Annotated in this window: 56 protein-coding genes, 1 tRNA gene and 1 pseudogene (1 of these 58 running past the window's edge); 26 read left to right on the plus strand and 32 right to left on the minus strand. The window is 73.5% G+C overall.

Going from position 1 to position 53416, the window contains the following annotated elements:
- Window positions 1–696 carry the 5' portion of a TIGR03084 family metal-binding protein gene (locus tag ACIPLC_RS24730; RefSeq protein WP_400475190.1) on the minus strand. 132 nt of this gene lie to the left of the window's left edge, so only the first 696 of its 828 coding nucleotides appear in the window; it begins with the start codon at window positions 694–696; its stop codon lies off the left edge, out of view.
- 158 nt (window positions 697–854) lie between these two features.
- Here ACIPLC_RS24730 and ACIPLC_RS24735 point away from each other — a divergent pair, with 158 nt between their 5' ends.
- Entirely contained in the window at window positions 855–1637 is a 783-nt protein-coding gene (locus tag ACIPLC_RS24735; protein WP_400475191.1) for a LuxR C-terminal-related transcriptional regulator, read from the plus strand.
- 27 nt (window positions 1638–1664) lie between these two features.
- On the opposite strand, the gene ACIPLC_RS24740 is transcribed toward ACIPLC_RS24735, so the two are convergent.
- From ACIPLC_RS24740 to ACIPLC_RS24750, 3 genes are all read right to left on the minus strand, one after another.
- On the minus strand, window positions 1665–3200 hold the full coding sequence (locus tag ACIPLC_RS24740) for an AMP-binding protein (protein ID WP_400475192.1): 1536 nt from the start codon (window positions 3198–3200) through the stop codon (window positions 1665–1667).
- Window positions 3201–3251: 51 nt separating this feature from the next.
- Complete coding sequence (locus ACIPLC_RS24745; RefSeq protein WP_400475193.1) at window positions 3252–3662, minus strand: MerR family transcriptional regulator; 411 nt, start codon at window positions 3660–3662, stop codon at window positions 3252–3254.
- 109 nt (window positions 3663–3771) lie between these two features.
- Complete coding sequence (locus ACIPLC_RS24750; protein ID WP_400475194.1) at window positions 3772–4542, minus strand: SDR family NAD(P)-dependent oxidoreductase; 771 nt, start codon at window positions 4540–4542, stop codon at window positions 3772–3774.
- 265 nt (window positions 4543–4807) lie between these two features.
- Between ACIPLC_RS24750 and ACIPLC_RS24755 the strand changes: the two genes are divergently transcribed.
- Together ACIPLC_RS24755 and ACIPLC_RS24760 are read left to right on the plus strand one after the other, a co-directional pair.
- The gene (locus ACIPLC_RS24755) at window positions 4808–5374 is read left to right on the plus strand and encodes a GNAT family N-acetyltransferase (protein WP_400475195.1); all 567 of its coding nucleotides are present in this window, start codon (window positions 4808–4810) and stop codon (window positions 5372–5374) included.
- 4 nt (window positions 5375–5378) lie between these two features.
- On the plus strand, window positions 5379–5780 hold the full coding sequence (locus tag ACIPLC_RS24760; protein WP_400475196.1) for a VOC family protein: 402 nt from the start codon (window positions 5379–5381) through the stop codon (window positions 5778–5780).
- Window positions 5781–5843: 63 nt separating this feature from the next.
- Here the strand turns inward: ACIPLC_RS24760 and ACIPLC_RS24765 are convergent, their stop codons facing one another.
- Window positions 5844–6437, minus strand: a complete 594-nt coding sequence (locus tag ACIPLC_RS24765; protein ID WP_400475197.1) for a maleylpyruvate isomerase N-terminal domain-containing protein — start codon at window positions 6435–6437, stop codon at window positions 5844–5846.
- A gap of 146 nt (window positions 6438–6583) precedes the next feature.
- Between ACIPLC_RS24765 and ACIPLC_RS24770 the strand changes: the two genes are divergently transcribed.
- Window positions 6584–7231, plus strand: coding sequence for an NAD(P)-dependent oxidoreductase (locus ACIPLC_RS24770; protein ID WP_400475198.1), 648 nt, complete (start codon window positions 6584–6586; stop codon window positions 7229–7231).
- 40 nt (window positions 7232–7271) lie between these two features.
- Here ACIPLC_RS24770 and ACIPLC_RS24775 read toward each other — a convergent pair whose 3' ends face one another.
- Window positions 7272–8054, minus strand: coding sequence for a dioxygenase (locus tag ACIPLC_RS24775; RefSeq protein ID WP_400475199.1), 783 nt, complete (start codon window positions 8052–8054; stop codon window positions 7272–7274).
- 132 nt (window positions 8055–8186) lie between these two features.
- Here ACIPLC_RS24775 and ACIPLC_RS24780 point away from each other — a divergent pair, with 132 nt between their 5' ends.
- Window positions 8187–8654: a MarR family winged helix-turn-helix transcriptional regulator gene (locus ACIPLC_RS24780; protein ID WP_400475246.1), complete on the plus strand. Its 468-nt coding sequence runs from the start codon at window positions 8187–8189 to the stop codon at window positions 8652–8654.
- 83 nt (window positions 8655–8737) lie between these two features.
- Here the strand turns inward: ACIPLC_RS24780 and ACIPLC_RS24785 are convergent, their stop codons facing one another.
- The 3 genes from ACIPLC_RS24785 to ACIPLC_RS24795 all read right to left on the minus strand — a co-directional run bounded on the left by ACIPLC_RS24785 (window position 8738) and on the right by ACIPLC_RS24795 (window position 12109).
- Complete coding sequence (locus ACIPLC_RS24785; RefSeq protein ID WP_400475200.1) at window positions 8738–9973, minus strand: RNA polymerase sigma factor; 1236 nt, start codon at window positions 9971–9973, stop codon at window positions 8738–8740.
- A gap of 61 nt (window positions 9974–10034) precedes the next feature.
- The gene (locus ACIPLC_RS24790) at window positions 10035–10406 is read right to left on the minus strand and encodes a YciI family protein (protein ID WP_400475201.1); all 372 of its coding nucleotides are present in this window, start codon (window positions 10404–10406) and stop codon (window positions 10035–10037) included.
- Between the two features lie 119 nt (window positions 10407–10525).
- The gene (locus tag ACIPLC_RS24795) at window positions 10526–12109 is read right to left on the minus strand and encodes a PucR family transcriptional regulator (RefSeq protein ID WP_400475202.1); all 1584 of its coding nucleotides are present in this window, start codon (window positions 12107–12109) and stop codon (window positions 10526–10528) included.
- Window positions 12110–12520: 411 nt separating this feature from the next.
- Here ACIPLC_RS24795 and ACIPLC_RS24800 point away from each other — a divergent pair, with 411 nt between their 5' ends.
- From ACIPLC_RS24800 to ACIPLC_RS24810, 3 genes are all read left to right on the plus strand, one after another.
- Window positions 12521–12973 carry a molybdopterin-dependent oxidoreductase gene (locus tag ACIPLC_RS24800; protein WP_400475203.1) on the plus strand — a complete coding sequence of 151 codons (453 nt, stop codon included), beginning with the start codon at window positions 12521–12523 and terminating at the stop codon, window positions 12971–12973.
- Window positions 12974–13130: 157 nt separating this feature from the next.
- Complete coding sequence (locus ACIPLC_RS24805) at window positions 13131–13643, plus strand: GNAT family N-acetyltransferase (RefSeq protein ID WP_400475204.1); 513 nt, start codon at window positions 13131–13133, stop codon at window positions 13641–13643.
- 76 nt (window positions 13644–13719) lie between these two features.
- Complete coding sequence (locus ACIPLC_RS24810) at window positions 13720–14037, plus strand: hypothetical protein (protein WP_400475205.1); 318 nt, start codon at window positions 13720–13722, stop codon at window positions 14035–14037.
- A gap of 7 nt (window positions 14038–14044) precedes the next feature.
- On the opposite strand, the gene ACIPLC_RS24815 is transcribed toward ACIPLC_RS24810, so the two are convergent.
- On the minus strand, window positions 14045–15103 hold the full coding sequence (locus ACIPLC_RS24815) for a LacI family DNA-binding transcriptional regulator (RefSeq protein WP_400475206.1): 1059 nt from the start codon (window positions 15101–15103) through the stop codon (window positions 14045–14047).
- A 64-nt stretch (window positions 15104–15167) separates the two neighbouring features.
- On the minus strand, window positions 15168–16046 hold the full coding sequence (locus ACIPLC_RS24820; RefSeq protein WP_400475207.1) for a MurR/RpiR family transcriptional regulator: 879 nt from the start codon (window positions 16044–16046) through the stop codon (window positions 15168–15170).
- Between the two features lie 74 nt (window positions 16047–16120).
- On the opposite strand from ACIPLC_RS24820, the gene ACIPLC_RS24825 reads away from it, so the two are divergent.
- Window positions 16121–16978, plus strand: coding sequence for an EamA family transporter (locus ACIPLC_RS24825; protein WP_400475208.1), 858 nt, complete (start codon window positions 16121–16123; stop codon window positions 16976–16978).
- Window positions 16979–17039: 61 nt separating this feature from the next.
- Here the strand turns inward: ACIPLC_RS24825 and ACIPLC_RS24830 are convergent, their stop codons facing one another.
- The 9 genes and pseudogenes from ACIPLC_RS24830 to ACIPLC_RS24870 form a co-directional block, all read right to left on the minus strand.
- Entirely contained in the window at window positions 17040–17783 is a 744-nt protein-coding gene (locus ACIPLC_RS24830; protein ID WP_400475209.1) for a GNAT family N-acetyltransferase, read from the minus strand.
- A 91-nt stretch (window positions 17784–17874) separates the two neighbouring features.
- Window positions 17875–18969: a WD40/YVTN/BNR-like repeat-containing protein gene (locus ACIPLC_RS24835; RefSeq protein ID WP_400475210.1), complete on the minus strand. Its 1095-nt coding sequence runs from the start codon at window positions 18967–18969 to the stop codon at window positions 17875–17877.
- Between the two features lie 159 nt (window positions 18970–19128).
- Complete coding sequence (locus ACIPLC_RS24840; RefSeq protein ID WP_400475211.1) at window positions 19129–20571, minus strand: dihydrolipoyl dehydrogenase family protein; 1443 nt, start codon at window positions 20569–20571, stop codon at window positions 19129–19131.
- Window positions 20568–21077, minus strand: a complete 510-nt coding sequence (locus ACIPLC_RS24845; RefSeq protein ID WP_400475212.1) for an OsmC family protein — start codon at window positions 21075–21077, stop codon at window positions 20568–20570. Before ACIPLC_RS24845 ends, ACIPLC_RS24840 begins: the two co-directional genes overlap by 4 nt.
- A gap of 132 nt (window positions 21078–21209) precedes the next feature.
- Window positions 21210–21944 carry an alpha/beta fold hydrolase gene (locus ACIPLC_RS24850; RefSeq protein WP_400475213.1) on the minus strand — a complete coding sequence of 245 codons (735 nt, stop codon included), beginning with the start codon at window positions 21942–21944 and terminating at the stop codon, window positions 21210–21212.
- Window positions 21945–22175: 231 nt separating this feature from the next.
- A pseudogene (locus ACIPLC_RS24855) lies at window positions 22176–22577 on the minus strand (thioredoxin family protein); the annotation flags it as partial.
- A 117-nt stretch (window positions 22578–22694) separates the two neighbouring features.
- A complete protein-coding gene (locus ACIPLC_RS24860) occupies window positions 22695–23393 on the minus strand; it encodes a hypothetical protein (protein ID WP_400475214.1) in 699 nt (232 codons plus the stop codon).
- An 85-nt stretch (window positions 23394–23478) separates the two neighbouring features.
- Window positions 23479–23991 (minus strand): DUF1990 family protein, encoded by a 513-nt coding sequence (locus tag ACIPLC_RS24865; RefSeq protein WP_400475215.1) that lies wholly within the window; start codon window positions 23989–23991, stop codon window positions 23479–23481.
- On the minus strand, window positions 23988–24830 hold the full coding sequence (locus tag ACIPLC_RS24870) for a YndJ family protein (protein ID WP_400475216.1): 843 nt from the start codon (window positions 24828–24830) through the stop codon (window positions 23988–23990). The genes ACIPLC_RS24865 and ACIPLC_RS24870 overlap by 4 nt, the downstream gene beginning before the upstream one ends.
- Window positions 24831–24985: 155 nt before the next feature.
- Between ACIPLC_RS24870 and ACIPLC_RS24875 the strand changes: the two genes are divergently transcribed.
- Both ACIPLC_RS24875 and ACIPLC_RS24880 read left to right on the plus strand, forming a co-directional pair.
- Complete coding sequence (locus tag ACIPLC_RS24875) at window positions 24986–25255, plus strand: DUF1876 domain-containing protein (protein WP_063346968.1); 270 nt, start codon at window positions 24986–24988, stop codon at window positions 25253–25255.
- Window positions 25252–25455: a hypothetical protein gene (locus ACIPLC_RS24880; protein WP_400475217.1), complete on the plus strand. Its 204-nt coding sequence runs from the start codon at window positions 25252–25254 to the stop codon at window positions 25453–25455. The genes ACIPLC_RS24875 and ACIPLC_RS24880 overlap by 4 nt, the downstream gene beginning before the upstream one ends.
- A 63-nt stretch (window positions 25456–25518) precedes the next feature.
- Here the strand turns inward: ACIPLC_RS24880 and ACIPLC_RS24885 are convergent, their stop codons facing one another.
- From ACIPLC_RS24885 to ACIPLC_RS24900, 4 genes are all read right to left on the minus strand, one after another.
- Window positions 25519–25959, minus strand: a complete 441-nt coding sequence (locus ACIPLC_RS24885) for a PPOX class F420-dependent oxidoreductase (RefSeq protein ID WP_400475218.1) — start codon at window positions 25957–25959, stop codon at window positions 25519–25521.
- A 36-nt stretch (window positions 25960–25995) separates the two neighbouring features.
- A complete protein-coding gene (locus ACIPLC_RS24890; RefSeq protein ID WP_400475219.1) occupies window positions 25996–27606 on the minus strand; it encodes a cytochrome bc complex cytochrome b subunit in 1611 nt (536 codons plus the stop codon).
- 241 nt (window positions 27607–27847) lie between these two features.
- Entirely contained in the window at window positions 27848–29380 is a 1533-nt protein-coding gene (locus ACIPLC_RS24895) for an MFS transporter (protein ID WP_400475220.1), read from the minus strand.
- A gap of 193 nt (window positions 29381–29573) precedes the next feature.
- Window positions 29574–30251, minus strand: a complete 678-nt coding sequence (locus ACIPLC_RS24900) for a TetR/AcrR family transcriptional regulator (RefSeq protein ID WP_400475221.1) — start codon at window positions 30249–30251, stop codon at window positions 29574–29576.
- Window positions 30252–30488: 237 nt separating this feature from the next.
- Here ACIPLC_RS24900 and ACIPLC_RS24905 point away from each other — a divergent pair, with 237 nt between their 5' ends.
- On the plus strand, window positions 30489–31046 hold the full coding sequence (locus tag ACIPLC_RS24905; protein ID WP_400475222.1) for a Uma2 family endonuclease: 558 nt from the start codon (window positions 30489–30491) through the stop codon (window positions 31044–31046).
- 144 nt (window positions 31047–31190) lie between these two features.
- On the plus strand, window positions 31191–31979 hold the full coding sequence (locus tag ACIPLC_RS24910; RefSeq protein ID WP_400475223.1) for a VOC family protein: 789 nt from the start codon (window positions 31191–31193) through the stop codon (window positions 31977–31979).
- A 3-nt stretch (window positions 31980–31982) separates the two neighbouring features.
- On the opposite strand, the gene ACIPLC_RS24915 is transcribed toward ACIPLC_RS24910, so the two are convergent.
- Complete coding sequence (locus tag ACIPLC_RS24915; protein ID WP_400475224.1) at window positions 31983–32462, minus strand: hemerythrin domain-containing protein; 480 nt, start codon at window positions 32460–32462, stop codon at window positions 31983–31985.
- A gap of 75 nt (window positions 32463–32537) precedes the next feature.
- Window positions 32538–33134: a TIGR03086 family metal-binding protein gene (locus ACIPLC_RS24920; RefSeq protein ID WP_400475225.1), complete on the minus strand. Its 597-nt coding sequence runs from the start codon at window positions 33132–33134 to the stop codon at window positions 32538–32540.
- Window positions 33135–33321: 187 nt separating this feature from the next.
- Here ACIPLC_RS24920 and ACIPLC_RS24925 point away from each other — a divergent pair, with 187 nt between their 5' ends.
- A complete protein-coding gene (locus ACIPLC_RS24925) occupies window positions 33322–33891 on the plus strand; it encodes a DoxX family protein (RefSeq protein WP_400475226.1) in 570 nt (189 codons plus the stop codon).
- Between the two features lie 313 nt (window positions 33892–34204).
- Window positions 34205–36433 carry a M9 family metallopeptidase gene (locus ACIPLC_RS24930; protein ID WP_400475227.1) on the plus strand — a complete coding sequence of 743 codons (2229 nt, stop codon included), beginning with the start codon at window positions 34205–34207 and terminating at the stop codon, window positions 36431–36433.
- Window positions 36434–36540: 107 nt separating this feature from the next.
- Here ACIPLC_RS24930 and ACIPLC_RS24935 read toward each other — a convergent pair whose 3' ends face one another.
- A complete protein-coding gene (locus ACIPLC_RS24935) occupies window positions 36541–37302 on the minus strand; it encodes a PP2C family protein-serine/threonine phosphatase (RefSeq protein WP_400475228.1) in 762 nt (253 codons plus the stop codon).
- Window positions 37303–37699: 397 nt separating this feature from the next.
- Between ACIPLC_RS24935 and ACIPLC_RS24940 the strand changes: the two genes are divergently transcribed.
- From ACIPLC_RS24940 to ACIPLC_RS24955, 4 genes are all read left to right on the plus strand, one after another.
- The gene (locus tag ACIPLC_RS24940) at window positions 37700–38725 is read left to right on the plus strand and encodes a Dyp-type peroxidase (RefSeq protein WP_400475229.1); all 1026 of its coding nucleotides are present in this window, start codon (window positions 37700–37702) and stop codon (window positions 38723–38725) included.
- Between the two features lie 28 nt (window positions 38726–38753).
- Window positions 38754–39560, plus strand: a complete 807-nt coding sequence (locus ACIPLC_RS24945; protein WP_400475230.1) for a family 1 encapsulin nanocompartment shell protein — start codon at window positions 38754–38756, stop codon at window positions 39558–39560.
- Window positions 39561–39808: 248 nt separating this feature from the next.
- A complete protein-coding gene (locus ACIPLC_RS24950) occupies window positions 39809–40594 on the plus strand; it encodes an electron transfer flavoprotein subunit beta/FixA family protein (RefSeq protein ID WP_400475231.1) in 786 nt (261 codons plus the stop codon).
- A 57-nt stretch (window positions 40595–40651) separates the two neighbouring features.
- Window positions 40652–41614, plus strand: a complete 963-nt coding sequence (locus ACIPLC_RS24955; RefSeq protein ID WP_400475232.1) for an electron transfer flavoprotein subunit alpha/FixB family protein — start codon at window positions 40652–40654, stop codon at window positions 41612–41614.
- Window positions 41615–41692: 78 nt separating this feature from the next.
- Here ACIPLC_RS24955 and ACIPLC_RS24960 read toward each other — a convergent pair whose 3' ends face one another.
- On the minus strand, window positions 41693–42127 hold the full coding sequence (locus ACIPLC_RS24960; RefSeq protein ID WP_400475233.1) for a hypothetical protein: 435 nt from the start codon (window positions 42125–42127) through the stop codon (window positions 41693–41695).
- A gap of 162 nt (window positions 42128–42289) precedes the next feature.
- On the opposite strand from ACIPLC_RS24960, the gene ACIPLC_RS24965 reads away from it, so the two are divergent.
- The 3 genes from ACIPLC_RS24965 (at window position 42290) to ACIPLC_RS24975 (ending at window position 45950) form a co-directional block, all read left to right on the plus strand.
- Window positions 42290–43441 (plus strand): acyl-CoA dehydrogenase family protein, encoded by a 1152-nt coding sequence (locus tag ACIPLC_RS24965; protein WP_400475234.1) that lies wholly within the window; start codon window positions 42290–42292, stop codon window positions 43439–43441.
- A 132-nt stretch (window positions 43442–43573) separates the two neighbouring features.
- Window positions 43574–44272 carry a TetR family transcriptional regulator gene (locus tag ACIPLC_RS24970; protein ID WP_400475247.1) on the plus strand — a complete coding sequence of 233 codons (699 nt, stop codon included), beginning with the start codon at window positions 43574–43576 and terminating at the stop codon, window positions 44270–44272.
- A gap of 292 nt (window positions 44273–44564) precedes the next feature.
- Window positions 44565–45950: a chloride channel protein gene (locus ACIPLC_RS24975; protein ID WP_400475235.1), complete on the plus strand. Its 1386-nt coding sequence runs from the start codon at window positions 44565–44567 to the stop codon at window positions 45948–45950.
- Window positions 45951–46053: 103 nt separating this feature from the next.
- Here the strand turns inward: ACIPLC_RS24975 and ACIPLC_RS24980 are convergent, their stop codons facing one another.
- Window positions 46054–46725 carry a prolyl oligopeptidase family serine peptidase gene (locus ACIPLC_RS24980; protein ID WP_400475236.1) on the minus strand — a complete coding sequence of 224 codons (672 nt, stop codon included), beginning with the start codon at window positions 46723–46725 and terminating at the stop codon, window positions 46054–46056.
- Between the two features lie 136 nt (window positions 46726–46861).
- Between ACIPLC_RS24980 and ACIPLC_RS24985 the strand changes: the two genes are divergently transcribed.
- A complete protein-coding gene (locus tag ACIPLC_RS24985; RefSeq protein WP_400475237.1) occupies window positions 46862–47737 on the plus strand; it encodes an MFS transporter in 876 nt (291 codons plus the stop codon).
- Between the two features lie 311 nt (window positions 47738–48048).
- On the opposite strand, the gene ACIPLC_RS24990 is transcribed toward ACIPLC_RS24985, so the two are convergent.
- Window positions 48049–48312 carry a hypothetical protein gene (locus ACIPLC_RS24990; RefSeq protein WP_400475238.1) on the minus strand — a complete coding sequence of 88 codons (264 nt, stop codon included), beginning with the start codon at window positions 48310–48312 and terminating at the stop codon, window positions 48049–48051.
- A 251-nt stretch (window positions 48313–48563) separates the two neighbouring features.
- Here ACIPLC_RS24990 and ACIPLC_RS24995 point away from each other — a divergent pair, with 251 nt between their 5' ends.
- Together ACIPLC_RS24995 and ACIPLC_RS25000 are read left to right on the plus strand one after the other, a co-directional pair.
- Window positions 48564–49310: an ATP-binding cassette domain-containing protein gene (locus ACIPLC_RS24995; protein WP_400475248.1), complete on the plus strand. Its 747-nt coding sequence runs from the start codon at window positions 48564–48566 to the stop codon at window positions 49308–49310.
- Window positions 49311–49327: 17 nt separating this feature from the next.
- A complete protein-coding gene (locus ACIPLC_RS25000) occupies window positions 49328–50983 on the plus strand; it encodes a DUF6297 family protein (protein ID WP_400475239.1) in 1656 nt (551 codons plus the stop codon).
- 206 nt (window positions 50984–51189) lie between these two features.
- Here the strand turns inward: ACIPLC_RS25000 and ACIPLC_RS25005 are convergent, their stop codons facing one another.
- Complete coding sequence (locus tag ACIPLC_RS25005; RefSeq protein WP_400475240.1) at window positions 51190–51411, minus strand: hypothetical protein; 222 nt, start codon at window positions 51409–51411, stop codon at window positions 51190–51192.
- A gap of 145 nt (window positions 51412–51556) precedes the next feature.
- Window positions 51557–51641: transfer RNA gene (locus ACIPLC_RS25010), tRNA-Leu, on the minus strand.
- Between the two features lie 291 nt (window positions 51642–51932).
- On the opposite strand from ACIPLC_RS25010, the gene ACIPLC_RS25015 reads away from it, so the two are divergent.
- Window positions 51933–53264, plus strand: coding sequence for a M20/M25/M40 family metallo-hydrolase (locus ACIPLC_RS25015; RefSeq protein WP_400475241.1), 1332 nt, complete (start codon window positions 51933–51935; stop codon window positions 53262–53264).
- Window positions 53265–53416 lie beyond the last annotated feature (152 nt).

The following is a 53416-nucleotide window of genomic DNA, read 5'->3' on the forward strand; positions in this document are numbered from 1 at the left end:
GAAGTCCAGGGCCGGGCCGGTCACCCGGTCCGCGGCGCCGTCCGGGCCGAAGGTCCACAAGCCGCCGTCGGGCGCGGTCAGTTCGAGCCGGACGGGGTGCTCCGGGGCGGGCAGCCCGTGCAGGGTGAACGCGAAGCCGAGGGTGCGCAGCCCCAGGTGGGCGATGTGCCGCAGCCGGGCGGTGGGCTCGCGGTCGGCGCCGAGCGTGTCGGCGACGTCCTGGCCGTGCGCCCAGGTCTCCATCAGCCGGGCGGTCGCCATCGAGGCGGGCTTCATCGGCGGGCCGAACCACGGCAGCCGGGTGCCGGCCGGGACGGCGGCCAGTGCGGCCGACACCTCCTCCCGGCCGGCGCGCCAGCGGGCGAGCAGGTCCGCCGGCGCGGCGGCCGCACCGCTCGCCGCGCCCTCCTCCACCGGGTCGACGCCGCCGGCCGGCGGCGCGCCGAAGCACTCGTCGAGCTTGGCGGCGAAGCCGTCCGCGTCGCGCGCGGCCAGCGCCGTCCAGTCGTCGGTCCAGGCCAGGTGGGCGATCTGGTGCGCGATCGTCCAGCCCTCGGCGGGCGTCGGGCGGGCCCAGCCGGCCGGGTCCAGCCCGGCCACCAGGGCGTCCAGCGCCGCGCTTTCGGCCCGCAGGTCGTCCAGCAGTGCGGCCAGGACGTCCGTCGCGGGCGTCGTCGGGGTGTTCGGGTCCGTCATCGGTTTCCCTCCTTCCGGTTCCGGCGCACTACCCGCCGGTCATCCACGGCCGCACCCTACGCCCGGCCCGGCCGTCGTGCCCGCCACTGTGCCGAAGACGCGGGAACGCGCACGCCGGCACTCTCGCCAGCGGGCGTGCCGCGTGTGACAATCTCGCGATGACAAGGGCGAAGACGGGTCCTGGGGCCGCGGACACCCTCACCACCCCCGCGCACCCGGACGACCCCGGGCTCGCCGCCCGCGCCGCCGAGTTGGTGCGGGACGCCGTGCTCGGTGACCTCGCGCGGCGGGTGGTGGCCGAGTGCGGGGCCGACGTCGGACTGGTCGGCGTGCCGGAGCCGCCGTCCGGGCACCGGGGGCGCGACGCGGGCATGGTGCTGCGCCACTGGGCCGGCACCCGGGCCGACCTGCTGCACGACCGGGCCGTCCCGACCGGTACCGGCCTGGGCGGGCGGGCGCTGGCCGAGCGGGCGCCCAGCTGGGTGCCCGACTACCGTGCCGCCACCACCATCTCGCACGACCACGACGCCGCCGTCGGCGCCGAGGACCTGTACGCGATGCTCACCGTGCCGCTGCTGCACGGCGACACCGTGTACGGCGTGGTGTACGCGTCGATGCGCGCCGTCGTCCCGTTCGGGGACGTGCGGATCGCCGCCGTCGGCGAACTGGCCGCGACCGCGACCCGGGCCCTGGCCGGGGCGGCCGCCTGGCAGGCCGCGCCGCCCCGACGGGCCGCCCCCGTACGGCCGTTGACCCCGCGCGAGCACGAGGTGCTGCGCTGGGCGGCGACCGGCCGGACCAATCCGGAGATCGCCGCCCGGCTGGGCCTGACCTGCAACACCGTGACGGGCTACCTGAAGTCCGCGATGCACAAGCTCGGTGTTCGCAACCGCACCGAACTCGCCCTGGCGGCACGCGAGTCCGGCCTGGTCGACCGGTGAGCGCGCCCGGTCGGCCGGTGGCGGGCCTCAGCCGACCTGCCGCTCCCGCCCCGCCCAGTACGGCTCGCGCAGCCGGAACTTCTGCAGCTTCCCGGTGGCGGTCCGCGGCAGGGCCGCCCGGAACTCCACCGAGGTGGGCGCCTTGTAGCCGGCCAGCCGCTGCTTGCAGTGCGCGATCAGCTCGGCCTCGGTGACGGCCTCCCGGCCCTCCCGGAGGACCACCAGCGCCTTGACGGTCTCGCCCCACCTCTCGTGCGGCACTCCGATCACCGCGGCCTCGGCGACCGCCGGGTGGCCGTACAGGCAGTCCTCCACCTCGATCGAGGAGACGTTCTCCCCGCCGCTGATGATGACGTCCTTCTTCCGGTCCGAGATGGTCAGTTGGCCGTCGTCGAGAACGCCGCCGTCGCCGGTGTGGAACCAGCCGTCCCGCAGGGCTTCGGCGGTGGCCTCGGGCTGCTGCCAGTAGCCGTCCAGCACGGTGTTGGAGCGCACCAGGACCTCGCCGGAGGCGTCGACCCGCAGCCGGGTGCCGAGCGCCGGGGCGCCCGCCTGCACCAGCTTCTCGGCCCGTTCGGCGGCGGGCAGGGCGTCCCACTCGGCGCGCGAGCGGTTGACCGTGACCACCGGGGAGGTCTCGGTCAGGCCGTAGAGCTGCATGAACTCCCAGCCCAGCTCGGACTCGACCTGCTGCACCACCGAGGTCGGCGGCGGCGCGCCGGCCACCACGATCCGCACCCGGTCGCGGCCCGGCACCGGGCCGTCCCATTCGGCCGCCGCGTCCAGCACCATCTGGACCACGGCGGGCGCGCCGCTGAGGAAGGTCACCCCGTGCCGCTCGACCCGGCGCAGGATCTCCGCGCCGTCCACCTTGCGCAGCACGATGTGCCGGGCGCCGAGCCCGGTGAGGGCGAACGGCAGGCCCCAGCCGTTGGCGTGGAACATCGGCAGGGTGTGCAGGTAGACGTCCCGGTCGCCGGCGCCGTAGTGCAGGCCCATCAGCACCGCGTTCAGCCAGAGGTTGCGGTGGGTGAGCTGAACGCCCTTGGGGCGGGCGGTGGTTCCGCTGGTGTAGTTGATCGTGGCGGTGTCGTTCTCGGCGATCTCGTACCGCCGGGGGGAGTTGTCGAAGTCGTGGAGCAGCGCGTCGCTGTCCGCGCCGAGTACGAACTTGTGCTTGGCCACCACCCCGCTCAGCGGGTCGGCGAGTTCGGGGTCGACCAGCAGGACGGACGCGCCGCTCTGCTCGACGATGTACGCCACCTCCTCGGCCTTCAGCCGGAAGTTCACCGGGACCAGCACCCGCCCGTACCCGCTCACCCCGAACAGGGAGGTCAGCAGCCGGGCCGAGTTGTGCGACACGACGGCGACCCGTTCGCCCGGCCCGACGCCCAGCCGGTCCAGCCCGGCGGCCTGCGCCCGGGCCAGTTCGGCGACCCGGCGGTAGCTCAGCTCGCCCCAGGATTCGGCCGGTTGCACCGGCTCGTCGACGATGCCGACCCGGTCGCCGTAGACCAGCTCGGCCCGGTCGAGGAAGTCCGTCACGGAGAGTGGAATCTGCATGCGCCCACTGTCCTCTCCCGCCCGCCTGCCGGGTACCCCCGATCGGGGGTGTCACCTGCGGGAGGGAACCCCCGACCCGACACCCCCGGCCCCCGACCCGACACCCCCGGCCGTCACCCCGGCGGCCGCCAGCGCCGCGACCAGCCGGTCCCGGACCTCGCTCTGGGCGGAGATCCGGCGCTCCAGGACGGCCAGCCGCTCCCGGGCGATCCGCAGCACCTGCGGGGACGGCGGGCTCGCCAACACGTCCCCGTCCAGGCACTCCAGCAGCGGCCGGAGGTCCTCCAGGGTGAGCCCGGCGGCCACCAGCGCGCGGATGTTGCGCACCCGCACCGCCGCCGACCCCGGGTACTGCCGGTACCCGTTGGCGGCCCGCTCGGAGGTGAGCAGCCCGGCCTGCTCGTAGTGCCGCAGCGCCCGGACCGTCGCGCCCGTCGCCCGCGCCAGCTCACCGATCCGCACCCGTCCGCCCCCGCCCCACGCCTTGCCCCATGCCCCGCCGCGTGCCCCGCCGCGTGCCCCGCTCCACGGCCCGTCCTGCCTGCCTGCCTGCCCGCCCTGCCCGTCCGGCTCAGCCCACGACGGCGCCCCCGTCCACCGGGAAGACTACTCCGGTGACGAACGAGGCCTGCGGCGAAGCCAGTTGCACGATCGCCCAGGCGACCTCCGCCGGTCGGCCGATCCGGCCCAGCGGGGTGTGCTCGATCTGCCACTTCCGGATGCCCGCCCGCTGTTCGGGGCTGTATCCGGAGTGGTCGCCGATCGGCGTGTCGATCGCCCCGGGCGCCACCGCCACCACCCGTACGCCGCGCGGTGCCAGCTCGACCGCCCAACTGCGGGTCACCGTCTCCAGCGCGGCCTTGCTCGCCGCGTACACCGAGTTGGTGGGCCAACCCCGCTGCGCGACCGCCGTACTGACGTTGACGACCACCCCCCGGCTCTCCGTCAGCGCGGCCAGCGCGGCCTGGCCGAGCAGCACCGGCGCGACCAGGTTGGTGGCCAGCAGCGACGCGACGCCCTCCCGGTCGTAGCCGCCCAGGCCCTGCCCGCTGTGCACGATCCCCGCGTTGTTGACCAGCACGTCCAACCGCCCGTACCGCTCCAGCGCCTCCCGGACGATGCGCTCCGGCGCGCCCGGCCCGGTGACGTCCGCGACCAGCGGCACGATCCGCCCCGGGGCCGCGTCCGCCGTCTCCGCCAGCGGCGCGGCCCGCCGCCCGACCGCCACCACCCGCACCTGCGGCCCCTGCGCCGCGAACGCCCGCGCGGTTTCCCGCCCGATCCCCGTCCCGGCCCCGGTGACCACCACGATCCGCTGCTGTTCCGCCTCGACACTGTCCATGCCGCCACCCTCCGACCCTGCCGCCAGCGTCAGGGTCAAGCGGCACGCCGGAAGGAGCCCGGAAGGTGCGCAGTGGAAGGAGCGGATTCCGCATGCTGAGCCCGTCGCGAACAGGCGGGCGACCGATGCGGCGGGTCGGCCGGCCACCTGCTAGGAAGATCGCGGCGAACGACCAAGCACCCACGGGGAGAAGCACCATGAGCGACGAACGACGAAGCACCCGCTACGAGGCCGTCGGCCTCCGCCGGGGCGGGGAGGGACTGCGGTGACCGCCGCCGTCACCGCGCACCCGAGGGCCGACGGCCTGCTGCTGCGCCCCTTCGAGGACACGGACGCGCCGGCCCTGATCGAGGCGTACCGGGACGAGACGCTGCGCCGCTTCACCCGCACCCCGGTGGGGAACGCCGAGGAGGCCGCGCACTGGCTCGGGCTGCAGTACCGGGGCCGGGCGGAGGGCCGCCGGTACAGCTTCGCGGTGCTGGAGCCCGGCACGGGCGAACTGCTCGGCAACGTCGCGCTCAAGCGCGGTACCCCGGGCGGGGAGGCGGCCGAGGTGGGCTACTGGACGGCGGCCGCGGCCCGCGGCCGGGGAGTGGCCCCGCGCGCGGTGGTGGCGCTCACCGTCTGGGCCTTCGAGGCGCTCGCCGACGACGGCCTGGCCCGGATCGACCTGCTGCACCAGGTGGACAACCCGGCCTCCTGCCGGGTCGCGGAGAAGAGCGGCTACGCCTTCCAGGAGGTGCTGGCGGCGCTCCCGCCGGAGTTTCCGGTGGACGGTCACCGGCACTCCAGGAAAAGGCTGGACGGATCCGAACGCGGCAGGTCAGAGTAGCCGGATGGGATCTCTGGTACGACACGTGACGATCGACTGCGCAGACCCGCACGGCCTCGCGCAGTTCTGGGCCCAGGCACTGGACGGCGCCCTGGGCGAGGACGACAACCCGGGTGACGAGGAGGCGGTGGTGGAGTCCGCCGGCGTCTCACTGCTGTTCATCCGGGTGCCCGACGGCAAGTCGGTGAAGAACCGGGTCCACCTCGACCTCCAGCCGCAGGACCGCAGCCGGGACGAGGAGGTGGAGCGCCTGGTCGCGCTGGGCGCGACGGTGCTCGGGGACCACCGCACCCCGGACGGCAAGGGCTGGGTCACCCTGGGCGACCTTGAGGGCAACGAGTTGTGCGTCGAGCGCAGCCAGGCCGAGCGCAGCCAGGCCGAGCGCATCGCCACCGGCGACGCCTGAGCCACCGGTCGTGTTGCCGCCGCCGGCATGACCGGCCGCGGCCGAGTCACCGCCGACGCCCGGTCACACCGGCCATGTGCCCACGGCCGCCCGCCAGGTCCACGAGGACTTGCGCGGGCGGCCGTTCAGTTCGCCCCGCCCGGTGCACCAGAGCAGCACCTCCGCCGCCGGGGCGTCGGGCTCGTCCGGGGCGTGCGGGAAGAGGCGGTCGAGGACGAGGGCGCAGAGGTCGGCGGGGGGCTGCCAGGGCAGGCCGAGGCCGAGGGCGATGTCGTGGGTGTGCAGGAGGGTCTCGGCGACGCCCATCGCGGCGAAGCCGGGCGGGTCGCAGGGGCCGTGGTGGTAGGCGCGCAGCTCGGGCGGGGCGGCGTCGAGGGCGGTGGCGAGCAGGTGCCCGGCGGCGGTGACGACGGTCAGCACCTGGGCGGGGCCGGCGTCGGGGCGGACGACGAGGTCGAGCGGCAGGTACCGGTCGGTGGGGCGGGCGGCGAGCTGGCCGGCGTAGGCGAGCAGGTCGTGGGCGAGGTGGGCGGCGGTCTCGCGGCAGTTCCACTCCAGCGGGCCGGCCGGGGCGTTCCAGTCGCGGTCCTCGGCGTGCGGGGCGAGCACTCGCAGGGCGGTGTCCAGGGCGCTTCGAACCGCGTCGCTGTTGCGCACGATCACTCCTTCGGTCGTCGGAAGACCGTCACACGATAGGCCGACGCCCCGGGCCGGCGCAGCGGAACCGTCCGATAATCGACCCTGTCTGACGCCACGTCGCGGCGACCTCCTCCGCCCCCACCCGAGAGACAGGCAGGTACCCCATGGCCAGAATCGCCGTGATCGGCGCCAACGGCACCATCGGCAGCGCCGTCGTCGCGGAGGCGGTCGCGCGCGGGCACGAAGTCACCGCGGTGGTCCGCGACCCGGACCGCTACCAGGGTGAGGCGGCCTTCGTCGAACGCGCGGACGTCCTGGACCCGGCCCAGGTGGCCCGGGTGGCGGCCGGCCAGGACGTCCTGGTGAGCGCGGTCGGCGGCGGCGACGGCCAGGGCCACGTGGCGCTGATCGAGCCGGCCGCCCGTTCGCTGGTGGAGGGCCTGCGCTCGCTCGGCGGCGCCGCGCCCCGGCTGATCGCGGTCGGCGGCGCGGGCAGCCTGGAGACCGCGCCGGGGGTGCGGGCCTGGGACACCCCGGGGCTGCCGAAGCCGGCGCTGGAGATCATGCACGCGCACGGCGCGGCGCTGGACTACTACCGGGCGGTCTCCGACGTCCGCTGGACGGTGCTCAGCCCGGCCGCCGAACTCGGCCCGGGGGAGCGGACCGGCCGCTACCAGACGGGTCTGGAGCAGCTGCTCACGGACGCCGCCGGGCACAGCCGGATCTCGGTGCCGGACTACGCGGTCGCCCTGGTCGACGAGGCCGAGCAGCCCGAGCACATCGGCGAGCGCTTCACCTGCTGCGCGCTGTAGCCGCTGGCCGGGCGCGGGAGCCCGCAACCGCGGCGCCCGGTCAGCCCAGCTGGATCGACCGTTTGGCGAGCCCCATCCAGAACCCGTCGATGACGCTGTGCTGGCTGCCGAGGTCGGCCTCGCCGGCGCCGAGGGTGACGAACAGCGGGGCGAAGTGCTCGGTGCGCGGGTGGGCGAGCCGCCCGGCAGGGGCCTTGTGCTCGAAGTCGAGCAGCGCGTCCAGGTCGTGGGCGTCCAGGGCGCGTCGGCCCCAGTCGTCGAACTCGGCCATCACCGAGCTGATCCGGCCGTCGTTGCTGAGCGCCCGCAGGTTGTGGGTGAAGAAGCCGCTGCCGACGATCAGCACGCCCTCGTCGCGCAGCGGGGCGAGCCGGCGGCCGATCTCCAACAGCCGCTGCGGGTCGAGCGTGGGCATGGAGATCTGGAGGACGGGGATGTCGGCCTCCGGGAACATCTCCACCAGCGGGACGTACGCGCCGTGGTCGAGCCCGCGGTCGGGGATGTCCTGGACGGGCGTGCCGGGGGCGCGCAGCAGCTTGCGGACGCGGTCGGCGAGCGCCGGCGCGCCGGGGGCGGCGTACTGGACCCGGTAGTAGTGCTCGGGGAAGCCCCAGAAGTCGTACACCAGCGGCACGGTGGTGACGGCGCCGAGGGCGAGCGGCGCCTCCTCCCAGTGGGCGGAGACCATCAGGACGGCCTTGGGCCGGGGCAGGTCGGCGGACCAGGCGGCCAGTTCACCGGGCCAGACCGGGTCGTCGGCGAGCGGCGGCGCGCCGTGCGAGAGGTACAGGGCGGGCATACGCTCGGGGGCCGCGGTGCTCATGGCGTCCTCCTCCGGGTCGAACGGAACGGGGGCTCACAACGAGTAGTTCAAATTTGAACCTCTCCCCGTCGACCGACCGTACACCTTCGTTCGAATTTGAACAACAGGAGTAGGCTTCACCACATGTCCACACTGAACGAGCCCCGCTGGCTGGACCAGGACGAGATGGCCGCCTGGCGGGGTTTCGTCGTCGCGAGCAACCTGCTCAACCGCCGACTGGAGCGCCAGCTCAAGGAGGACTCCGGCCTCTCGCACCAGCAGTACGAGATCCTGGTGCACCTGTCCGCCGCCCCGGCCCACGCGCTGCGGATGACCGAACTCGCCGACAAGCTGGTCACCTCCAAGAGCGGCCTCACCTACCAGGTCACCCAGTTGGAGCGGATGGGCCTGGTCGCCCGCCGCTCCTGTCCCAGCGACGTGCGCGGCGTCATCGCCGAACTCACCGACCAGGGGCGGGAGGCACTGCGGCAGGCCGCACCCGGGCACGTCACCCTGGTCCGCGAGCTGCTGATCGACGTGCTCACCCGCGAACAGCTGGCCGTGCTCGCCGAAAGCCTCGGCGAGGTCAGCGCCCGGCTGCGCCTCGACGACACGCCCTGAAACCCTGAAACCCCTGAGCCTCGGGGCCTGAAACCCCTGAGCCCTGAAGCCCTGAAGCCCTGAGCCCCGAAGCCTCAGGCCGCTCAGCCAGCCCCCAGCGCCGCCGCCCGCCCCCGCAGCAGCTCGCGCTCCCGCTCGTTGCGGGTCAGCTCCGCCGCCCGCTCGAACTCCGCCCGGGCCTCCGCCGCCCGCCCGAGCCGGGCCAGCAGATCGCCCCGCACGCTCGGCAGCAGGTGGTACCCGCGCAGCGCCGGCTCGGCCGCCAGCGCGTCCACCAGTTCCAGCGCGGCCGCCGGGCCCTGCGCCATCGAGACGGCCACCGCCCGGTTCAGCGCCACGACCGGGGACGGCGTCAGCACCAGCAGCCGCCCGTAGAGCGCGGCGATCGTCGCCCAGTCCGTGTCCTGGTAGCGCGCCGCCTTGGCGTGGCAGGCGGCGATCGCGGCCTGCACCGCGTACGGCCCGGTGCCGGCCCGCTCCAGCGCGTCGAAGCCGCGCCGGATGAGCAGCCCGTCCCAGCGGGCGCGGTTCTGTTCCGCCAGCAGGACGGGCCGGCCGTCGGGCCCCGTCCGGGCGGCCGTCCGCGAGGCCTGGAACTCCAGCAGCGCGACCAGCCCGTGCACCTCCGGCTCGGCGGGCATCAGCCCGGCCAGCACCCGGGCCAGCCGCAGCGCGTCCTCGCACAGCTGCGGGCGCAGCAGGTCGTCCCCGGCGGTGGCCGAGTAGCCCTCGTTGAAGACCAGGTAGAGGACCTCCAGCACCGAGGAGAGCCGTTCCGTGCGGTCCTCCCCGTACGGCACCTCGAACGGCACCCGGGCCTTGGCCAGCGCCCGCTTGGCCCGGACGATCCGTTGCGCCACGGTCGGTTCGGGCGCCAGGAACGCCCGGGCGATCTCCGGGGTGGTCAGCCCGCCGAGCAGCCGCAGGGTGAGCGCGATCCGGGCCTCCGGGGACAGCACCGGGTGGCAGGAGGTGAAGATCAGCCGCAGCAGGTCGTCGTCGATGCCGTCCGGTTCGGCCGGCTCCGGGGGCGGGACGTCCTCCAACGACCGCCCCACCTCGGCGAGTTTGCGGGCGTACACCTCCCGGCGGCGCACCAGGTCGATCGCCCGGCGCTTGGCGGTGGCCGTCAGCCAGGCGCCCGGATTGTCCGGGATCCCCGACTGCGGCCACTGCTCCAGCGCGGCCACCAGGGCGTCCTGCGCCAGTTCCTCGGCGATGCCCACGTCCCGCACGATCCGGGCGACCCCGGCGATGATCCGCGCGGACTCGATCCTGAAGACCGTCTCGACGGCGACCGCCGCGTCCCTCTCCGTCACGGCCACCCATCAGAGCAGCCGGCGGAGAGGGAGGCAAACGCTGCCACGGCCACGGTCGTGGCTACGGCTGCGGCTGCGGCATCTCCTCGATCTGCCGGACCTCCGACTCGACCGTCCAACTCGCCGGGTGGCTGCTCAGGAAGCGGCGGGTCCACTCCAGGGCCTCCGCCTTGTCCTTGCACTGCAGGATGGCGTAGCCGCCGACGACCTCCTTGGTCTCGGTGAACGGCCCGTCGGTGTAGCCGATCTTCCCGTTGCTCCAGGTGACCCGGGTGCCCTGGGCGGTCGGGGTCAGCCCGGAGGTCTCCAGCATCACCCCGGCCTTGGTGATCTCCTCGAACAGCGCCCCCATCCGCTTCTCGAAGTCCGGGTCGGGTTCGAACCCGGCGGCGGCCTGCTCGTCGATGCGGATCAGTGACATGAAGCGCGGCATGGTGGCTCCTCGGTCGGACGGGCGGGGCTTCTCCCCGCCTCTCACCCGTGCGTCGAACGGGCCGGCGCCGGTTCGACACCTGCCCGGAAAATTCTTCGCGAGGTCCCCCGTTCGGCGGTCTACCGGGCCGGAGCCCGGGCCGAAGCCGGGGTCGGCGCGGGCGTGGGCGCGGGGGCCTGGGACCGGGCCGGCTGCGGGGCGCAGAGCAGGGCGGCCCGCAGGTCGAGCCGGTCCCGCAGCCGGGCCAGACTGCGGCCGGTCAGCTCCTCGATCCGGCGGATCCGATAGTGCACGGTGTTGACGTGGATGCACAGCGCCTCGGCCGTCCGCGCCCACGAGCCGTCGTGGTCCAGGAAGACCGCCAGGGTGCCCAGCAGCGAGACGGCGTTCTCCCGGTCATGGGCGGCCAGCGGGGCCAGCAGCCGGGCGTGGAAGGCGGCCGTCACCTCCGGCGGGATGCCGCGCAGCAGCCCGTCCAGCGAGTCCAGTTCGGCGGCGCTGCCGACCGGGCCGTCCGCGCCCTCCAGTACGTACCGGGCCTGCACCAGCGCCGCCCGCAGCGCGGCGGGGGCGGGCGGGGCGGCCGGGCCGACGCCCACCCGCAGGGTGCGCCGACCGGTCAGCCGGCTCTGCAGCGCGGGCCGGGCCCGACGCAGCCGTTCGGCGACCTGCTCGACCGGCGCGGCCACCAGTGCGGCGGACCGCCCGCCGCGGTCGGTCCCGGCGGCGTACGGCACGTCGAGCGGGTGCAGCGCCTCGGCCAGCGCGTACGCCGCCCAGGCGGCGGGCACGCCGTCGCCCGGCGCGGTGGCCGCCTCGCCCGCCCGGCCGCCGTCGATCCGCGCGGTGACCGCCACCAGCGCTTCGGCCCCGCCCAGCCCGCAGGCGGCGAGCGGCCCGGCGAGCCAGGCCTCCCCGGCGAGCGAGTCCAGCAGCCGCCCGGCGGCCCGGCGCCGCGCGCCCGCGCCCGCGTCGGCGTGGGCGCGGGCGGCGAGCGGGGCGAGCAGTTCGGCCAGGCCCTGCAGCACCGGATCGGCCGCCGCCGAGCGCAGGTGCGGGCGCAGCCGCCAGCCGTCGAACGGCGAGCCGTCCTGGGGCCCGACGGGCAGCCCGGTGTCGCCGCGCCCGGCGGGCGGGACGGGCGTGGCGGTGGCGGCGACGGCCCGGCCGCCGGTGGTGGCGATCGAGCAGTCCGGCACCCCGAGCCGGCCGACGGCGTGGGCCAGCACCCCGCCGGCCCCGGCGTCCGCGTGCAAAAGGTCGAGCAGTTCGCGCCGGACGGTCTCCGGGATCGCCGCGGTGTCCTGGGCGCCGGCCCGCAGGTCCCCCCAGAGCCGCAGGTGGACGCGGTCGGTGACGGCGCGGAAGCCGACTCCGGCGGGCACCGCCAGCAGCGGGATGCCGTGGGTGCGGCAGGCGTCGGCGAGGCTGTCCGGGATGCTGCCGTGGGTGCCCTCGCCGGCCAGTAGCGCCGCCACGCCCGCGCTGCGCAGCGCGGTGGCGAAGCGCAGCGCGCCGGAGGCGTCGGCGGGCTGCCACCAGACCAGGCCGGTGAGGACGAGCTCGCCGCGCTGGAGGTAGCGGGCCGGGTCCTGGAGGTCGGTGGAGCTGAGCCCGGTGACCGGGCGGGCGAGCAGGTCCGGTGTGCCCCAGGCCAGGCGGATGTCCAGGTCGTCGAGGTGCAGCAGGTCGCCGACGATCATCTCTCGCTCATCTCGCTCATCTCGCTCTCTCTCGCCCTTGTGCGCTGCGCGGGACCATGTCTCGCAAGTGCAAGGTTCAGGTGCGCATGGGCATCGTAAATGCAAGTCGGACGGCGGTGATTCTTCTTGTCGGATCATCCAGCGCGGGGCCCCTCGGGCGGTGTGCGGAACCAGTCGTCCACCCGATTGCGGGGCTGCTTCCATCAGTGCGGGGCGCGTCGAGCCACCTCTTCGAGCGCCCCTCCTCTGGCGCCCCTCCTCTGGCGCCGCAGATACCAGCTGAAAGCGCCCACTTCCATGGCAGATGCCGATGAAATAATCCCTTCAGTGCCGTAGCTGCGAATGCCGGGGCTCTCCCTCGGGTAACCCCCTCCCGGGTCGCAGCGGCGCGGCCCGGGAGGAGGGAGCACCATGACCCCGTCGAGGCCCACCGTCCGGCTGCACGGCCACCTCGACCGGCCCGCCGAGCTGACGGTCGACCAGTTGCGCGCCCTCCCCGCGCACCGCGTCGAGGTCAGCTTCGACTGCCTGGCCGAGGGCGAGCAGCGGCACGGCTACGAGGGGCCCGCGCTCTGGGACGTGCTGTGCGCGGCCCGGCCCCGGATCGACTTCTCCGGCCGCAAGCAGCGGCTGCGCTTCCTGCTGTCGGTCAGCGGCGCGGACGGCCACCGGGCCGTCGTCTCCTGGGCCGAGATCGACCCCGACTTCGGCGGCCAGCGGATCCTGCTGGCCACCAGCATGGACGGCGCCCCGCTGGACACCGCCGGCCCGCAGCTGGTCGTCCCCGACGACCACTGCGGCGCCCGCTACGTCAGCGGGGTCACCGCGGTCTGGCTCGGCCCGTTGGGTGAACCGGCGGCCTGAGCCCCGGCTGGGAGCGGGCCCCGCGCCGTCGCGGGTCCCGCTCTCGCCGAGCGCGTCGCGGCGGAGCATCGTCGCTGCTCGGAGGGGGTGCGGACGATCGCGGGGAATGCCGGAAAACAGCTCGCCGGATGCCTGTTTCCGTGCCAACATGCCCCATATGGGGACGATTCTGCACGGCACCCTGGTGACCCTCCGCACCGCCGGCACCGACGACATCCCGGCGCTCGCGGCCATCCGCGGCACGCCCGAGGTGTTCGCCCGCTGGCGGGGCGGTGACAACCTCGCCGACGCCGTCGCCAGCGACCTGGAGGAGCCCGACACCGAGACCCTCGCCGTCGAGGTGGGCGGGAAGATCGTCGGCGCCATCCAGTGGTACGCCAACAACGACGACGAGTACCGGCACGCCGGCATCGACATCTACCTCGACCCGGAGGTCCACGGCGTCGGCCTCGGCACCGACGCCGTCCGCACCCTGGCCCGCCACCTCGTCGACCACCACCACTACCACCGGCTGATCATCGACCCGGCGGCCGACAACACCGCCGCGATCCGCTGCTACGCGAAGGTCGGCTTCCGTTCCGTCGGCACCATGCGCCAGTACGAGCGCGGCCCGGACGGCACCTGGCACGACAACCTGCTGATGGACCTCCTCGCGGACGAACTCCGCTGACCGGAGCGCCCGAGTGGCGGTCGGGCGGTCGGGCGGTCGGGCGATCTGACGGTCGGGCGATCTGGCGGTCGTCGGGGTGTCGTGGGGTCGGAGGTGTACGGACATCCTGTCGCCCGCCCGCCAGACCTGTTCCGGCGGCTGGACCGGCGTCAGCGGCAACTGCTCGAACTCGCGGCTCGTCATCAACGGCGGCGCGATGACCCTCTCCAAGTGCCCGATCACCGCCCAGCGCGCCCCGGGCCGCCCGGTGCCGGCCGCGACGTCCACCGCGAGGGTCGACTTCGACCCGGAGGCGGGCCCGACCCCGGGCGGGCCGGGCACCCCGCCCCCGAGCGACCGCTACCCGGCCGAGGTCGTCTTCCGGCTCAACTGGCCAAGCGCCGGGCATGTGTGACGCAACGTCAGATCAGGACTGCGCCTGCGTCTGCGCCTACGGCCGCCCGGTCCGGCGCGGGGCAGCCGCAGGAGCGCCGCAGCACCATCCGGGCCGGGAAGGTCCGCGCGCCGGTGGAGCGCCGCTCGGCCCCGCCGAGCACCAGGTCCACCGCGGCGCGGGCCATCTCGTCCTGCGCGGTCGCGACGGTGGTCAGCGCCGGGCCGGCGATCACCGCCTCGGCGATGTCGTCGAAGCCGGCCACCGCGAGCTGCTCCGGCACCCGGATGCCCAGGTCGTCGGCGGCCCGCAGCAGGCCGATCGCCTGGTCGTCGGTCGCGCAGAACACGGCGGACGGCCGGTCCGGCCGGGCCAGCAGGGCGAGCGCCTCGGCGTGCGCCCGGACGCGGTCGAACGGCGCCGGCACCAGCCGCCCCTCGGTCGCCAGCCCGGCCTCGGTCAGTGCGGCGGCCCAGCCGGCCGTCCGCCCGGTGACCGGGTCGTGCGGGCTGAGCGCGAGGGTGCCGCCGAAGCAGTGCACCTCGGCGTGGCCGTGCCCGAGCAGGTGCCGGACCACCTCGCGGGCGCCGCCCTCGTCGTCCGCCACCACCGCGACGCCGTCGGGGGTCTCGGCCCGGTGGTGCAGCAGCACGACCGGCGTGCCGTCGCCCACGTCGAAGCCGGTGAGCCCGGGGGTGGCCGGGTCCTGGGTGACCAGGACCAGTCCGTCGACCTGCATGCCGAGGAACGCGCGGATGTAGTGCGCCTCGCGCTCGTCCACGTAGTCGGAGTTGCCGATCAGCAGCAGCCGGCCGTGATCGGCGGCGGCCTGCTCGACGGCGTGGGCGAGCCCGGCGAAGAACGGCTGGCGGGCGTCCGGCACGACCATGCCGAGCAGGTCGGTCCGCCGCCGCGCCATCGCCTGGGCGACCCGGTTGGGGCGGTAGCCGAGCTCCTCGACCGCCGCGAGCACCCGCGCCCGGGTCGCGGGCGCCACCGGCCGCGGCCCGTCGTTGATCACATAACTCACGACCGCCGTGGACGTCCCCGCCACCCGCGCCACATCGTCCCGTGTCACCCTCGCCATGCCCGCGAGCCTACACAGCGCCACCGACGGCTCCGGGCGTCAGCGGCCTGTCCGAGGGTTCGTCTCAGTACGTGTGGTCCGCCGTGATGTCCGCCGAGAGGCCGAGGGCCTGTTCGGCGGGTTGCCCGCGCAGCGCCAGCAGGGTCTGGGCGAGCGCGTCGACGGCGGCCAGGTGGGCGAGCCGGCTGGCCGTGGTCTCCAGGCCGAAGACCAGGTCCTGCCCGCCCGCGACCAGGGTGTGGGTCGCCGTCTCGGTGAGCGGCGAGCGGGCGTAGCCGGTGAGCGCGACCACGGACGCCCCGGCGGCGCGGGCCCGGCGCGCGGCGTCGATCACCAGTGGGGTGGCGCCGCCGTGGCTGACCGCGAAGCAGACGCCGCCGGGCGGGAGTTGGGCGGCGGCCAGCTGGGCGGTGAGCGGGTCGGCGGGGGCGTCGACGCGCAGGCCGAGCGCGCGCAGCCGGTAGGCGAGGTCGAGCACCACCGCGCCGGACAGTCCGGAGCCGACCAGCACCACCTGGTCGGCGTCGGCCAGCACGTCGGCGGCCGCCCGCAGGTCGTCGGCGGTGAGCGTGGCGGTGATCCCGTCCAGGGCCGCGCGGGCGGCCCGCAGGGTGTCGGCGAGGGCCCGGGCGGCCGGGTCGCGTTCGTCGTCGGCGGGGTCCGGGGCGGCGGCGGGGGAGTGCCGGGCGGCGGCGATCTTCAGCTCCTGGTAGCCGCGGAAGCCGAGCCGCTGGCAGGCCCGGACCACCGAGGAGGGGGCGGTGCCGGCCAGCGCGGCGACGTCGCTGACGCTCAGGTGCACCAGGCCGGTGCCCCGGTCGAGCACCACTCGGGCCACCCGCGCCTCGGTGCCGCGCAGTTCGCCGAGCCGGGCCCGGATCCGCGCGGCGAGCTGGGACTCCAAGGGCGTCACCGGGGGCATCATGTCGGAATGTCCTTCCATGGCGCTAGGGTAGCGTGGAATTCGGTTCCAGGCCGTGCCGGGTCGCCGGAAGGCCGTCGGAGGGGAGCTTCGCCATGCCTGAGATCGTGCCGGCCGTGCCGGTGGCCGTGCTCGCCGCGGCCGTGCTGCACGCCGTCTGGAACGGCCTGGCGCACCGGATCCCGGACAAGCTGGTCGGCTTCGCGCTGATCAACCTGACCTACACCGCGTGCGCGCTCGTCCTGGTGCTGCTCAACCCGCTGCCGGCGGCCTCGTCCTGGCCGTACCTGCTGGCCTCGGTCGCCGTCCAGACGACGTCGACGGTCCTGCTGCTACGGGCCTATCAGCTGGGCGACTTCGGGCAGATGTACCCGATCGCGCGCGGCTCGGCGCCGCTGCTGGTGGCCCTGCTGTCGGCCACCGTGCTCGGCCAGCACCCGGGCGCGGGCGAGCTGCTGGGCGTGGTGGTGATCTCCTGCGGCCTGATCGGGCTGGCCTTCGCCAAGGGCATCCCGGGGCGGGCGCAACTGCCCGCGCTCGGGGCCGCCGCCGGGACGGGCGTGATGATCGCCGTGTACACGGTGCTGGACGGCAGCGGCGTCCGGCACGCCGGGACGGTCGGCGGCTACGTGGCCTGGCTGTTCCTGTTGCAGGGGCCGACGCTCGCACTGATCGTCTGGGCCCGGCGCGGCCGTTCGCTGCTGACCGGGGTCGGCAGGGTGGTGCCGCTGGGGATCGCGGGAGGCGTGCTCTCGCTGACGGCCTACGGCCTGGTGGTGTGGGCGCAGTCCCGGGGGGACTTGGCGACGATCGCGGCGCTGCGCGAGACGAGCATCGTGATCGCCGCCCTGATCGCCACCGTGGTCTTCCGGGAGCGGCTCGGCCGCCTGCGGCTGACCGCAAGCATCACCGTGCTGGCCGGGATAGCGGTCCTGGAGCTGGCCCGGCCGTAGGCCCTGTCCGGCCGATCGCGGGCCGATCCCCCGAGACCGGCCGGACAGGGCCCGGTGGCCGTCAGCCCTTCTCCGGCACGATCACGGTCAGCGCGGTGCTCAGCAGCTCGAAGCCCAGGGCTTCGTAGAGCCGGCGGGCCGGGTTGCCGTCGGTGACGGCCAACTGCACCTCGACGAGCCCGCGTTCGGCGGCGTCGGCGACGGCGCGGCGCAGCAGGTCCGCGCCGAGGCCCCGGTAGCCGAGCTCCGGGTGCCGGAAGACGTCGGCGATCCACGGCACGCCGCCGCGGTCGGTGAGGACGAGCCCGGCCACCACCCGGTCCTGCGCGTCCACGGCGAGCAGGCTGGACGGCAGCACCGGCCCGATGACCTCGCCGGCGAGCAGCGGGGCGATCCGCTCCGCCAGCGCCTGCCGGTCGTCGCCCGCGAAGTGGTCCGGGTGCCCCGGGGCGAACGCGGCCCGCCAGGCCTCGAACAGGTCCTCGGGCGCGCGGTCGCAGGGCACGGCCCGCAGTCCGCCGCGCAGCGGGGCCCCGGCCCAGTCGGCGGGCGGCGGGTCGGCGACCAGGTCGCGCCGCATGCCGTGGGCGTGCCGGAGCACGGTCGCGCCGTGCTCCAGCAGGGCGAGGCCGAACTCGGGCGTCCCGGAGACCACCCACCCGGCCATCTCGGTGCGGACGAACTCCACCGGGTCGATGCCGCCGCTCCCGTCCAACACCTCCAGCAGGTCGGCCCAGGGCCGGCCCTCCCGCTCGCCCGGGAGGTAGCGCACCACCGGTACGCCCTCGCCGTTACGCCCGATCATCAAATCCGCCTCGGTCACACTAAGCCCCATTCGTACGGTCGTTCGTCCGCCGTCATGGTCGAGGAAAGTGCGCCTCCGGGCAACCGAATTGTCAGTCCACCACCGCGGCGCGGACGCAGAGCACGTCCGGCAGGTGGGAAGTCAGCAACGACCAGCTCTCGCCCTCGTCGCGGCTGCCGTAGACGTCGCCGGTCCGGTTGCCGAAGTAGATCCCGGCCGGTTCGGCGTCGTCGGTGCGCAGCGCGTCGCGCAGCACGACGCCGTAGTGGTCCTCGCCGGGCAGGCCGTCGGCGAGCGGCTGCCAGCTGGTGCCGCCGTCGGTGGTGCGGAAGACCCGGCAGCGGCGGTCGGGCGGGATGCGGTCGTCCGCGCCGCCGAGCGGGAACAGGTAGGCGGTGTCGCCCCGGCGCGGGTGGGCGGCGACGGCGAAGCCGAACTCGGCGGGCAGTCCGTCGGCGATGGAGCGCCAGCTCGCGCCCCAGTCGTCGCTGCGGTAGACGCCGCCGTGGTTCTGCAGGTACAGCCGGTCGGGGTGGACGGGGTCGGGGGCGATCTTGTGCACGCACTGGCCGAACTCGGGGTACTGGCCCTCCTCCGGGAGGAACTCGGCGCGCAGACCGGTGTTGGCGGGCTCCCAGCTGTCGCCGCCGTCCTTGCTGCGGTAGACGCCGCCGCTGGAGACGGCGACCAGCAGCCGCTGCGGGTCGCGCGGGTCGGTGACGATGGTGTGCAGGCCCTGGCCGCCGTAGCCGGCGCCCCAGTCGGGCCGCTGCGGGTGGTTCCAGAGCGACTCGACCAGGCGGAAGGTCTCGCCGCCGTCCTCGGAGCGGAACAGCGCGGCGGGCTCGGTGCCGGCGTAGACGACGCCGGGGGCCTCCGGCCCGGCCGGCTGGAGCTGCCAGACCCGGGTGAGCGAGGCGCCGGTGGACTCGGGGAAGCGGATGGCCGGCCGCGGCGGCTCGTACCAGGTGGCGCCGAGGTCGTCGGAGCGCCAGACGGACGGCCCCCAGTGGCTGCTGTCGGCGCCGACCAGCAGCCGGGTGCGACCGTCGCGGCGGTCGACGGAGACGGAGTAGACCGCGTTCATCCGGAAGTGCGGCCCGCTGAACTCCCAGTCCAGCCGGTCGCGGCTGCGGCCGAGAAAGAGGCCCTTCTCGGTTCCGACGGCCAACAGCACTTCGGTCATGCCTCACACCACCTGGTCACGAGCGCGGCCCCCCGGGACGGGCCCCCGACGCCCAGTGTCCCGCCGTCCGCCGGCGGCCACATCTCGCCGCGCCGCTCACCCGGAAGGCCGTCCGCCCGGCTCACCCCGGCAGCCCGGATCACCCCCCGTCCGCCCGGCTCACCCCCGGCAGCCCTCCAGCAGCCGCAGCCACACCTCGCTGATCGTCGGGTAGGCGGGCACGGCGTGCCAGAGCCGGTCGATCGGCACCTCGCCGACCACGGCGACGGTCGCCGAGTGCAGCAGTTCGGCGACCCCGGGGCCGACCAGGCAGGCGCCGACCAGCACCTCGCGGTCCAGGTCGAAGACCACCCGGGCCCGGCCGCGGTAGCCGTCGCCGTACAGCGAGGCCCCGGCGACGGCGCCGAAGTCGTGGTCGACGGCCTTGACCCGCAGCCCGGCCCGTTCGGCCGCCGCCAGGGTCAGGCCGACGGCGGCGACCTCCGGATGGGTGAACACGACCTGCGGCGCGCCCGCGCTGTCGGCCGACGCGGCGTGCGCGCCCCAGCGGGAGGTGTCCAGCGCGCGCCCCTGGGCGCGGGCCACGATCGCCGAGCCCGTGATCCGGGCCTGGTACTTGCCCTGGTGGGTGAGCAGCGCCCGGTGGTTGACGTCCCCGGCGGCGTACAGCCACTCGCCGTCGACCCCGAGCACGGTGCAGCTGTCGTCCACCTCCAGCCAGCCGCCCGGCTTCAGCCCGACCTGCTCCAGCCCGACGTCGGCGCTGCGCGGGGCCCGCCCGGTCGCGTACAGCACCTCGTCGGCGGTCAGCCGCTCGCCGCCGCCGAGCGTCAGGACCACCGGCCCGGCGCCGTCCGCCCGCTCCAGCGCGGTGACCTCCGTCCCGAACCGGACGTCCACCCCGGCCTCGCGCAGGCCCTCCGCGACCAGCTCGCCCGCGAACGGCTCCATCCGCGGCAGCAGCCGGTCGCCGCGCACCAGCAGCACCACCTCGGAGCCGAGCGCCTGCCAGGCGGTCGCGAGCTCCACCCCGACCACGCCGCCGCCGACCACCGCCAGCCGCCCGGGCACGGCCGGCGCGGCGGTCGCCTCCCGGTTGGTCCACGGGTGGGCTTCCGCCAGCCCCGGCACGCCCGTGGGCAGCACCGGACGGCTGCCGGTGCACACGGCGACGGCGTGCCGCGCGGTGAGCACCCGCTCGGTGCCGTCCTCGGCCTCCACGGTGACGGTCCGCACGCCCGCCAGCCGGCCGTGGCCGCGCACCAGCTCGATACCGGTGTCCCGCAGCCACTGCACCTGGCCGTCGTCGTTCCAGTGCGAGGTGAAGGAATCCCGCCGGGCCAGCACCGCGGCCGGGTCCAGCCGCCGGCCGCCGACCGCCTCCCGGGAGCCGGCCACCGCACGGGCGTCGGCCAGCGCGGCCACCGGGCGCAGCAGCGCCTTGCTCGGCATGCAGGCCCAGTACGAGCACTCGCCGCCGACCAGTTCGGCCTCCACGACCACCGTGCGCAACCCGGCGGCGGCCGTCCGGTCGGCGACGTTCTCGCCGGTCGGTCCGCCCCCCAGGACGATGACGTCGTATTCCTCGGCGGTGCTGGTCATGCCCGGTCCTCCGTGGTGTCCATGGCCACCCCGGCCCGCAGGGCGAGGGTGACGGGTGTGCGCTCGCAGACGTCGAGCAGCCGGGCGCGTCGGGCGTCGTCCAACGCGCCGGTGAGGGCGACCTTCCGGGAGATCCGCCCGCGGCTGCCGTTCGTCTCGTACCCGAGCCTGACCCGAACGGCCGCCAGCGGCCACTTCTCGCGCTCCGCGTACATCCGCAGGGTGATCGCGGTGCAGGAGTCGAGCGAGGCGAGCAGCAGGGCGAACGGCTCCGGCCCGCGGTCCGACCCGCCGCGCCGCACCGGCTCGTCGGAGGTCAGCGGGTGGGCGCCGGCCTTGACGTCCACGTGGAACGGCTCGTCGGCGGCGCTGCCGGTCACGACCGCGGTGGTGACCCGCCTGAACTCCGGTTCGGCGGTGGCCGGTTCGGTGACTGGGCCGGTGACTGGGTCGGTGACTGGTCCAGCGCCCGGTGTGACGCCGGTGCTGGTCGGCTGCTGGCTCATGGGGGCTCGCTCTCCACTGGGATCCGGCCTCCCCGCCGGATCGGCGCCGGGCCGCGTGCCCGGCGCCGTGCCCATCCTGCGACGTCAGCGGGGGGTCGCGCAGACGAACACGCGGATGGGTCGGAGGGCGGATCAGAGCGCCGCGAGCTCGGCCAGCAGCGCCGCCGTGTCGGCCGGGCGGGAGAACATCGGCCAGTGCCCGGTGGGCAGTTCGCGCAGCTCCCAGTTCGGCCCGTCGAGTCCGGCGAACCACGGGTGGCCGGCCGTGATCCCCGCGTGCACCTCGGCGAGCGGGAAGGTGCAGGTCACCATCGCCTGCGGCAGCGCGGCCGAGGCGCCGGTCAGCCGCAGCCGCTCCCGGTAGGCCCCGGTCGGGTGCGGGGTGGCCCGCTCGCGGATCCGGGCGAGCACGGCCTCGTCCAGGCCCTCCGCGCTGGCGCCGTCGGCGGCGAGGTCGGCCCAGGAGGGCATCGGGAGGCGGCCGTCGACCACCGAGGCGTCGGCCGCCGCGCGGTGGCCGGGCTGCCAGAGGTCGTACAGCGAACCGCCGTCGATCATCGGGCCGCTGTCCAGGTAGACCACCCGGCGGATCCGCTCCGGCATCCGGTCCGCGATGCCGCCGACCGGGGCGCAGGCGCCGCTGTGCGCGACCAGCACCACCTCCCACAGGTCCTCGCGGACCAGCAGGTCGGCCAGCGCGGCGATGTGCTCCGCCAGCCCGATCGGCTCGGCCTCGCCCGCGCGCTCCGCCACCCCGGGCAGGGTCACCGGGTGGACGGTGTGCCCGGCGGCGCGCAGCGGCGCGGCGACTTCGTCCCAGGCCCAGGCACCGAGCCAGAAACCGGGAACCAGTACGAACGTGCTCATGGTGGATCGCTCCTCGTGGTCGGGCGGGATCTCCGTCGTCGACGACTCTAGGATCGACCTCGGACAGACCTCGCCCGGATTTCCGGGAGACCGGCCCCGGACCGGCCGCCCGGCTGGACGTCGACGAGCGCACCATCCGCCGCTGCCGGGCCGTGGCCACCGGCGGGGGGCGTGCGAGGGCCCGGGGAGTGCGACTCCCCGGGCCCTCGCACGCTCACACCTTCGGACGGGTCAGGCCTGGCCCTCGGCCGCCTGCTCCTCCGCCACCTTGCGCTTCACCTCGGCCATGTCCAGCTTCCTGGCCTGGCCGATCAGGTCCTCGAACACCGCCTCCGGCAGCGCGCCGGCCTGCGAGAAGACGAGCACGCCCTCGCGGACGATCGCCAGTGTGGGGATCGACTGGATCCCGAACGCGGAGGCCAGCTCCTGCTGCGCCTCGGTGTCCACCTTGGCGAAGACGAGGTCCGAGTGGCGCTCGGCCGCCTTCTCGTACACCGGGGCGAACTGCCGGCACGGCCCGCACCACCCGGCCCAGAAGTCGATGAAGACGAAGTCCTGGCCCTCCGGGCCCGGGACGATGTCGTCGAAGTTCTCCTTGGTCAGCTCGACCGTGCTGCTCATCTCGCGATTCCTTCCCTTCCGGAGGCGGCGCTACCGATCACGTGCTCGCGACAACCGCGCGCCCCGACGGGGTATTCCGGGGCCACCCCCGCCGGGTTGGGCGGAGTGGGGTCAGCGCCCCGGGCCGAGTCACGGGCGCACCTCGTACGCCTTCAGCCGCTCGATCCGGTCCGGCCCCTGAACGCCGGGCCAGCGCGGGTTCGGCGCCCCCGTGCCGATCAGGTGCTCGCGTCGCCAGACGCCGCTCCAGCCGACCCGCACGGCCGGCTCGAAGCGGTGCCAGCGCCCGCACGGGCACGGCTGCCGCACCCGCGCGCAGGTCAGGCAGAGCTCGACCCGGCCGTGGGCGGTCGGGCGCGACAGCGTCGGCCCCTCGTCCCCGCAGGCCGGGCAGCCGGGCAGGTCGGCGCCGTCCAGCAGCGCGTTCTGCCGCCGGACGTAGTCGGGCAGCCGCAGCGGCGGGTGGACGAACGGGTCCGCCCGCCAGGTCGCGTCCGGGGCGTCCCAGCAGGGGTGGTTCCACCACACCGGCTCCGCCGGCCGCCGCCGTCCGGCCCGCTTCTCCGCCCGGCGGAGCGCCTCGTACTCCTCCGCCCGGGCCAGCCACAGCACCCGTGCCTCGTGCAGTTCCTCCACCGCCCGCACCAGCGAGTCCGGGTCGGCCTCCAACAGCCGGGGCATCCGGGCACTGAGCGTGAGGTGGTGGTACGTGGCCCGGAAGCCGTAGGGCGCGAAACGGGTCAGGCAGGTCCGCAGCGCGCCGAGCCGTCGGTGCGCCGACAGCCGCTCGTCGTGTACCCGGGCCCGGTGGGTCAGGACGCTGGTCACGGCTGCCCCGTGGCGACATCGAGGGCCAGCTGCATCCGTATCACCGGGTGATCATGCCGGACGGCCCGTCCGTCGGGCCAGGGCATTACCCCGCGTCCGCCGCGATCCGGGCCAGGACCCGACCGCAGCGCCGGGCGAAGGCCCGCTGCGCGAGCGGCAGCAGCGGCCCCGCCAGCCGGGCGTACCGGGCGACCGGACGGCTGAAGGCGGTCACGCTGAACCAGACCGCCCCGTCCGCCTCCAGTTCGACCAGGAACGTCTCCTCGCCGCACGCCAGATGGCCGGCCCGGGTGCCGTAGGTGAAACCGTACCGGTCCGGGCCGTCGACGGTGGCCAGTACCCGGTTGGGGGCGCCGGCCCGGAGCGGGCCGACGCCGATCGCGCAGTGCACGGCGACGCCGGGGGCGGCCTCGTCGGCATCGGCGTCGATCCGCACACCGGCCAGCCGGTGCATCCGCCAGCCGAGCAGGGCGGCCCCGGCCACCTCCAGGGCGGCGCGGCCTCGGCCGATGAGTGCCCGGTGCCGCAGGTGGCGGTACCCGCCGGGCAGGTGGCCGGTGGCGCTGGCGCCCTGCTCCGGGTAGCTGAAGTCGGTCATCGGTGGTCCTCCGTGGTGGTGATCCGGCGCCAGGCGAGCAGCGAGCAGAGCGCGAAGCCGAGCGCGTTGCCGACGCCGTGGGTGGCGGCCATCCAGGTCAGGGTGGGATGGGGGAGCCCGGACGCCTGGCCGAGGGCCCACCACAGGGCGAGCAGCATGGTGAGGGCGAGGACGGCCGAGGAGACGGCGAGCAGCCGGGCGGTGACCGGGTCGGCGGCGCGGGGCCGCAGCTCGCGCCAGGTGACCAGGCCGACCAGCCACATCCCGGTGGTGAGCACGCAGGCCCCGGCGAACTGGACCCAGGTGCCGAGGAAGTACCCGGCGAGCACCAGCAGCGTCCCGGCCGGCACGCTGAGCGCGGCGCAGCGGGCGGCGCCGGAACCCGCCCGGGTGCTGCGGCAGACCAGCCCGGCGACGAGGGCGGCGGTGAATCCGGCGTAGTGGAAGTGCGGCACGGTCAGTGCCAGGACGTGCGGTTCGAAGCCGAACAGCGGGTAGCCGGAGCGCTCGGCGACCAGGGCGGTGCCGGCCACCGCCGGGGCGGCGAGCGCGGTGAGGACGGCGAGTTCGGCGGGCGCGAGCGAGCGGGTCCGGCGCAGCCGCAGCGGCGCGTGGAGGGCGACGGCCAGGGTGCCGAGCGCGTAGAGGGCGGCACTGCCGGTGGCGAGGCCGCCGCGCGGGAGCCACAGCGAGAGCGCGCCGGGGACGGCGGCGAGCGGCCAGAGTCGGCGGACGCGGGCGAGGCCGGGTTCGCCGATCAGGGCGAGGCCGAGCGGGACGACGGCGCCCATACCGAGCAGGACCAGCAGGTTCACCAGCTCCGTCGTGCCCTTCCCCATGCCGGAAGCACCTCCTTGAACGCGTTCAAACCTTGGTCGCCGACGACTCTACGCCGCCAAGTTGAACGCGTTCAACTTGGCTCCGGTCCGCCTGCCCTGGTGTTCACGGTGGGTGCGGCGCACTCTGGAGGAGTAACCGATGGAGGTGATCCGCCATGCAGACGCTGGTCGGTTGGCACATCGAGATGGAGTTCCGCGAGGACGGCCCGCGCACGACCGCCGCGGCCATGCTGCGGCTGCGCGACGGCAGGGAACTACGGGCCCACGGCTACAGCAGCCGCCACCCTTCGGACCCGGAACAGCTGCGGGTCGGCGAGGAGATCGCGGGGGCCCGGGCGCTCAACGACCTGGCCTCGCAGCTGCTCACCAAGGCCCACGGCGAGATCCAGGAGGTCAGCCCGGTCCCGACCCACCCGTTGACGTGAGCTCCCCGCACCCGGACGGCGGCCGCGCCGGTCGGGAGTCGTACCGGCCGCGCATCCCGCTGATCTGCCCGCGCTGCGGGCACGAGCAGCGGGTCGTGCCGGGCGGCCCCGACCGGGCGGTCAGGGTCGTGCACGTGGCGACGGGCCGGGAGGCGTGCGAACCCGGGGACCTGGCGAAGGCGCCGGACGACGGTCCCTGAGGGTGGCCCCCGGCACCGCGCGGCCCCCGGCACGGGCCGTGCCCGGCCCCGGCGCCGCCGGGGTCAGTTGACGCAGTACGTCGTCGGCAACTGCCACTCCGGCCCGACCAGCCGCTGCTCCAGCTCGTTGAGCGTGATCCGAATGCCCACCGTCCCGGCCAGCCCGACTCGGAACCGGCTGCGGGCCAGCGCGACCAGTGCCGTCAGGCCGTACTTGTTGATCAGCGAGGTGCGGTAGCGGGCGGTGTCGTCCGCGTCGCAGAGCCGTGCGCGGGCCGGCACCCGGCGGCCGGTCGGGCGTCCGTGGGCGTCGCACGGGCCGACCAGCACCCGGGGGTGGAGCCGGATCCGCTCGGCCTCGCCGGAGTGGGTGGGGGTCCAGACGCCGAGCGCGGTGCCGTCGGGCACCACCCAGATCTGCGAGTCCTGGCGGGTGCCGTCCTCGCCGAAGGTGGTGAGCAGGAGGTATCTGTGGTCGGCGAGCTGGTCGGTTCGGTCGTGCATCTGTCCTCCCTCTGGCGTGGGGGCCGGGGCCGTGGGTCAGTGCCCGTGGCCCTCGGTGATCTCGCGGTGCTCCTCGGCGGTGGGCTTGGCGATCCGGGCGTGTTCGCCGTGGAATCCGCGGGACAGCCTCACGCGGGTGCGGGTGAGCACGCCCGCGCTGTGGGCGACTCCATTCTCGTCGAGGGGGGCCGGCAGTTCGAGGGGGCGGGGCTGCTCGTGTGCGGTGAGCCGGTGCAGTTCGGCGGGCGCGAGCCCGGCGTGCACCTCGGTGAACTCGCCGTGCGGCAGGCGCTTGACGACGCCGGTCCCGCGTCCGTGCAGCACCTTGTCGCGGTCGCGGCGCTGGAGGCCGAGGCACCAGCGCTTGGTGATGACGAAGACGGCCACCGGGACGGCGAAGAAGCCGATCCGCACCGCGTAGGTGATGGCGTTGAGCGACAGGTGCAGATGGGTGGCGATGAGGTCGTTGCCGCCGCCGGCCAGCATCACCAGGTAGAGGCTGATCCAGGCGGCGCCGAGCGCGGTGCGGACGGGTGCGTTGCGCGGCCGGTCCAGCAGGTGGTGTTCGCGCTTGTCGTCGGTCACCCAGCTCTCGATGAACGGGTGGACGGCGATCGCGCCGAGGATCACCGGGAACAGCGTGAACGGGATCAGCACGCCGAGGTTGAGGGTGTGCCCCCACAGCCCGATCTCCCAGCCGGGCATCACCCGGATCAGGCCCTCGGCGAAGCCCATGTACCAGTCGGGCTGGGCGTCGGTGGAGACCTGGTCGGGGCGGTACGGGCCGTACGCCCAGATCGGGTTGACGGTGGCGATGGCGGACATCAGCGCGACGATGCCGAAGACCAGGAAGAAGAACCCGCCGGCCTTGGCCAGGTAGACCGGCATCAGCGGCATGCCGACGACGTTCTTCTCCGTCTTCCCGGGCCCGGCCCACTGGGTGTGCTTGTGGTAGAAGACCAGGATCAGGTGCGCGACCAGCAGCCCGAGCATGATGCCGGGCACGAGCAGCACGTGGACGGTGAAGAACCTCGGGATGATGTCGTGCCCGGGGAACTCCCCGCCGAACAGGAACATCTGCACGTAGGTGCCGACCAGCGGTATCGCGAGCACCACGCCCTCGACGAACCGGATGCCGGTGCCGGAGAGCAGGTCGTCCGGCAGCGAGTAGCCGAAGAAGCCGTCCAGCAGGCCGAGGAAGAGCAGCAGGAAGCCGAAGACCCAGTTGACCTCGCGCGGCTTGCGGAACGCGCCGGTGAAGAACACCCGCATCATGTGCACGAACATGGCCGCGATGAGGACCAGGGCGGCCCAGTGGTGGATCTGCCGGATCAGCAGCCCGCCGCGGACCTCGAAGCTGATGTCCACGGTGGAGGCGTAGGCCTCGGACATCGGCACGCCCTTGAGCGGGACGTACGAGCCGTCGTAGATCACCTCGCCCATGGAGGGCTTGAAGAACAGGGTCAGCCAGACGCCGGTCAGGATGATGATCAGGAAGGTGTACAGGCAGATCTCGCCCAGCATGAAGGACCAGTGGTCCGGGAAGATCTTGCGCAGGTTGGCCCTGGCCAGGGTGTGGATCCCCAGTCGGCCGTCCGCCCAGTCGGCGGCCCGCCGCCCCCGTCCTGGGTTCTGATTCCGGGTCATGTGCACGCACCTCAGTCGGAATGAAGTGGGGATCATTCCCCGCTTCTCGCTGAGGTCACCATAATCGGGGAGTGATCCCCACTTCTACCCGGGGCGGCTGTGATCCAGGCCCCGCGAACAGCCGCCCCGCAGACGGCCGGCGCCGCGAACGACCGACCCCGCAAACGGCGAGCGGCCCGCCCGGCGCCCCAGGAAGGGGACACCGGACGGGCCGCGTACGCACCCGAGTAACCCGCAGGCGTCAGTGCACCATCACCGGCACCTCGTCGCTCTTCGCCGCACCGGCGCCCGAGCCCGCCGTCGCGTCCGGCCGGCCGGCGTTGATGAGGGTGAAGGCGATCGCGGAGGCCGCCACCAGGATCCCGAAGGACACCCAGATCGCGGTCGTGAAGCCGTGCACCATGCCCTGGAACTGCAGCGCCTGGGCGGCCTGCGGCGACGCGGCGGCGGCCGCGGCGGTCGCGTGCGAGGCCAGCCAACCGGTGGTGGCGCTGGCCGCGATGGTGTTCAGCAGCGCGGTGCCGATGGCGCCGCCGACCTGCTGCGAGGTGTTGACCATCGCCGAGGCGACGCCCGCGTCGCGCGGCTGGACGCCGTGCGTGGCCAGGCTCATGGCCGGCATGAACGCGGTGCCCATGCCGAGGCCCATCAGGACCAGGCCGGGCAGGATCAGCATCGGGTAGGAGGTGTCCAGGCCGATGTTGCTCAGCAGCAGCATGCCGATCGAGGCGACCAGGAAGCCGGGCGCCATCAGGAACCGCGCCGGGACGCGGGTCATCAGCCGGGCGCCGATCTGGGTCGAGCCGGTGATCATGCCCGCCACCATCGGCAGGAACGCGACGCCGGTCAGCACCGGGCTGTAGCCGCGCACGAGCTGCAGGTAGTAGGTCAGGAACAGGAACAGGCCGAACATGCCGATCACGGCCAGGCCGAGCGACAGGTACACCCCGCCGCGGTTGCGGTCCAGCACCACGCGCAGCGGCAGCAGCGGGGCCTTGACCCGGAGCTCCACCAGGACGAACGCGGTCAGCAGCACGGCGGCCGCGACGAACAGCGCCAGCGTGCTGCCGGCCGTCCAGCCGCTGGACTCGGCGCGGGTGAAGCCGTACACCAGCGAGACCAGGCCGGTGGTCACCAGCAGCACGCCGGGGACGTCCAGCCGGTTGCGGTTGCGGCCCTCGGCGGGCTCGCGGATCACCAGGACGGCGCCCACGGCGGCGACGATGGCGAACGGGACGTTGACGAAGAAGGTCCAGCGCCAGTTCATGTACTCGGTCAGCAGGCCGCCGAGGATCAGGCCGATCGCGCCACCGCCACCGGCGATCGCGCCGTAGATGCCGAAGGCCTTGGCGCGCTCCTTGGCCTCGGTGAAGGTCACCGCGAGCAGCGACAGCGCGGCCGGGGCGAGCAGTGCGCCGAACACGCCCTGGAGGGCGCGGGCGCCGAGCAGCATCGCGGTGTTGGCCGCGGCGCCGCCGAGCGCGGAGGCGAGGGCGAAGCCGGCCAGGCCGACCACGAAGGTCCGCTTGCGGCCCCAGAGGTCCGCGATCCGGCCGCCGAACAGCAGCAGGCCGCCGAAGGCCAGCGCGTAGGCGGTGATCACCCACTGGCGGTTGCCGTCGGAGATGCCCAGGTCCCGCTGGGCGGACGGAAGGGCGATGTTCACGATGGTGGCGTCCAGGACGACCATCAGCTGGGCGAGGCCGATGAAGATCAGCGCCTTCCAGCGCCGGGGATCGGGCAGCGTCGCCGGTCGGGCGTCGGTTTCAGGCATGGGGGTACTCACTTCACGGTGCGTGGCGTGCGACAAGGGTCGACCGCCGTACGTGGACGGCTGGTCGCCGTACGGGGCGTCGGTGCGAGGGCGTGCGGGGATCAGCTCCCGGCGGGCCGGCGGGCCGGCGGTTCGAGCCGGTGCTCGGCCTGGTCGGGAGGGCGGGTCGGTCGGTCGGGGTACTGCTGGTGGGTCAGTGCTGGGGTTGGAAGTCCTCGAAGGTCGCGGCCCGGCCGGGCAGCACCGAACGGACCGGCGTGCGCAGCCCGTCCAGGAACAGCTGAAGGTGCCGGTGGACGAAGTCGTCGAGCAGCCGGCAGGACGTCCCCGGCAGTGGCCGGGTCAGCTGGCTGATCGCGATGAACAGGTCACCGTGGTCGACGTCCGACCGCAGCTCACCCACCGCCCGGGCGCGCTCCATCAGGCCGCTCACGGCGGCCGTCAGACGCTCGCGGGCCTCGGTGAGGTCCGGGTCGAACGGGTCGACGTGACTGGTGAACATCGGGCAGAGCGCGCCGACCTTCTCCGCGACGGTCTCGTGCGCGAACCGCTGCAGGGCGTCGAACGGGTCGCCGTCAGGGGCGTCCGCCTCGGCCGTCGCCGTCTCGGCGATGGCCAGGATACGGCTCTTGACGAGCAGGGCCACCTCGCGGACCAGCGCCGTGCGGTCCGGGAAGTTCCGGTACAACGTGGCGTTGCCGACCCCGGCCCGCTTCGCGATCTCGTCCAGCGGCACGTCCGCGCCGTGCTCGACGAAGGCGTCGCGGGCCGCCAGGACGATCCGCTCCCGGTTGCGGGTCGCGTCGGCGCGCAGCTTGGGCGCGCGGACGGTCTCCACGGGTCGGACCGGCTCGGTGGCGGCGGTGGTCACGGCGACTGCTCCTTCAGGATACCGGGGAAGTTCTCCCCGCTTCTGCCTACGAAAGACCAAACGGGGATTCCCTCCCCGGAAATTTCGCCTTTCCATGTGACCTGAGTCACATTTACCCGCTCTGGTGTGACTGGGAGGGCCGGGCGGTGGGCGCTATCGTCGGAATCCAGATGGCCCGTGACCACTTGCCGGTGTGTTCGTTGCCCCACAGGGTGCCCAGGCGAAGGAGGAAAGCCCGTGACCGCGATCTCCGACCGCCCGCAGATGCTGCCCGAGGAGTTCGAGGAGTTCGCTCGTCTTCTGGCTCGAACTGCCGAACGCATTCGGCCGGAGCTCATCAACGGGAAGCTGGGGGTCAAGCCCGTGCCAGACGGCGACCACGGCCGCATGATTCAGTGGCTGCTGCGGATCTGCATTCAGGCTCGGCCCGAGCTCTATCTGCACGATCAGGGGCTGAAGATCCAGGGCTACCGTGGCAGTTTTGCCCGCCCGGACGGCACGTTGGCGCATGCAGACGCCTTCGTCGGCACGGGGGAGTGGGCCGAGACCGGCGACGTGCTGATGGTCGCCGAGGTCACCTCCTGCGACTCCGATACCAATCAGCGGGACCGTGTCGAGAAGCCTCGGGCCTATGCAGAGGCCGGCATCCCCGTCTACCTGTTGATCGACCGCGACTCCGCCGAGGTCACCGTCTACAGCCAGCCCGACGGCGTCCGTTACGAGACCGCGCAGATCCTCCCGTTCGGCAAGACCGTCCACCTCCCCGAGCCGGTGGGGATCTCGCTGGACACCTAGCCGCTCAAGAACTGGGTGCGCTGATCCCGGCCATGCCTCCCGGAACGCGCTGCGCCCATCGGCCTAGGCTGTGGGCGTCCCGGGCGGCCGGTGGGCCGTGGGAGTCGGGAGGGGCCCGGCGGCCGGGTGGCGAGGAGGTCCGCGATGGGCAGCGGTGAGACCGCCAAGGTGCGTTGCGTGGCGGCCGTTCCGTGCTGGGTGAGCCTGACGGCCCGGGACCTGGAGGGGGCGAAGGCGTTCTACGGGCCGCTGCTCGGCTGGGAGTTCGAGCCGGCGCCGGACCGCTTCGGCCCGTACCTGCACGCGGTGACCGGCGGGGAGGCGGTGGCCGGGCTGGGGGTCGCGGGGAGCGACTGGGCGATGCCGGTGGCGTGGACCAGCTACTTCGGCACGGAGAGCGCGGACGCCGCCGCCGATGCGGTGCGCGAGCGCGGCGCGACCCTGGCGGTGGGCCCGCTGGCCTTCGACGCCGGGCGGGTGGCCTTCGCGGCGGACCCGGCCGGGGCGGTGTTCGGCATCTGGGAGGGCCCGCTGGGCCGGGCCCGGCTGCTGGACCTGCCGGGCGCGCCGGTCTGGATCGAACTGCGCACGCCGGACCCGTTCGCGGCGGCGCTGTTCTACGGGCAGGTGTTCCGCTGGGACGGCCGTGATCCGGAGCGGTTCGACGTCCGCTGGGAACACGACCGGGTGGTGCTGCGGGCGGAGGGCCACAGTGTCGCCGCGCTGGCGAGGGAGCAGGCCGACGGTGCGGCGGGGCTGCCGCCGCACTGGGAGGTGTCCTTCGCCGTCCCGGACGCCGACCGGGCGCTGGCCCGGGCCGTGGAGCTGGGTGGTTCGGTGGTGGGAGCCGCCTTCGACTCCCCGTACGGGCGGGTGGCCCGGTTGCGGGACCGCGAGGGCGGCCGTTTCGCGGTGATCAGCCCGAAGAACTGAGGCTCACGGCCCTGCTCCGCCCGGTTCGCCCGGCTCGGCGGTTTCCGCGCGTTCGGCCCGCAGCCGGTCGCCGAGCGCCGCCCGGGCGGCGGCGGGCAGGGCCTTGCGGGCGGCCGGGAAGAGCTGCTCCTCCTCCGTGGCGAGGTGGCGCCGCAGGGTGTCGGCGAGGCCGCGCAACAGGGTGTCGAAGGCCGGGTCGGCCGGGCCGAGGCCCTGGAGGTCGGAGAGGTACTGCCCGATCGCCAGGTGCTCGTGGATGCTCCCGAACACCAGCGCCCCGCCGCCCGGCACGTCGTGCTGCACGAGCGGGAAGAGGTGCTCCTCCTCGGCCGCGCAGTGGGCGAACAGCAGGTCGGTCAGCCGGGTCAGCAGGTCGGCGCGCTCGGCGGCGCCGGCGGGCGCCCGCTCGACCTGGTCGAGCAGCTCGATGGCCGCCCGGTGGTCGGCGGTGAACTCGCCGAGGATGTCCGGCCTGCGGCTCATGGCGTGCCCGCCTCTCGCACGGATCGCGGCCCCCGCTCCTTCCAGTATCCGGCGTCCGCCACCACACCGACCGCGTCAGGGTCGGTCGCGCCGCCCGGTGAGGGCGAGCAGGCGGGTCTGCGGGTCGGCGTCGGCGGGGACGGGCAGGGGCCGGTCGAACAGGCCGCTTCCGGAGAGGTCCCCGTAGCCGGCGAACTCGCCGAGGGCGAAGTCGACGAGTTCCGCCGGGAGCCGGGTGTGCCGTCCGATGGCTTCGGCGAGGTCCCAGCTGTGGATGACGAGGTCGGTGGTGAGCTGGTCCAGGTAGTACTGCCCGGGGACGTCCCCGAAGGAGAGGTGGACGGTGAGCTCGGTGGCGCCGGGGGCGGCGAAGGCGTCCCGGGCGGCGTCGGCGGCGCCGGTCCAGGCGGTGACCGGGTCGTCGCCGAGGACGTCGCCGTCGAAGCGGCCGCCGACCTCGGAGATGGTGGCGCCCATCAGCAGTTCGGGGATCCACAGCTGTTCGCCGGTGAGGTGGTTGACGAGGTCGCGGACGGACCAGTCGGCGCACGGGGTGGGGGCGGTCCACTGGCGGGGGGTGATCAGCCGGACGCGTTCGCCGAAGGCGGCGAGGGCTTCGGGGTAGGGCGTGCCGGGTTCCGCGGTCCGCCGGTGCTGCCTGCGTTGAGCCATGTCTCCACCCTGCCCCGGGCGGGGTCCGGCCCGCGAGTTGTCCACGGACCGTCAGTTGTTCAAATTCGAACTCCGAGGTACGGTCGAGGAGCGGCCGGTTCAAATTTGAACAATAGTTGCGGGGCGACCCCGCCCGGCCGCGCCACCACACCCCCGACGACCGACCCCGATCGCGATGGAGACGCGCATGCCGAGCAGCAGCCCGAGCACGACCGCCCCCACCACCACCGTCCTCCCGGGCCGGGTGACCCCCGAGTCCGCGACGACCTCCCCGCACGCCTACGACGCCGGACTCCTGCTCCTGCGCCTGGCCCTCGGCCTGACGATGGCCGCGCACGGCAGCCAGAAGCTGTTCGGCTGGTTCGGGGGCGGCGGGATCGACGGCACCGGTCAGTTCTTCACCATGAGCGGCTATCCGGCGGGCAACGCCATGGCCGTGGTCGCCGGCCTCACCGAGACGCTCGGCGGGCTCGCCCTCGCCGTCGGCCTGCTGACCCCGCTGGCGGGCGCCGCGCTCGTCGGCACGATGGTCAACGCGATCGCCGTCACCTGGGGTGGCGGCTTCTTCGCCCCGAAGGGCAGCGAGTACGAGCTGCTGCTCACGGCGGGCGCCGCCGCGCTCGCCCTGACCGGCCCGGGCCGCTACGCCGTGGACCGCTTCCTGCCGGTGCTGCGCGCGCACCGGTTGGCGTACGGTGCGGCGGCGGTCCTGGTCGGCCTGGTGACGGCCGGCGTCATCCTGCTGCTGCGGAAGTAGTCGGGCGGGGCGTCAACCCCCAAGCGCAGGGGCCGTGGTGGCGATTCGCCATCACGGCCCCTGCGTCGTTCCCTCGCGAATCGCTCACAGGAGCGGGGCTATTCAACGTCATGTGATGTGTGCCATGGTACATGTCACACTCCCCACCGTGTGCACGACGGAACCGCCCACGAGGCGCCGTCGCCAACGGTCCTCATCACCCCACCGGCCGCACCCCCAATGCGGCCGACGACGGCCCGGAGGCCCCCACGTGAGTTCCGCGCGTCTGCTGCGACTCCCGCAGCTGGCAAGGCTGTTAATACTCGCCCTGACCATGTTCCTGACGATCGGCCTGTTCGCCCCACAGAGCAAGGCCGCCCCCGCCGCCGCCCCCGGTGGCGCGTCCGCCCCCACCACCCCCGCCGGACCGGCGCCCCAGCCGGCCGTCGGCGCCCCCGAGCGCGGCCACACCGACCGGCAGTTCGCCTCTGCCGACCAGCGTGCCCCGCTCCCGCTCGACACCCGGCCGGCCGAGGCCCGGCCGACCTCCAAGGCCCTCGCCCTCGGCGCGGCCGCACAGCCCTGCAACGTCGGCGACTTCACCGGCCGGACGGGCAGCGACCTGGTCCAGCACATCACGGCCGCCGACATCCAGTGCATCAACGGGCTCTTCCAGCTCACCGGCGCGGACGCGAGGGGCGCGTTCCGTGAGGAGCAGATGACCACCGTCGCGTACGCGCTGCGCGACGCGGCCGGCGCCTACCCGGGCGACGACAGCACGTCCGTCCACCAGTTGGTGCTCTACCTGCGCGCCGGGTACTTCGCGCAGTGGTACCACAAGGACGACGTCGGCACCTACGGCACCGCCCTCCAGACGGCGATCCGCTCCGGGCTGGACGCCTTCTTCGGCAGCGCGCACGTGCGGGACGTCACCGCGGGCAACGCCCCCATCCTGGGCGAGGCCGTCACCCTGATCGACAGCGCGCAGGAGAACATCCGCTACCTCTCGGTGGTCAAGCAACTGCTGAACGACTACAGCAGCGCCACCTGGAACCCGGCCGGCATGGCCTGGGCGGTGAACCCGGTCTTCACGGTGCTGTTCCGCGGCCACCAGGTGACCGGCTTCGACGCGGCCGTCGAGGCCGACCCGAGCGTGCTGGACGCGCTGTCCGGCTTCGTGACCCGCAACAACGACCAACTCGGCGGCAACTTCGGCGTGCTGGTCTACAACGGGGCCAAGGAGCTGACCCGCTTCCTGAAGGACACGGCGCTCCAGCCCAAGGTCCGTCCGCTGGCCAAGGAGCTGGTCGCGCAGTCCGCGCCGAACGGCCGCACCGTCTACCAGTGGGCCGCGGTCGCGGACGGGGTCGGCTACTACGACGCCGCCAACTGCGCCTACTACGGCACCTGCAACGCCTCCGACCAGCTCAAGGCGGGCGTGCTGACGGTCAACTACACCTGCAGCCCGAGCATCAAGCTGATCGCCCAGACGCTGGACAACACCCAACTGGGCACCGCCTGCAGCAGCCTGACCGGCCAGGACGCGTTCTTCCACTCGGTGGTCCGGGACAACGGCCCGGTCAAGGACGACAACAACACCACGATCGAGGTCGTGGTCTTCCACTCGTCCTTGGACTACCAGGTGCTGGCCGCGGCCATCTACGGCATCGACACCAACAACGGCGGCATGTACCTGGAGGGCGACCCGGCCAAGGCCGGCAACCAGCCGCGCTTCCTCTGCTACGAGGCCGAGTGGGCCCGCCCGTCGTTCGAGATCTGGAACCTCAACCACGAGTACACCCATTACCTCGACGGCCGGTTCGACATGTACGGCGACTTCAACGCCGGCATGACCACCCCGACCGTCTGGTGGGTCGAGGGCTTCGCCGAGTACATCTCCTACTCGTACCGCAAGGTCACCAACGACGGCGCCATCGCGGTGGCCGCCCAGCACACCTACAAGCTGAGCGACCTCTTCGACACCGCCTACGGTGACCAGGACCGGGTCTACCGCTGGGGCTACCTCGCCGTCCGCTACATGCTGGAGCAGCACCGCGGCGACATGGACGCCATCCTCGCCAAGTACCGCGCGGGTGACTGGAACGGCGCCCGCACCCTGCTCAAGACCACCATCGGCACCTCGTACGACGCCGACTTCGACAGCTGGCTGACCAAGTGCGCCAGCGGCGCCTGCGCCACCGACGGTGGTGGCACGCCCACCCAGCCGCAGCTGCCGGAGTGCGCCGGCACCGACATCCGCAAGCTGGACGCCAACTGCTCCCGCAGCAACATCGCGGCGACCACCGGCAACTACGCGCACTTCTACCTCCTGGTGCCGGCCGGCACCAAGCAGGTGAAGGTCACCACCAGCGGCGGCACCGGCAACGGCGACCTCTACTACAGCCCGACCAGCTGGGCGTACACCAACGCCAGCACGGCGCACTCGGCGGGGCCGGACAACTCCGAGACCCTGACGATCACCAACCCGCCGGCCGGCTACGTCTACTTCAGCCTCTACGCCCAGCAGGGCTTCAGCGGGGTGAGCGTCACGAGCGAACTCTGATCGGACGCCTTTCGAGCGACCGAACACGGACAGGTGACCGCCCCGGCGGAGCGCTTCGGCGCCCCGCCGGGGCGGGTCCGTGCCCGCTGCGGTCCGCCGGACAGGCCCTACTCGCCGATCCGGACCAGCGCCAGGGTGATGTTGTCCGGCCCGCCGGCCGCGATCGCCGCCTTCCAGAGCTCGAACGCGGCCCTCCCGTCGGCGCGGTCGGAGCCGTCGTGCGGCCGGGCGAGCAGCGCGGCCAACTCCTCCTCCGGCACCGGGTCGGTCAGGCCGTCGCTGCACACCAGGTAGCGGTCGCCGGCGGCCAGCGGCACGGCGCGCACGTGCGGCTCGACGAAGGTCAGTCCGAGCGAGCCGCCCAGGGTCTGGGTGACCACCGAGGTGGTGCGCCGTCCGGGCGGCAGCGGCGGGCTGTCGTCCACGCTCACCCGGCGCAGTCCGTCCAGGGTGACCTGGTAGACCCGGCTGTCGCCCACGTTGAAGGCCACCGCCCGGCCGGGCAGCAGGACCAGGCCGGCCACCGTGGTGCCCATCGCGGCCAGCTCGGGTTCGTCGGCGGCGGCCGCGTACACCGCCCGGTTGCAGTCCTGAAGTTCCTCCCGGACGGCCTCCTCGCCGTCCAGTCCGGCGCCGTCGGCGGCCAGCCGGCGGGCCACCAGGGCGCTGGCGACCTCGCCGCCGGGGTGGCCGCCCAGGCCGTCCGCCACGGCGACCACGCAGGGAGGGCCGAGCGGGAACAGCAGGGTCTGCGGGTTGCCGGTCACGGTGGCGCAGAGTGTCCACGGTCCGACCGTGAGGCTGTCCTCGTTGTGCTGCCGCACCAGGCCCTCGTGGCTCAGCGCGCTCACCGCGATGTACGCCGTCATCGGTTCGCCGCCCTTCCGGAGCTCCCCCCCTCAATTGTGGGCGGGAACAACGATCCGCACCCGGGTGCGAGGGGGGCGGTGGTTCGGCAAGGACATCCGCCGGGGCACCCCACCGCAGTCCTCCACCTCCACCCCGCGCCCGCCCCTTCCGCATGCCCACCGGCCGTGGGCATCCCCCCGAACGGCCTCATCGGACGGTGCGCCCGAGCGGGCCGTCCGGGGGAGCGCCGCCCGCGCCGAATGGTCCGCTATGCGGTGTAATCGTACGGATGATCAGATGTCCGCTGGTCCGTCACGCCGTCGGCCCGCCCCGTCGGCGGCAGCTGCGGCACGCTGATCACCGGCCATGAGTGGGAAGCCTCCCGGCCTCCTGGACCACCGTGGAGGGACCCTCGCCATGCAGGCCGAACCGCAAGCCGTGCTCTCCCCGCTGACCAGCGCGGCGGTCTTCCTGGTCCTCACCGTCGAGCCCGGCGGCGAGGACGCCGTCCGCGACCTGCTGCCCGACCTCGCCGGGCTGCGCCGCGCGGTCGGCTTCCGGGCCCCCGAGGGCGGCCTCACCTGCGTCACCGGCATCGGCTCGGACGCCTGGGACCGCCTCTTCGACGGTCCCAGGCCGGCCGGCCTGCACCCCTTCCGGGAGGTGGCCGGCGCCCGCCACCGGGCCCCGGCCACCCCCGGCGACCTGCTGCTGCACCTGCGCGCCGCCCGGATGGACCTCTGCTTCGAACTGGCCGGCCAGCTCACCGGCCGGCTGGCCGGGGCGGCCACCGTGGTGGACTCCGTCCAGGGCTTCCGGTACTTCGACGACCGGGACCTGCTCGGCTTCGTCGACGGCACCGAGAACCCCGAGGGCCGGGCCGCCGTGACCGCCGCCGTGGTCGGCGGCGAGGACCCGGACTTCGCCGGCGGCAGCTACGTCATCGTCCAGAAGTACCTGCACGACCTGGACGGGTGGAACGCGCTGAGCGTCGAGGACCAGGAACGGGCGGTCGGCCGCACCAAGCTCACCGACATCGAGTTCGACGACGATGCCAAGCCCGCCGACTCGCACCTCGCGCTCAACGTCGTCACCGGCCCCGACGGCGCGGAACGGAAGATCGTCCGCTTCAACATGCCGTTCGGCTCCTTCGAGCACGGCGGCGAGTTCGGCACCTACTTCATCGGCTACGCCCGCGATCCGGAGGTGACCGAGGAGATGCTGCGCAACATGTTCGTGGGCCGCCCGCCCGGCACCACCGACCGGCTGCTCGACTTCTCCACCGCCGTCACCGGCTCGCTGTTCTTCGTCCCGACCGCCGACTTCCTCGACGCCCCGCCGCCCGCGCCCCCGGTGCGGCCGTCGGCGCCGGTGCCGCCCGTGCCGAGTGCTCCGCCCGCGACCGGCTCGCTCGGCATCGGCAGCCTGCGCGGCACGCCCTGAACCGGACCTCCCGACAAGGACCCGCACCATGAACAACCTGCACCGCGACCTCGCTCCCGTCTCCGCCGCCGCCTGGGCGGAGATCGAGGAGGAGGCCCGCCAGACCTTCAAGCTCCACATCGCCGGCCGCCGCGTGGTCGACCTGCACGGCCCCGACGGCTCCACCCTCGCCGCCGTCGGCACCGGCCACTTGACCGGCATCGAACCGCCCGCCGACGGCGTCCAGGCCCACGCCCGCGCCGCCCAGCCGGTGGTCGAGCTGCGCGTCCCCTTCACCGTCCGCCGCGAGGCCGTCGACGACGTCGAGCGCGGCTCCCGCGACTCCGACTGGCAGCCCGTGAAGGACGCCGCCCGCACCATCGCCCTCGCCGAGGACCGCGCCGTCTTCGAGGGCTACCGCGCCGCCGCCATCGAGGGCATCCGGGCCGGCTCCACCAACCCGCCGGTCCAACTCCCCGAGGACGTCCGCGAGTACCCCGAGGCCGTCAGCCGCGCCCTCACCGCCCTCCGCCTGGCCGGCGTGGGCGGCCCCTACTCGCTCCTGCTCGGCGCGGACGCCTTCACTGCCGTCAACGAGACCAGCGACCACGGCTACCCCGTCCACAACCACCTCGCCCGGCTCCTCGACGGCGACATCATCTGGGCCCCCGCCATCGAGGGCGCCTTCCTCCTCTCCACCCGGGGCGGCGACTTCGAACTCTTCCTCGGCCAGGACGTCTCCGTCGGCTACCTCTCCCACGACGCCGACACCGTGCGGCTCTACCTCCAGGAGTCCCTCACCTTCCGCGTCTACACGGGAGAGGCCGCCGTCGTGCTGGGCGGGGCGGCCGTCTGAGGGCGTCCCGGGGGGCGCCCTGAGGTCCAGCGCACACCCGGGAAGGGTACTGAGTTCCTTTACCAGGGGTACTGAGTGCCGTATCCTCTCCGTGGAGCCTCTGACACCAGTCGAAGAGCGCCGACACGGTAGGCCGGTCCAGGTGGCGCTTGCGGCGCGCGGGGCGCGGCCGGGCCGGGATTGGCACTCAGTACCCTCGGCATGATGTGAGGCCATCGACCAGCGCGACCGCGACAGGAGAACCACTCATGAGCTTGAGGATCGTCGTCTGTGTGAAGTACGTGCCGGACGCGACGGGTGACCGTCGGTTCGCGGACGATCACACCACCGACCGGGAGGGTGTGGACGGCCTTCTGTCCGAGCTGGACGAGTACGGCGTGGAGCAGGCGCTGCGGATCGCTGAGGCGAACGAGGGTGCCGAGGTGACGGTGCTGACGGTCGGGCCGGATGATGCGAAGGACGCGTTGCGCAAGGCGTTGTCGATGGGTGCGGACAAGGCCGTGCACGTGAATGACGAGGACATCCACGGTTCGGATGTGATCGGGACGTCGGCGGTGCTGGCGAAGGCGCTGGAGCGGACCGGGTTCGACCTGGTGATCGGTGGGATGGCGTCGACGGACGGTTCGATGGGTGTGCTGCCGGCGTTGCTGGCGGAGCGGCTGGGGGTGGCGCAGGTGACGCTGCTGTCGGAGGTGTCGGTCGAGGGCGGTGTGGTGCGGGGCCGTCGTGACGGTGACGCGGCGACGGAGCTGGTGGAGGCGGCGCTGCCGGCGGTGGTGTCGGTGACGGACCAGTCGGGTGAGGCCCGGTACCCGTCGTTCAAGGGGATCATGGCGGCGAAGAAGAAGCCGGTCCAGTCGTTGGACCTGGACGATCTGGGCATCGAGGCCGGTGAGGTCGGTCTGGGGGGTGCGTGGACGGCGGTGGAGTCGGTGGCGGCGCGTCCGGCGCGGACCGCGGGCACGGTCGTCAAGGACGAGGGCGAGGGCGGTAGGCAGCTCGCTGGCTTCCTCGCCGACCAGAAGTTCATCTGAGCCGGCCCGGCCGAGCCACCCACCCCCTGCCACAGCGAAACACGGAGACATTGAGCAATGGCTGAGATTCTCGTCCTGGTGGACCACGCCGACGGTGCGGTCCGCAAGCCGGCCCTCGAACTGCTGACCCTGGCCCGCCGGATCGGTGAGCCGTCCGCGGTCGTGCTGGGCGCCGGTGCCGCCGCCGCCGACCTCGCCGCCAAGGCCGCGGAGTACGGCGCGGCCAAGGTGTACGTCGCCGAGGGCGCCGAGTTCACCGACCAGCTGGTCGTCCCCAAGGTGGACGCCCTCGCCCAGATCGCCAAGGCCAACGACGCCGCCGCCGTGCTGGTCACCTCCTCCGGCGAGGGCAAGGAGATCGCCGCCCGGGTCGCACTGCGCCTGGGCTCCGGCATCATCACCGACGCCATCGACCTGCGCGCGGGCGACACCGGCCCGGTCGCCACCCAGTCGGTGTTCGCCGCCTCCTACACCGTCGACTCGCGCGTCAGCAACGGCGTGCCGGTCATCACCGTCAAGCCGAACGCCGTGGCCCCCGAGGCCGTTGCGGCCTCGGGTGCGGTGGAGAACGTGGTGGTGGAGTTCACCGGCAACGCGGCCAAGGTGACCTCGCGCACCCCGCGCGTCTCGACCGGGCGTCCGGAGCTGACCGAGGCCGCGATCGTGGTCTCGGGCGGCCGGGGCGTCGGCGAGGCGGCCGGCTTCGGCGTCGTCGAGGAGCTCGCGGACGCGCTGGGCGCGGCCGTCGGTGCCTCGCGCGCCGCCGTCGACGCGGGCTGGTACCCGCACAGCAACCAGGTCGGCCAGACCGGCAAGCAGGTCTCGCCGCAGCTGTACGTGGCCAACGGCATCTCCGGCGCCATCCAGCACCGGGCCGGCATGCAGACCTCGAAGACCATCGTGGCCGTCAACAAGGACCCGGAGGCCCCGATCTTCGAGCTGGCGGACTACGGCGTGGTCGGCGACCTGTTCGCCGTGCTGCCGCAGCTGACCGCCGAGGTGAAGGCCCGCAAGGGCTGATCCCCGCACACGACAGCCGAGGGCGTGGCACCGGGTACCCGGTGCCACGCCCTCCGGCGTCTGCTCGACGGACAGGACCTACTCGGCGAAGGCCGCGAGGTGCTGGGTGAACCCGCCCTGGACGGGCGGCAGCGGGCGCGGCTCGACGTCCAGCGGCGGCCGCGGCTCCTCCATCGGCAGCAGCCGCAGCTCCGGCTGGTCGGAGCCGGGGGCGGACAGCAGCCGCACCCGCGTGCCGACCGGGACGGTGCTGCGCAGCCCGTCGACGATGCACCAGACGTCGAAGCCCTCGGCCATCCGGATCAGGGACTTCTGGCGGACCAGCGGCGTCCGGGCCTGCTCGACCTCGCAGCGCCGGACCACGCCGGTGCCCTCGCTGGGCTCCAGCCGCAGCTCGGTGGAGCCGCAGGTGGGGCAGAGCAACCGCTGGAAGGTCGGGTTGCAGCACCACGTGCAGCGCTGGAAGTACAGCGTGGTGTTCCGGGTGTCGGCGTCGATGGCTGAGTGGACCACGCTGTCATCTCCCTGCGCTCGGACCGGCTTGTTCGGCAGAAGTTCGGCAGAAAAAAGGATAGGGAACTCAGTGCCGCCATGTGAAGGCACTGAGTTCCCTTTTTGCCGCGCGCATGCATAATGAAGGGTACTGAGTACCGTCGTGAAACAGGAGTGGCGATCATGAGCCAGGACTTCGATCTCTTCCGTATCTCCGAGGAGCACGGGATGCTCCGTGAGGCGGTGCGTTCGCTGGCCGAGGCGAAGATCGCTCCGTTCGCGGCGGAGGTGGATGAGCTGGGGCGGTTCCCGCAGGAGGCGTTGGACGCGTTGCGGGGGAGTGATCTGCACGCGGTGCACGTGCCGGAGGAGTTCGGTGGTGCGGGGGCGGATGCGCTGGCGACGGTGATCGTGATCGAGGAGGTGGCGCGGGTGTGTGCGTCGTCCTCGTTGATTCCGGCGGTGAACAAGCTGGGGTCGTTGCCGGTGCAGTTGTCGGGTTCGGAGGAGTTGAAGGCGAAGTACCTGGGGGCGTTGGCGCGGGGTGAGGGGATGTTCTCGTACTGCCTGTCGGAGCCGGAGGCGGGTTCGGACGCGGCGGGGATGCGGACGCGGGCGGTGCGGGACGGGGACTTCTGGGTGCTGAACGGGGTGAAGCGCTGGATCACGAACGCGGGTGTGTCGGAGTTCTACACGGTGATGGCGGTGACGGATCCGGGTCTGCGGTCGAAGGGGATCTCGGCGTTCGTGGTGGAGAGGGGCGACGAGGGGGTGTCGTTCGGTGCGCCGGAGAAGAAGTTGGGGATCAAGGGGTCGCCGACGCGTGAGGTGTACTTCGACAATGTGCGGATTCCGGCGGATCGGATGATCGGTGCGGAGGGGACGGGTTTCGCGACGGCGATGCGGACGCTGGACCACACGCGGGTGACGATCGCGGCGCAGGCGGTGGGGATCGCGCAGGGGGCGCTGGACTACGCGAAGGGGTATGTGCGGGAGCGGCGGCAGTTCGGGAAGGCGATCGCGGAGTTCCAGGGTGTGCAGTTCATGCTGGCGGACATGGCGATGAAGCTGGAGGCGGCGCGGCAGCTGACGTATGCGGCGGCGGCGAAGTCGCAGCGTGGGGACGGGGATCTGACGTTCTTCGGGGCGGCGGCGAAGTGCTACGCGTCGGATGCGGCGATGGAGATCACGACGGACGCGGTGCAGTTGCTGGGTGGGTACGGGTACACGCGGGACTATCCGGTGGAGCGGATGATGCGGGACGCGAAGATCACCCAGATCTACGAGGGGACCAACCAGGTCCAGCGCATCGTCATGGCCCGCAACCTGCCGTAACCGCGCCTCCGAGGTGCACCGACGGCCGGGCCGAGCTCCGGTCCGGCCGTTCGGGGCCGATGCTATGTTCCGGGAATGAGCGAGAAGGAAGAGCAGGACCTGCCCATGAACGACGGGCCCGCCAAGCCGGCGATGCGCGAGGCGCTCGTCGCCGCGGCCTTCGAGCTCTTCCTGGAACGCGGCTTCGAGCAGACCACCATCGACGACATCGTCTCGCTCGCCGGGGTCGGCCGGCGCTCCTTCTTCCGCTACTTCCCGGCCAAGGAGGACGTGGTCTTCCCGGACCACGAGCGCAGCCTCGCCGAGATGACGGAGTTCCTGGAGTCCGGCACCGGCGAGGAGGACCCGGTCAAGCACGCCTGCGACGCGGCCCGGCTCGTCCTGCGGATGTATGCCGAGCAGCCCTCCTTCTCCGTCCAGCGCTACCGCCTCACCCGCAAGGTCCCCGGCCTGCGGGCGTACGAGCTCTCGGTGGTCTGGCGCTACGAGCACACGCTCGCCGCCTACCTGCGCGGCCGCTTCGCCGACCGCCCGGACGGCCCGCTGCGCGCCGACGTGACCGCCGCCGCCGTGGTCGCCGCGCACAACCACGCCCTGCGCACCTGGCTGCGCTCGGGCGGCGAGAGCGACTGGGTGGCCGAGGTCGACGCGGCGATGGCCTTCGTCACCGGCACCTGGAACGACCGCCCGGACGGCGAGCACGGCGCGGGCGGGGAGTCCAAGGAGTCCGAGGCGGACGACGTGGTGGTGCTGGTCGCCAGCCGCCGGGCGCCGCTGTGGCGGATGGTCCAGGGCATCGAGAGCGCGCTCGGTGACGCCGACCGGGTCTGACCATCGGGTCTGACCGCTGGCTTTGACCACCGGCTTTGACCACCGGCTTTGACCACCGGCTTTGACCACCGGCTTTGACCACGGGCTCCGACCTTCGGTGACGCCCACCCGCTCCGATCGTCGCTCTCACCGGATCACCGCTCCCACCCGATTACTGCTCTCACCCGAACGGCGCAACTCCGGCAGCCCGGCGCCCGGTTGACGGTCCGCACGCCGTGCGGGCCGCCCGGCCCCGGGCGAGACTCGGTCGCAGGACGGGGGCCGCGCGCCCCGGGAGCGCGAAGGAGCGGCGATGCCGGGGACGCCCCAGCAGCAGAACGGTGGCCCCACCCTGCGCCAGGTGCTGCTCGGCAAGGGCTACCTCGGCCTGCTGCTGGTCGCCGCCCTGATCGGCGTCCCGGTCTCGCTGGTCGCCTTCGGCTTCGTCAGCCTGGAGCACGGACTCCAGCGCTGGGTCTGGGAGAGCCTGCCGGACGCCGCCGGCTTCGACCGCGCCCCCTGGTGGTGGCCGCTGCCCGCGCTGCTGCTGGCCGGACTGCTGCTCGCCCCCGTGGTCACCCGGTGGCCCGGGCGCGGCGGCCACGTCCCGGTGGACGGGCTGGGCGGCCCGCCCACCCCGCCGGGCGCCGTCCCGGGCGTGGTGCTGGCCGCGCTCGCCTGCCTGCCGCTCGGCGCGGTGCTCGGCCCGGAGGCGCCGCTGATGGCGATCGGCGGCGGCCTCGCGCTGCTCGCCGTCCGTTCCGCCAAGCGGGCCGAACACCCGCAGCTGGTACCGGTGTTGGGTACGGCGGGCGCGGCGGCGGCGATCTCCACCATCTTCGGCAACCCGCTGGTGGCGGGCGTGATGATGATCGAGGCGGCCGGGCTGGGCGGCCCGCGGCTGATCGCGCTGATCCTGCCCTGCCTGCTGGCCAGCGGGGTCGGCGCACTGGTCTTCACCGGCTTCGGCCACTGGACCGGGCTGTCGATCGGCGCGCTCTCGCTGCCGCACGTGCCCGAGAGCGGTGTCCCGGACCCGGGCGACTTCCTGTGGGGCGTCCCGCTGGCGGTGGTGATCGCCGTGGTCTGCGTGGCCGGGCAGGCCCTCGGCCAGCGGGTCAAGGCCTTCATCACGGGCGATCCGGACGGCCCCCGGCCGGTGCCGACCGCCCGTCAGACCGCCGTCCGGACGGTGCTGTGCGCGGTCGCCGTCGGCGCCTGCCTCGCGGCGTACGCCCTGCTCACCGGCCGCTCACCGGAGGAGGCCGCGCTCTCCGGGCAGGCCACCCTGGGCGCGCTGGCGGCCGACCCGGCGGCCTGGCCGATCGGCGCGCTGCTCGCCCTGGTGCTGTGCAAGACGGTCGGCTGGGGGATCGCCCTGGGCAGCCTGCGCGGCGGCCCGATCTTCCCGGCGATCCTGATCGGCGCCGCGCTCGGGGCGGCTTGCGCGCCGCTGCCCGGCCTCGGCACCGCGCCCGCGCTGGCCGCCGGACTGGCCGCCTCCGGCGCGGCCGTCACCCGGCTGCCGGTCACCAGCACGGTGCTGGCGGCGGCGCTGCTGGGCGGTCAGGCCGCCAACGCGATGCCGCTGCTGATCATCGCCGCGGTGACGGCCTTCGTCACCGGTGAGCTGATCCGGGGGCGGACGAGGCGCGTCCCCGTACCGTCCGGCCGGGGCGGTTCGGCGCCGGTCAGCTGACCGGTCCTCCAGGTCCTCCAGGTCCTCCCAGCCCCCGCACCCCACCCGCCCCCGTCAGGCGACCGACCCCCAGCGGAGCGTCCGCCCGGGCCCGTCGCCGTCCTCAGCCCGCGCTGCGGGCCTGGCGGCTCTGGGCGAGCAGCCAGGCGTAGACCTCGGGGTCGTCGTACGTCCGCGTCCAGGAGTCGTGGCCGACCCCCGGGTAGCGGGTGAACCGCACCGGACCGCCCACCTCCCGCAGCGCCTCGACCATCCGCTCGGTGTGCGCGACCGGGATGACGTCGTCCTCCCCGCCGTGGAAGGCCCACACCGGGAGGGCGGCGAGGCGCGGCGCCGCCTCCGTCAGTCCGGACCCGCAGATCGGCACGGCGGCGGCGAACCGGCGCGGGTACCGGGCGGCGAGCGCCCACGCGCCGGTGCCGCCCATGCTCAGCCCGGTCACGTACCGCCGGTCCGGGTCGATCCAGTACGTCCGCGCCACGTCCTCGACCAGGGCCGCCAACGTGCTCACCTCCGCGACCCACGAGCTGTGCGCCGGGCACTGCGGCGCCACCACCACGAACGGCAGCTTCGCCCCGGTGGCGATCTGCCGCACCGGCCCGTGCACGGCGAGCGCGTCCAGGTCCTCGCCGCGCTCCATGGCGCCGTGCAGGAACAGCAGCAGCGGCCACGGTCCGGGGCCCTCGTCGTACCCGTCCGGCAACGACAGGGCGTACCCCAGGTCGTTGCCGTCCTCGTCGACGGCGAACCGGTGGTGCTGAACAGGTGCGGACATCGGTCTCCTCCAAAAACGCCAGGGGTTCCACGGGGCGGACCCACCCTCACCACCCTTGCCCAGCAGGCTCTCCGAATGATGACGCCGCCGTCACGGTTGACGTCGCAATCACGCCGGACCGGACGCGGAAGGGCTGGTGGACTCGGACTGGCTGGTGCTGGTGGCCCGGGTCGTGCTCGGCGTGGTCATCGGCGCCTTCTGGTCGATCGGCGTCGGCCTCGCCCCGCGGCTGGTGCCCGAGCCCCGGCAGGCCAGGGCCAACGCGGTGGTCTTCTCGGCCGTCCCGCTCGGCTCCGTCCTCGGCGTGCCCGCCGGGGTCCTCCTCGGCCACCTCGCCGGCTGGCGGACCGCCTTCGCGGCCATGGCCGCGCTGACGCTGGTCGTGCTCGTCGCGCTCGCCGTGTCCCTGCCCCCGTTGCCGCCGCAGACCACCACCCGCCTCAGCGTGCTGCGCGACCTGCTCCGCACCCGGGGCGTGCGCACCGGGCTCGTCGTGACGTTCCTCGTCGTGACGGCCCACTTCGGCACCTACACCTACGTCACGCCGTTCCTTCAGGACGTCACCTACGCCGGCCCGAACCTCGTCACCGCGCTCCTGCTGGGGTACGGCCTGGCCGGCCTCGTCGGGAACTTCGTCGCCGGCACCTGGGCGGCGCGGGCGCTGCGCCCCGCGTTCGTCACGGCCGTGGGCCTGCTCGCCGCCTCGACCGTGCTGCTCCCCGTCGTCGGCACGACCGTGCCGGGCGCCGCCGTGCTCCTGGTCCTGTGGGGTCTCGCGTACGGCGCCGTCCCGGTCTGCTCCCAGGCCTGGTTCCGCACCGCGGCGCCCCACGCGCCGGAGGCGGCGTCCGTCGTCTTCACCTCCTCCTTCCAGGCCACCATCGCGCTGGGGGCGCTGGTCGGGGGAGCCGTGGTCGACACCGCCTCGACCCCCACGGTGATGCTCCTGGGCGGGCTCACCGGGGTCCTCGCGGCGGTGGCGGCCCGCCTCGGCGCCGGTTCGGCGAACTGACTGCCAGCCACCTTGCCCGCTGCCGCGCCCGGGAGCGCGTTCGACGGGCCCGAGGCAGGGCGGCGTGGCGACGCCGAACTCCCGGCGGAGCGCGGAGACGGCGGCGAGGTAGCCGCTCATGCCGTGGACGCCCGGACCGGGCGGGGTGGCCGCGGAGCACAGGTAGACGCCGGGGAGCGGGGTCGCGTACGGGTTCCACTGGAGGGTCGGGCGCATGAGCAACTCCACGTGCAGGCCGGCGCGGGCGAAGGTGACGGCCGCCGCGGGGCCGTTCGGCCCGCTGCCCACGATCGCGATGTCCCTGTTCCACTTCACGGCCAGTCCTTCAGGGCCAGTCCGCCCCGCGAGAGCAGGAGTTCCATGTTGCGTTCGACGGCATTGCTCGTCGGAAAGGCGGTGGCGAGCACGATCGGCTTGTCGGTGATCTGCAATGCCATGGTGGCGGGGGTGTTGCAGCGTCCCGCGGCGAGCCGCATGGCGAAATCGAGCGTCGCGGGGAAGACGGCGAGGACGTCGGCAGCTTGTCGTCCGGCAGGTTCTCGAAGAAGTTGACCAATTGCATTGTAGGCGGACATTCCGCGAATTCTGCGCAATGCCCCTTTTGTTGTGGAGTTCCAGGGTGTTCCTGTATTTGATCACCGGTATTCGCAGGTCAGGCCTTGATCGAAATCGGAGTGGCGGCGGATTCCGTCAAACAGTCCGTACGGCCTCAAATCGCCTCATTTGGCTTGGCGGCCTCCGGAGTGGCCGGCGGGTGCATATGGGTCGGGTTCGCGGGCTCGGGTCGTCTTGCTATGATCGGCCCAATGTTCAGAAAAGTGTGAAGATGGAAATTTTGATCATTCGAGAGAAGACGGCTCGTCGATTGAAAAAGGAAACCGGCAAGACGGCGGGCGCACCGCTGCTGCAACTCGTCGACGTCACACACGTGTACGGTGACAGCACCGTGCTCGACCGGGTCTCCCTCCGCATTCACCGCGGTGAGTGCGTTTCCCTGGTCGGGGAGAACGGATCCGGCAAGAGCACGCTGCTCCGCGTGGCGGCAGGCCGGGAGAGACCCTCCGGAGGATCGGTCGTCTTCGACGGGGGCGAGATTCGCGAGGATTCCCCGGACGTGCGCAAGCGGGTGGCGTCGGTGATGGACCCCGGCGCGTTCTATCCGGACCTCACCGTGCGGGAACACCTGCGGCTCGTGGCGCTGTCGCACGGCATGGGCGCCGGCGCCGACGCCGCGGTCGACCGGGTGCTGGAGTCGCACCGCCTCACGGCGCAGTCCGAACAGTTCCCCTCGGCCCTGTCCTCCGGGCAGACCCAGGCGCTGCTCCTCGCCGCCGCCTTCATCCGGCCGCACGACCTCCTCATCCTCGACGAGCCCGAACAACGGCTCGACTCCCAGGCCCGGACCGCCCTCGCCCACCTGATCGCCGAGCACCGCGACCGCGGGGTGGCCGTCCTCATGGCCACCCACCACCGGGCCCTGAACGAGGTCGCGGACCAGATCGTCGAAATCGGCTCGCGTTCGGCGCACTCGGGCCCGTCCGGGGCGGTGCAGGGGGAGGAACGAACGGTTTGAGCGACAGCGTGGCATCCGTGACCGAGACGAGGGAGCGGGTGGCCGAGGGGTCGGGGGACTGCACCACGGACACCCTGCTGTTCCTGCGCGAAGCCCGGAGCGGCACGCGCCGGGAGAAGCGCAGAAGCGCGTGGTTCATCGCCTACACGGTCCTCCTGGTGGGCGGATGCTGGGGCGTCCCCGCCCTGCTCCAGTGGACGAGTTCGACCCGGGCGGCGGACCAGCCGCCCGTGCAGATCGGAGAACAGGCGTCCGCGACGCTCCTGGCGCTGATCCCGGCGGTGCTGGTCCTCGCCCTGCTGCTCACCGCCCGGGGGGCGATGTGGCGGGGGCCGGTCCTGCTGGACCGGGCCACGACGAGCTTCCTGCTGCCCTCGGCCGTCGACCGGCGGGCCCTGCTCGCACCGAGGCTGCGGTCCTCGGTGGCGCTGGCCTCCGTGGTGAGCGGCGTCGCCGGCGCGGTCGCGGGCTTCCTGTTGCAGGACCTGGCCCCGCAGTCGTGGCTCCTGCTGACCCTGGCGGGCTCCTGGACGGGCATCTCGATCGCGCTCACCACGAGTGCGGTCGGCGTCCTGATCGAGCGGCACGACCAGTGGATGTCCCGGTACGGCCGCAGGGTCTTCGCCGCCGGGTGGCTCCTCGCCGTGATCGCCGCCGCCGGCGTGTGGACGGCACGGACGCAAGGGCGGACCGGCTGGCTGCAGGACCTCCTGCTCTGGTCGGGCCCGTGGGGGTGGGCGTCACAACCGCTCCTGTGGGCGCTCGGCCTCGTGGGTACGGCGGGCGCCGTCGGCACGGTGCTGTCGGTCGGCGCCCCGGTGCTCGCCCTCGCCCTCGCCTGGCGGGAACTGCCCGGGATCCCGCAGGCCGCCCTCAGGCTGCGCACGACGGTGGCCGCCCAGATCAGCACCTCCGTCCTCATGCTCGACCTCCGCCAAGCCCGCTCCGGAGTACCGCGGCTGAAGGAGCGGCGCAGCACCCCCCGGCTCCGCCTCCCCATGCCACGGCACCGGCTGCTGATGGTGCCGTGGCGCGACGTCACCTGCCTGCTGCGCAACCCCCGCCGCCTGGGGTGGGCCGTCGTCTGGAGCGGGCTCGCCGTCGGACTGGCCGCGGCGGCGCCCTCCTTCACCTCGACCGCACAGCAGATCGTCGTCGTGCTGTCGATGGCCGCCGAATACCTGGCGGCCGCTCAACTCGCCGAGCCGGCACGGTTGGAGAGCGATGACCTGCGGCGCTCCACCAACCTGCCCTGGACGTTCAAGTCGCTGGCCGTACAGCACTCGGTGGTGGCCGGCGGCCTCCTCCTCGCGCTCACCGGAGCCGGCGCACTGGCGTGCGCGCTCGGCGGCCGGGAGACGGCAGGACTCCTGCCACTCCTCGCCTCCGCGCCCGCACTCACCGCGGCCGCGCTGGTCAGCTCCTACCGGGGAGTCGTGCCCCTGCACCTGACGATCGGCGTCAACACCCCCATGGGCAACACCGGCCCCGGGCAGGTGGCCGTCTGGTACCTACGCGGCCCACTGGCGGTCGGCACCCTCCTGTTCCCGCTCGCCCACTCCGCAGCCCAGGGCCACCCGTACGGCGCGACACAACTCGCCTGGACCCTGGCCGTCGCCGCAGCCGCCCTCTGGTGGGCCCGGCACACCGCCCACCGCCTCCACACCAGGTAGCCCCAGCCGCCGTGTCCGCGCGGTGGCGGACGGCCCGGAACCGGATCCACCTGCCGGGCTGTCGGTCGCGCGGTCGGTCGCGCGGTCGGTCACACGCGGCCTGGAAAGCAAAAGACCCCTGTCAACAGGGGTCTCAGCTGGTGTCCGAGGACCGGCTTGAGCCTTACCTCCATGCCGGCACTGCGCGGGGAACTGCCTCTGGCGTACTAACAGGCCTGGTACTTGCCTGTCTCCCGATCGCGGTAGATCGTGCCCGACTTGCGCAGCTGCTCCAGGTCCCGTCGCACGGTGCGCGGGTCGGGCTCGACCACATAGCTTGCGCGGGCGCGCACCCAGTCCCAGGCGCCGCCGCCCTGCCGCATCGCCTGAAGGAGCTGGTCGCGTCTCTCGATGGCCGAGGTGGGTGCGCCGGGGGTGTTCTCGTTCATGGGCCTCATTCTCGCCCGAGACCGGCACACCGCCCAACTAAGGCGCCGATCTCACGAGGGCTTCGGCCTCAACTCGGCCTATGGCATGAAAAAGCGGACCGTGACTGTTGAGTCACGACCCGCAGATTTCCTCTACGTACCGAAGTGTCCGAGGGGGGACTTGAACCCCCACGCCCGATAAAGGGCACTAGCACCTCAAGCTAGCGCGTCTGCCATTCCGCCACCCGGACCGGGTGTTGTCTTTGCGGCTTTCGATCTCTCGTCGGCCGCGCTGACAGATGTAACTGTAGCAAAGATCGGCTTGGGGTCCCAAAACGGTTCGGGACCGGGATCGGGGGGTGGTGGCGGGGGCAAGGGGGCGTGTGTGGCGGGGGCGTGACCAGGGGGTTTCGGGGGTGCGCGGGGGGTGGATCCGGGTCGGGGGCTGGGGGAGGATGGACGGACGTGCTCGTACGGCCCGGGTGCAGGTCCTGGGGGTGGCGCGCTGGTGCGTCGGTGCGGGCCAGAGACGAGGAGTGACCGTGAGCGAGCGGAGCGAGTCGGCGGGGCCGAGGGTGACGGCTGAGTCGGAGGTCGCCGGGATCTGTCGCGATCTGATCCGGATCGACACCAGCAACTACGGGGACGGCTCCGGCCCGGGGGAGCGCAAGGCGGCGGAGTACGTCGCCGAGCAGCTCGCCGAGTTCGGGGTGGAGCCGCAGATCTTCGAGTCGGCCAAGGGGCGGGCCTCGACGGTGGTGCGGATCGAGGGCGAGGACCGTTCCCGCCCGGGCCTGCTGATCCACGGCCACACCGACGTGGTGCCGGCCAACGCCGCGGACTGGACGTACGACCCGTTCGGGGGCGAGATCGCGGACGGCTGCGTGTGGGGGCGCGGCGCGGTCGACATGAAGGACATGGACGCGATGACCCTCGCGGTGGTCCGCGACCGGCTGCGCACCGGCCGCAAGCCCCCGCGGGACTTGGTGCTGGCGTTCGTCGCGGACGAGGAGGCCGGCGGTACGTACGGGGCGCGGTTCCTGGTGGACAAGCACCCGGAGCTGTTCGAGGGCGTGACCGAGGGCATCGGCGAGGTCGGTGGCTTCTCCTTCACGGTCAACGACCAGGTGCGGCTGTACCTGGTGGAGACGGCCGAGAAGGGCATGCACTGGATGCGCCTGACGGTCGAGGGCCGCGCCGGGCACGGCTCGATGGAGAACGACGACAACGCGATCACCGAGCTGTGCGAGGCGGTCGCCCGGCTCGGCCGGCACAAGTTCCCGCTGCGGATCACCAAGACCGTCCGGGCGTTCCTGGACGAGCTGTCGGACGCGCTCGGGGTCGAGCTCGACCCGGAGAACATGGACGAGACCCTGCGGGTGCTCGGCGGCATCGCCAAGATGATCGGCACCACGCTGCGCAACACCGCCCAGCCGACCATGCTCGGCGCCGGGTACAAGGTGAACGTGATCCCCGGCCAGGCCACCGCGCACGTGGACGGGCGCTTCCTGCCCGGCTACGAGGAGGAGTTCCTGGCGGAGCTGGACAGCGTGCTGGGCCCGCGCGTGAAGCGGGAGAGCCTGCACTCGGACAAGGCGATCGAGACCAGCTTCGACGGCGCGCTGGTGGAGGCGATGCAGACGGCGCTGCGGGCGGAGGACCCGATCGCCCGCGCGGTGCCCTACTGCCTGTCGGGCGGGACGGACGCCAAGTCCTTCCAGGACCTCGGGATCCGCTGCTTCGGCTTCGCGCCGCTGCAACTGCCGCCGGAGCTGGACTTCGCCGGGATGTTCCACGGCGTGGACGAGCGGGTGCCGGTGGACGGGCTGAAGTTCGGCGTCCGGGTGCTGGACCGCTTCCTCGACGCCTGCTGAGCACGCCTGCTGAGCACGCCTGCTGAGCACGCCTGCCGAGCACCGTGGGTGGACGGCCCGTTCCCGGAGTGCCGGGGGCGGGCCGTCCGCATTGTCCGAGCTAATGATTTGGGACAGGGCGAAGGAGATCAACAGAAACGATCCTGCAAGGA

It is taken from the genome of Kitasatospora sp. NPDC086801, from assembly GCF_044745805.1.
Taxonomy (GTDB): Bacteria; Actinomycetota; Actinomycetes; order Streptomycetales; family Streptomycetaceae; genus Kitasatospora.

What these genes read in the sequence shown, in the direction of transcription:
- ACIPLC_RS24735 (WP_400475191.1), top strand. Translation starts at nt 855, where the DNA reads ATGACAAGGGCGAAGACGGGTCCTGGGGCCGCGGACACCCTCACCACC.
- ACIPLC_RS24740 (WP_400475192.1), bottom strand. Translation starts at nt 3,200, where the DNA reads ATGCAGATTCCACTCTCCGTGACGGACTTCCTCGACCGGGCCGAGCTG.
- ACIPLC_RS24750 (WP_400475194.1), bottom strand. Translation starts at nt 4,542, where the DNA reads ATGGACAGTGTCGAGGCGGAACAGCAGCGGATCGTGGTGGTCACCGGG.
- ACIPLC_RS24760 (WP_400475196.1), top strand. Translation starts at nt 5,379, where the DNA reads ATGGGATCTCTGGTACGACACGTGACGATCGACTGCGCAGACCCGCAC.
- ACIPLC_RS24770 (WP_400475198.1), top strand. Translation starts at nt 6,584, where the DNA reads ATGGCCAGAATCGCCGTGATCGGCGCCAACGGCACCATCGGCAGCGCC.
- ACIPLC_RS24775 (WP_400475199.1), bottom strand. Translation starts at nt 8,054, where the DNA reads ATGAGCACCGCGGCCCCCGAGCGTATGCCCGCCCTGTACCTCTCGCAC.
- ACIPLC_RS24790 (WP_400475201.1), bottom strand. Translation starts at nt 10,406, where the DNA reads ATGCCGCGCTTCATGTCACTGATCCGCATCGACGAGCAGGCCGCCGCC.
- ACIPLC_RS24795 (WP_400475202.1), bottom strand. Translation starts at nt 12,109, where the DNA reads ATGATCGTCGGCGACCTGCTGCACCTCGACGACCTGGACATCCGCCTG.
- ACIPLC_RS24800 (WP_400475203.1), top strand. Translation starts at nt 12,521, where the DNA reads ATGACCCCGTCGAGGCCCACCGTCCGGCTGCACGGCCACCTCGACCGG.
- ACIPLC_RS24805 (WP_400475204.1), top strand. Translation starts at nt 13,131, where the DNA reads ATGGGGACGATTCTGCACGGCACCCTGGTGACCCTCCGCACCGCCGGC.
- ACIPLC_RS24815 (WP_400475206.1), bottom strand. Translation starts at nt 15,103, where the DNA reads ATGGCGAGGGTGACACGGGACGATGTGGCGCGGGTGGCGGGGACGTCC.
- ACIPLC_RS24820 (WP_400475207.1), bottom strand. Translation starts at nt 16,046, where the DNA reads ATGGAAGGACATTCCGACATGATGCCCCCGGTGACGCCCTTGGAGTCC.
- ACIPLC_RS24825 (WP_400475208.1), top strand. Translation starts at nt 16,121, where the DNA reads ATGCCTGAGATCGTGCCGGCCGTGCCGGTGGCCGTGCTCGCCGCGGCC.
- ACIPLC_RS24830 (WP_400475209.1), bottom strand. Translation starts at nt 17,783, where the DNA reads ATGATCGGGCGTAACGGCGAGGGCGTACCGGTGGTGCGCTACCTCCCG.
- ACIPLC_RS24835 (WP_400475210.1), bottom strand. Translation starts at nt 18,969, where the DNA reads ATGACCGAAGTGCTGTTGGCCGTCGGAACCGAGAAGGGCCTCTTTCTC.
- ACIPLC_RS24840 (WP_400475211.1), bottom strand. Translation starts at nt 20,571, where the DNA reads ATGACCAGCACCGCCGAGGAATACGACGTCATCGTCCTGGGGGGCGGA.
- ACIPLC_RS24845 (WP_400475212.1), bottom strand. Translation starts at nt 21,077, where the DNA reads ATGAGCCAGCAGCCGACCAGCACCGGCGTCACACCGGGCGCTGGACCA.
- ACIPLC_RS24850 (WP_400475213.1), bottom strand. Translation starts at nt 21,944, where the DNA reads ATGAGCACGTTCGTACTGGTTCCCGGTTTCTGGCTCGGTGCCTGGGCC.
- ACIPLC_RS24865 (WP_400475215.1), bottom strand. Translation starts at nt 23,991, where the DNA reads ATGACCGACTTCAGCTACCCGGAGCAGGGCGCCAGCGCCACCGGCCAC.
- ACIPLC_RS24870 (WP_400475216.1), bottom strand. Translation starts at nt 24,830, where the DNA reads ATGGGGAAGGGCACGACGGAGCTGGTGAACCTGCTGGTCCTGCTCGGT.
- ACIPLC_RS24875 (WP_063346968.1), top strand. Translation starts at nt 24,986, where the DNA reads ATGCAGACGCTGGTCGGTTGGCACATCGAGATGGAGTTCCGCGAGGAC.
- ACIPLC_RS24885 (WP_400475218.1), bottom strand. Translation starts at nt 25,959, where the DNA reads ATGCACGACCGAACCGACCAGCTCGCCGACCACAGATACCTCCTGCTC.
- ACIPLC_RS24890 (WP_400475219.1), bottom strand. Translation starts at nt 27,606, where the DNA reads ATGACCCGGAATCAGAACCCAGGACGGGGGCGGCGGGCCGCCGACTGG.
- ACIPLC_RS24895 (WP_400475220.1), bottom strand. Translation starts at nt 29,380, where the DNA reads ATGCCTGAAACCGACGCCCGACCGGCGACGCTGCCCGATCCCCGGCGC.
- ACIPLC_RS24910 (WP_400475223.1), top strand. Translation starts at nt 31,191, where the DNA reads ATGGGCAGCGGTGAGACCGCCAAGGTGCGTTGCGTGGCGGCCGTTCCG.
- ACIPLC_RS24915 (WP_400475224.1), bottom strand. Translation starts at nt 32,462, where the DNA reads ATGAGCCGCAGGCCGGACATCCTCGGCGAGTTCACCGCCGACCACCGG.
- ACIPLC_RS24920 (WP_400475225.1), bottom strand. Translation starts at nt 33,134, where the DNA reads ATGGCTCAACGCAGGCAGCACCGGCGGACCGCGGAACCCGGCACGCCC.
- ACIPLC_RS24925 (WP_400475226.1), top strand. Translation starts at nt 33,322, where the DNA reads ATGCCGAGCAGCAGCCCGAGCACGACCGCCCCCACCACCACCGTCCTC.
- ACIPLC_RS24930 (WP_400475227.1), top strand. Translation starts at nt 34,205, where the DNA reads ATGTTCCTGACGATCGGCCTGTTCGCCCCACAGAGCAAGGCCGCCCCC.
- ACIPLC_RS24935 (WP_400475228.1), bottom strand. Translation starts at nt 37,302, where the DNA reads ATGACGGCGTACATCGCGGTGAGCGCGCTGAGCCACGAGGGCCTGGTG.
- ACIPLC_RS24940 (WP_400475229.1), top strand. Translation starts at nt 37,700, where the DNA reads ATGCAGGCCGAACCGCAAGCCGTGCTCTCCCCGCTGACCAGCGCGGCG.
- ACIPLC_RS24945 (WP_400475230.1), top strand. Translation starts at nt 38,754, where the DNA reads ATGAACAACCTGCACCGCGACCTCGCTCCCGTCTCCGCCGCCGCCTGG.
- ACIPLC_RS24950 (WP_400475231.1), top strand. Translation starts at nt 39,809, where the DNA reads ATGAGCTTGAGGATCGTCGTCTGTGTGAAGTACGTGCCGGACGCGACG.
- ACIPLC_RS24955 (WP_400475232.1), top strand. Translation starts at nt 40,652, where the DNA reads ATGGCTGAGATTCTCGTCCTGGTGGACCACGCCGACGGTGCGGTCCGC.
- ACIPLC_RS24965 (WP_400475234.1), top strand. Translation starts at nt 42,290, where the DNA reads ATGAGCCAGGACTTCGATCTCTTCCGTATCTCCGAGGAGCACGGGATG.
- ACIPLC_RS24970 (WP_400475247.1), top strand. Translation starts at nt 43,574, where the DNA reads ATGCGCGAGGCGCTCGTCGCCGCGGCCTTCGAGCTCTTCCTGGAACGC.
- ACIPLC_RS24975 (WP_400475235.1), top strand. Translation starts at nt 44,565, where the DNA reads ATGCCGGGGACGCCCCAGCAGCAGAACGGTGGCCCCACCCTGCGCCAG.
- ACIPLC_RS24980 (WP_400475236.1), bottom strand. Translation starts at nt 46,725, where the DNA reads ATGTCCGCACCTGTTCAGCACCACCGGTTCGCCGTCGACGAGGACGGC.
- ACIPLC_RS24990 (WP_400475238.1), bottom strand. Translation starts at nt 48,312, where the DNA reads ATGTCCGCCTACAATGCAATTGGTCAACTTCTTCGAGAACCTGCCGGA.
- ACIPLC_RS24995 (WP_400475248.1), top strand. Translation starts at nt 48,564, where the DNA reads ATGGAAATTTTGATCATTCGAGAGAAGACGGCTCGTCGATTGAAAAAG.
- ACIPLC_RS25005 (WP_400475240.1), bottom strand. Translation starts at nt 51,411, where the DNA reads ATGAACGAGAACACCCCCGGCGCACCCACCTCGGCCATCGAGAGACGC.